Source organism: Chryseobacterium barbadense (assembly GCF_042849955.1).
Taxonomy (GTDB): domain Bacteria; phylum Bacteroidota; class Bacteroidia; order Flavobacteriales; family Weeksellaceae; genus Chryseobacterium.
Genome location: NZ_BAAFHL010000012.1, coordinates 1 through 57,671 on the forward strand (window position 1 = coordinate 1; position 57,671 = coordinate 57,671).

The following is a 57,671-nucleotide window of genomic DNA, read 5'->3' on the forward strand; positions in this document are numbered from 1 at the left end:
TTCTACGACAATAGAATTGTCATTATGAGCAGGAACGGCCAATCTGTACTTGGTATTTCCAACGCCTTCCATTCTCACAATAATATTGCAATCGGATTTATTTTCGATAAGGACGATGCATTCTTTACTGGTGGGATCGTTATCAAATAGGGAATTCAGGATTTTCACAGTTTTATTTTTGTGTTCTATAGGAGAAACACTCATTAGCATATTGAATTCTTCGGCTTCGGCATCCGGGATAGCTGCAGCATTGGAAGTAGCTGAAGTATTGGCTACAAAAACATTCTGTGCATTACTCGGAGTGTATTGTACGGTGGATTGCTTAGCTGCCAGTTCGGCTTTATATTTAGCGATCTGCTTTTGTTTGATAATGGCATTCATTTCATCAAAAGAAATTTTTGTAGAAGGCCTTCTCTTTAGCAAAGCAAGCATTTCCTGCATCTGCTTTACTTTTTGATCTGCTGGATGGGCCGTTTTGATATATTCTTTCATCATTTCCATTACTTTTGGCTTAAGCACGGATCTGCGTGGATCATCAGGGTGGGCATCTCTCAGAAAAGCATTGATCTCGTAGATGTTTTTGCTTTTTAAAATATTACTGTAATCCTTATCCTTTTTCTGAGCAGAAAGATTAAAGAATAAGACGGTACTAAAAAGTAAAACTAGTTTTTTCATTCACTAATATCTAAGTTAAAAAAATAGAGTCTTTTTTTTCTCTAATTGTGTTTTGGTTATTAGTGTTTACCTCTAAACGAGATTATTTTGTTTTTATTTTAAACACTTATAAGTGAGATAAAAATAAAATATATTTTCCATTTTTTTCTAAAGAATATACTTTAAACACTCTTTATTCTTCTTCTTAAAGCACCTTATTTAAGTTATTGGTTTATAACTTCCTGAAGATGGGAGTTTCTAAGCCGCTTCTGGTAAATAGGCAAATACTTTTCGATCGGGATTTTTATAGCTTCAAAATTTCCTGCGAGAACATAAGGCTGTATATTCTCTGAGGTATAAACGAACTGAAGAAAATTGTCAATTAGATTTTCCGGGATCTTATACTTCAGGAAGTAATCTTTTCCGAGATAATTTTTGATCTGGCTGATAGAGCTGTTCATTCTTTCATAAGCCATATAACGCTGCTTTTTCTTGCGTTCACCGGATAAAATATCGTAAATACTTTCAATGCTTAAGGTTAATCCACCATCTCTTAAGCCTGCAACAGGCAGTTCAGGAGATGTGCCGTCGCCTTTAGGTTCCGGAAGGCCTATAACTTTTTTAATAGCTAATCCTTTATCTTCTTTCTTCAGAGAGTTTACATCATATCTTAAATTACCTGTGGGCTTAAATCTGCTGAGTACGACTTCCTGTATTTCCTGATAGGCAATTTTTAACTCTATTAAATTCCGGTTTCCCAACATTTGGGGAGAAAGCTTAATGTCTTTCCTTTCGGTAACGATGGAGGTGAAACGGATAATATCACCTGCATTGGCCTGAATGGTAAAACTCCCGTTATAATCCGTTAAAACAGTTTTCTGGGTATTAAGGTTAGTTACATATACCTGGTTAAGATACAGTATGGAGTTATCCCTTAGAAACACTTCGCCGGAGTATAATTGTGCATTGATCTTTGCCAGAAAAATCAATAGCAAAAGAGTAATAAGTTTCTTCATATAATGGGCAAAATTACACAGAATACCCCAATTTATGCATACTCAGATAACTTTTCAGTGGTTAAATTATATTAAAACTTTTTCCTTAATTGTTAATGAATGTTATAATCCTCCTGATTTCAATAGATAACCTAGTTATTTCTGTTTTTTACCAATAGCCAGCTTGTATATTTTACGGTAATATTAGTCCCGAATTCTGTCCAGCTTATGAAATACCAATAGGTTGCTGTGTTCACATGTCTTCCTCCAACTCTTCCGTTCCAGGTATATCTGTTGGATGGAGTTCCTCTGAAAATTTCTGCCCCGTATCTGTCGAATACTCTAAATTCCAGATTATTGTTGTCCATTAAAGATGAATAATCGATATCATCATTATGCCCATCATCATTAGGGGTAATGGTATTGATCAGATTAATAAGTACGAAAGATTTTTCAATGACAGCACAATTTTTAGAATCTCTTACATAAGCAATGTGCGGGCCTCTCGGTACATTATAAAATACGGCTGAATTCTGCCATGTAACTCCGTCCAGAGAATATTGGTAAGGCGGATTGCCTCCACTTACGCCAATGGTCACGGTAGAGCCGTTGATTTCAATAGAGATGATGGCCGGAAGGGGAGATTCTGTGACGCTTACATTCTGTCTGTACACACAACCATTGAACGTAAGATCTACCCAATAGTTTCCTATACCCACATTCGAGATGGAAGGCGTTGTGGCTCCCGTACTCCATAAATAGCTTTGGAATCCTGGCCCGGCATCTAAAGTCGTAGTTGTTTTGGCACAGATCTCCTGGTCTGTAAGAATATCTGATTTTTTAGGTGTTTTGATATTAATGCGAAGAGTACCTATTTCAGGACAAACACCGGGTTTTTCAAATCTGATATAAATATTTTGGGAAGTATTGATACTTACAGGGTTCACTAAAGGGTTGATGTCGTTCTGAGCATCAGCAAGACTGGCATGAAAGCTCGGAGTTACACCAGGATCTGCAGTGAATTGGTTGATGTATTGGAGCAAATCTACAGATAAAATCCCGTCCAGATCATTATCACAGATGCTTTGAACAACGGAGCTGGTAATTAAAGGGATTTTGGCTCCGATACTGAAATTTAAAGGTTTTATTACAGTGGCACATCCGTCAGGAGAATCTACTCTGATGAAGATTGTAGTTGGCGCAGTATAGCTCCAGTTATTAGGAAGAGTATTGGCATTTCCGGCATTAGCATCAGTAAGGTTGGCATAGTATCTTACATTGGTAAAATACCCGGGATTATTAAGAACAATAGGAGTAATATTGGATAGGATAATATTTATGACACCATCAAGATTATCATCACAAAAAACACCGGTGTAATTATCAACTACAATTGCCAGATTATACAGATTAAGTGTAATCTGGGCAATACTTTTGCATCCCAAATTATTTTTTACGACTGCATACACAATAGTTCCGTTGGGAGCTGTGTATGTTGTAGGAGTTGCTATGAGTGCAGCAGGGTTTTCAGTTTGTGCATCCGCTAAAGTAGGGTAATAAGTAATAGTTACAGGTGAGCTGCTGGTAACATTTGCTGTAGTCAGATTGAAAGTTCCCTGCCCATTAACATTACAGGCATTGATTGTAGTATTTTGCACAGGAATAGCCTGAATATTGATTGTCACGGTCACTGTTTCGCAATCTGGGAAATCCGGATTGTTACCACAGAATGAGTACACAAAAGTATCCGTTCCCGTAGTTCCCGGATTGGTAACCGTATAAGTAATCACTCCTGTCGCAGGGTTAACAACAGCTGTTCCTAAAGTAGGCTGCGTGGTTATGGCTACCGTTGAAGGAACAGGAGTCTGGGTAGAACTGCTAAAAGCAGGAGTAATGGTTTGTGAAGTACATACATTATAAGAAGCTGTACTCTGTTTTGTACAATTTAAAACCTTAAATTGCTCCGTCACTAAAGGTGCACAGCTTCCCATCGTTACTGAACAGGTATAATAACCGGATTGGGTAGGAGTGTAGGATGCTCCCGTAGCTCCAGGGATTAAGCTACCATTGACATACCATTGGTAGGTGTCATAAATTACAGGATCTACCGTAAGTATAATTCCCGGAACACAATCTCCTCCCGATTTCAGGATTACGGGTTGAGTCGGAAATCCGGCAAAGAATCCTCCGTATCCCACTGCATCACTTCCGGCGTTGATACCGGCAGTAATTGCTTTACTGGAAACTACGGTAATGTTTCCTGAAACATTCGGAATTCCGTAAGTTACCCAATTGTTGGTTCCTGTCATATTAAAAGGACCGGTTGAAGCCGGAGGAACACCACCGTTTACGGTAACAATAGCTCCTTTTTCAGTAATAAGATTGAGCTTTGTCGGAATATTCAGGATTCCCGAAGGATTATTATTGGAGTGAACGAAATTTTCATCAATAAAGCCAAGTTCGTTGATCTGTTTTGGCAAATAACAATTTAAAGCAGGGATAAAATTAAATCCACCGGTAGCTACTTCATTTCCGGTAGTTGCAGCTCCGGCAAGAACCTGGTATACATAAGCATTTTTGGAAGTTTTCATGTATAAATTATAATGCCCGGTAGTTCCCTGCAGGAGAAACTTGGAGTCAGGGACTACAAAATACTGCCCTGTATTTAAAGTCGCAACAGGAGGAATTTCATTGTTTACAAACACTTGGGTATTGTCTTCTGTGGCAATTACTAATGCTCCTTCCATATTGGAACCGATGTTTCCATTTCCTTTCACCAGGGCGAATTCAGTTCCCAGTCTTTCAACGGGTACTGCCTGATCCATCAGGATGTCTGAGCTTGTGGCAAAATTTCCGGCATATTGGCCATTAAAATTTCCATTTGTAATATTGACGGGTTTATTTGCTGTAATTTTTGCGCCGATAAAGCCATCAAAATTTCCTGTAATATTTCCAATGCCGTCGATAATGTAGGATTGCCCTTTATTTAAGGTGAACGTCATTGTTGGGTTGGTTGTTCCTGTTGTCCCGTTTGAGAATTGAACGGCGGGCTTATATCCGGAAACGGTAACGGTGGTGTTGTCTTCCGTTGCCAAAACACTTGTCATAAAATTGAGAATGCCGTTGCTGACTGTAATAGGAGCATGGGCGGCATAGAAATTTTTTCCCGTGGAAGGAATTCCTTTTGAAGTAATGATTTCTGCGTGATTAAATACGGAGAACCTCAAATTGGCATAGAATGGAAACTCTGCTTTCAGATAAAGTCCTTTGGAGGTTGGGGTGAATAAATCTGTTTGTTGTGTAGTGATAATATAATCTCTTAATACATCAAATTTTTGAGGGTTATTCTTACTAATGATTACAGTCCCAATCAGAACATTATTGTTATAGATACTTACCGGAAAAGGCGTTGTTCTGTTAGTAGATAAATAAAGTTTCTGATAAGGATTGGGGTTATTAGTTCTGTCTACCATCGGGGCAAACCAGTGTTCACGGTCCAATTGTGCAAAAGTGGAACTGAAAATATAAAGTATAAATAAAAAAGATAGAATTTTCTTCATTTAGGACTGGCTTTTATCACAAATTTAATAATAAAAAGTATTAATTGCTTGAAAAAACAATAAAAAAACCACGATTATATAATCGTGGTTTTTTGTAAGAGCTATACTGAGTATTATTCTCTGTTTTTCACTAAAATCCAGCCAGTGAATTTTATTGGCGTTTGTTTGCTGTTCGGTTCATTCCATCCGATTTCGAACCAATAATTTCCTGTTGGTACTCTTTTGGTTCCGTTAGATGTTCCGTTCCACTTATAGCCGTTTGATTTATCAGCCTGATAAATTTTGCTACCATATCTGTCGAAAATATTGAATACTAAATTATTCTTTGTCGCCAATGCAGAATAATCCACAAAATCATTAATACCATCTTCGTTCGGAGTAATTACATTGATCAGGTTTGGAATGGTAATCGCAACATCTATTGGCTCACAATCATAGGCATCTTTTACATATACTTTAACCTCTCCTCTTGCAACATCTGTAAATACATTAGAATCCTGCCAGTTAATATTATCAATTGAGTATTTGTAAGGAGCCGTTCCTCCAACCGCAGTTACCGTTATCGTAGTATTTGAAATATCAATGTTTGAAATAACAGGCTGATCTGCCGGATAAACTTTTACTGTCTGAGTAGTGAAACATTCCCCTGTCTTTAATTTTACCCAATAGGTTCCTACTCCTACATTGTTGATAGACTGCGTAGTCGCTCCCGTACTCCATAAGTAAGATACAAATCCTGGCCCTGCATCCAGGGTTGTAGTATCTTCCATACAGATAATTTTATCTTCTAATACGGTAGATTTTACAGGAGGTAAAACTGTAAGTGTAATTTCTGCTACTTTATAACATCCGTTCGCATTGATCACTTTTACGTAAGCAACACCGGTAGGTGCAATATAGTTGCTAGGGTTTGTAATCTGGTTCGTTCCATTAACTGCATCTGTAGGAGATGGATAATATTCTTTGGTTACTCCAGGTTCTGAAGTTACTGTAGCTACAGTAAGATTGAATAATGCTGTTGCAGGATTTGATTCAATATAACAAGATCTTATACTTGCATTATTAACAACAGGACTCTTAGAAACCGTCAGGTTTAACGTAATCTGCTCACAATCGATGAATTCCGGTGCATTACCACAGAATTTATATACCATGGAATCCGGTCCGAAATATCCGAAGTTCGGAGTATAGTTGATAGCACCGGTTACCGGGTCTAATGTTGCTGTACCATTAGTTGGAGGCGTTACAATAGTTACGGTTCCGGGAACATAAGTTTGGGTAGAGCTACTGAACTCAGGAACAATAGTCTGGTAACCTTCACAAACGGTAAGAGTTTTTGTGCTTTCAAACAAACAAGTGAACACTTTATATACAGGCGTTATTGCAGGAGGGCAGCTTCCTACTGTAATTCTTGCTGTATAATTACCTGCCTGTGTAGGAGTATAAGAATTGGTTGTTGCTCCCGGAATAGGGTTTCCGTTCAGGAACCACTGATAGGTATCATAACTGTCATCCACTTCTAATACAATACCGGGAATACATTCTCCTGTTTGCTTAGAAATTAACGGAATAGAAGAGAATCCGGCGAAGTAACCACCATAACCTGCTGTACTATATCCTCCGTTAATACCCGCAGTAACAGCTTTAGTGGATGTTACGGCAACGTTTCCGGTAATTCCCTGGATGGCATAAGTAACCCATTGGTTATTCCCGGTAAGAGGGAAAGGTCCTTGGGCAGCCGTAGGAGTTACTCCATTCACGGTTACAGCAGCACCGGCTTCCGTTAGAATATTAAGCTTTAATGTTATAGATGATCCAATGGTCGGCATTTCATTGATCTTACCAATCTCATCAATTTTTCTAGGCAGGAAACAGTTCAATGGTGGGATATAATTATAACCTCCCGTATTATTAGCAGAACCGGAACCAATTAATTGGTATAAATATACATTCTTAGTTGTACGTATATACATATTTGAATGTCCGCCTGCCTGCGTAGCATATGCATTGGCTAAGATTCTGTAATAATCCCCTTCATTGATGGTGGCAACAGGAGTAGTACCATTGTTGATATAAATTTCAGTATTATTATCTGTGGCTACAATAATTCCACCTTCCATATTCCCGGTACTCGTAGAAATACTCTTTACCATGGCAAACTCATTTCCGAGACGGTCAGTAGGTACAGATTGGTCCATGATAAGGTCGGAACCATCATTAGAACCGGTTGCATAGAATCCGTTGGCATTACCATTGGTAACGGAAACAGGCTTGTTCGATTCAATTTTAGCTCCTATGAACCCTGTCTGGTTGGCTACAATGTTTGATAAACCTGCTAAAATATAGGATTGCCCTTTATTCAGGGTTACCGTAAGAGTTAAAGGTGTTGGAGTAGGTACATTAATGAATTGTACATTCGGATCATAGCCGGAAACCGTAACGGTAGTATTATCTTCAGTGGCCATAATTCCGGTTGTGAAATTATTGGCAGTAGAGCTATACATCAAAGGTGTGGCAGCGGCATAGAACTTTGTTCCGATTCCGGCTTTTCCTTTACTGGTTACAATTTCTCCGTGCGCACTTTGAGCGATTCTTAAACTACAGAAGTAAGGCTTATCTCCTTTAGTGTAAACTCCTACATTGGCTGGAGTCGCTGCACTTGATGCGGAAGTAGTTTGGATAAAGGCACCCCCTAAAGTAAATGATTGCGGAGCTCCTTTGCTAATTGTTACAGCTCCAATTTGAGTGTTATTGCTGTAAATTTTCACCTCAAAAGGTGTGGTAGAATCTGTTGAAAAATACAACGCATGATTATAACCTGTGGTAGATGCATAATATGGCGCGAACCAATGATCTGTATCTCTTTGGGCAAATAATGTGTTGCATGCTAGTAAAATTAATACAAAAGATAGTAGAAATTTTTTCATATGCGTGGAATTTAGGATTTATGCAAAAATACTAGAATATTTCATATAATGTTAAAAATAATTTTCAAAAAAAAATTAAAAAGTATTAATAAAACAAAAAACCACGATTTTTATTATCGTGGTTTTTAATTTTTTTAGAAAAAATTTATTCTCTGTTCTTCACCAAGATCCAACCAGTGTACTTAATTGGTGTCTTTTCAGCGTTTGGCTCAGTCCAGTTAATATGATACCAATATGTTCCGGTAAGAATTTTCTTGTTTGAATGTCTTCCGTCCCACTTATAGTTGTTAAACCTGTCTCCAGTGAATACCTTATTGCCATATCTGTCATAGATCATGAAGCTAAGATCATTTTTATATGATAGTTCGCTGTAATCTATAAAGTCATTTACATTATCCCCGTTTGGAGTGATAGCATTAAGAAGGTTTGGCACCGTGATTTCAACTGAGATAGGAGTACAATCGTAAGCATCTTTTACATAGAATGTATGCTGACCTCTTGAAAGGTTATTGAATACGTTAGAATCCTGCCAGTTGGTTGTTCCGTCAACAGCAAATTTATAAGGAGCTTTACCTCCGGTTGCAATTACAGTTGCTGAATTATTTGTAATCTGGATTTCCGTAATCACAGGGTCCTGAGATTTTCTTACATGTACAAATTGCTTGATGGAACATCCGTTGTTTTCAAGAATAACCCAATATTCTCCAACTCCAACTCCCTGAATAGAAGGTGTCGTAGCTCCTGTATTCCACTCATACGAGTTATAGCCAGGCCCTGCATTCAGCGTTGTTCTGTCATCAATACAGATATATTGATCCACCAGAAGAGGAGACTTTTTGATAGGAATGGCAATCAGTTCAATTTTTGCAATAGCGGAACATCCTTCGTTTGTAGTTACTTTTACATATACAAAGCCACCTGCTGAAGCATAGTGCTCCGGATCCATGATCTGATTAGATCCCGCATTCAGATCAATCATACTAGGATAAAACTTCTTGATAACAGTTACACCAGGTACAGAGTCGATGATATTGGCTGTGGTAAGGTCAAATAAAGCCGCAGGATCATTATCATACTGGCAGGCTTTTATTATTGCGTCTTTTACTACAAAAGGTACTACTGTCAGATTTAAAGTGATCTGCTCACAGTCAATAAATTCAGCAGCATTGCCACAGAATTGATAAACAATCTGATCAGAACCTAAATAGTTTGTATTAGGAACATAAGTGATAGCACCGGTCACAGGATTTAAAGTAGCAGTACCATGTGCTGGAGGTGTAATTATTGTTACGGTACTTGGTACCGGAGTTTGTGTTGAAGATGAGAATGCCGGTGTGATAACTTTTGTAGCACAAATGTTTAATGCAGTTGTTGTCTTCTTTAAACAGGTATATACTTTATAGATTGGCGTAACTGCAGCCTGACATGTTCCCATTGTTACTTTCACCGTATAATTACCTGCCTGTGTAGGGGTATAGGTAGGTGTAGTGGCACCCGGGATCGCTGCTCCGTTTAATTGCCATTGATAAGTTTCATATCCGTCATCTACTTCCAGAGTAATTCCGGGAACACATTCTCCTGTTTTCTTAGCGATTACCGGGATTGAAGAGAAACCTGCAAAATAACCGCCATATCCTGCAGTACTATATCCTCCGTTGATACCTGCTGTTACAGCTTTGGTAGAGGTAATGGTAAGGTTTCCGGTTATGTTTTCTATAGCATACGTTTGCCATTGGGTATTACCTGTTAGTGGATAAGGTCCTTGTGCGGCAGTTGGAGCAACACCGTTTACTAAAACGACCGCTCCTGTCTCTGTAAGGATATTAAGTTTCAGAGAAATGCTACCGCTAGAGCCTGGCATTTCATTGATTTTACCGATCTCATCAATTTTTCTAGGTAAGAAACAGTTCAATGGTGGAATATAGTTGAAACCTCCTGTGTTATTTTCTGTTCCTACTCCTACTAATTGGTATAAGTATACATTCTTTGAAGTAGAAATAAACATGTTGAAATGGCCGCTTCCTGCTGTCTGTTCAACATAGTTAGTCTCATTGATTCTATACCATTGTCCGGCATTGATTGTTGCTAAAGGTGTAGTGGAACCATTAACAAAAATCTGAGTGTTGTCTTCTGTGGCTACAACAAGTCCACCTTCCATGTTTTCACTTGGATCTGTTGACTTGGTTTTTACCATGGCAAATGTATTCCCTAGTCTTTCAACAGGAACTGACTGGTCCAGAATGGCATCAGATCCTGAAGATCCTCCGGCCCCAAAGTTACCATTTACGCTTCCGTTAGTAAGCGTTACAGGTTTGTCAGATACTACTTTTGCTCCGATGAACCCCGAAGCATTTGCTGCTGTAGCCGTAGTTCCTGTAAAAAGGAAAGATTTACCCTTATTTAAAACAAAAGTATGAGTATTACCTGTAGGAGTCCCTCCAACGAATACTAATCCTGGAGTTGCCCACGATACAGTTACAGTTGTATTATCCTCCGTAGCAAGAACTCCTGCTGTAAAGTTATACCCTGATCCTGAAGAATTAGGACTTGCCGCAACATGGAATGTCTTACCAATACCAGCTTTCCCTTTACTCGTTACAATTTCACCATGAGAACCATTGGCCATTCTTAAGCTACAGTAAAAAGGCTTATCTGCTTTAAGATATAAACCTTTACCGATTACCTGGAATGCATCTGTAGTACTAGTCCCTGCTATATCCGTAGCAGTAACGGTATAGCTTTGAGGGCTCCCTTTGCTGATAATAATCGGTGCTGGGGTTGTAATCTGAGTATTATTGGTATAAATCTTTACTTCAAAAGGAACTGTAGAATCTGTGGACAGATAGATGGTGTTGGTATAACTACCTGCAGACGTATAGTACGGCGCAATCCAATGTTCTGTATCCCTCTGAGCAAAGAGCGTATTAATTGTTAAAAAAACTAATACTAAACTAAGTAGAAATCTTTTCATAAGTGTGGAATTAGGATTTCTACAAAATTAAAATAATATTTGAAATATTCTTAATAAATTCTAAAGAAAATTAAAAAATTACTCTCTATTCTTAATTAAAAGCCAGCCGGAGTATGAAACTGGTAATTTTGTGTCAGGCTCTGTCCATCTTAATAAATACCAGTAAGTTCCGGTAGGAAGGCTTCTTCCACCAGACATTCCATCCCAGGTATAATTTTTATCAGAAGATCTGTAAACGAGAGCGCCATATCGGTCAACAACCTCAATGTTCACATCCTGTTTAATTCTTAAATCAGAATAATTCAATACATCATTGATGCCATCGCCATTAGGTGTAATGGCATTGATAAGATTTAAAATCAAGAATTCTTTGGTAACAGGCATACAGCCATCGGCTCCTAGTACATATACTTTATGGATGCCTCTTGAAAGTCCTATAAATACATTGGAAGCCTGGTAATCAATCCCGTTTAAGGAGTATTGATAAGGAGGTGTTCCGCCGGAAACATGGATGGTTGCATTGGAACCCGATGTTTCAATGCGGGTAATGGTAGGAACTTGTGCTACAGTCACATTTACATATTGACGGTAAACACACCCGTTAAATCCTAAATCTACATGATAATTTCCTGCTCCCACCGCTATTGTTTGTGTTGTTGCTCCCGTACTCCATAGGTATGAAGTAAATCCTGCACCCGGATCAAGAGTCACTTTTTCACCCGGGCATATTACCTTATCATGCAGAGTATCTGATTTTTTAGGAGACTTTAGAGTTAAGGTTAAAACCCCTGTATTAGGACATTCTGTAGTACTCACAAACCTTACATAATAGGTATTGGTTGTTTGCAGGATTTGTGAAGGAGGAATTGCATTGGTTGCCGCTTGTGCATTGGCCAATGTTGTGTAAAAGGTTAACGTTACATTCGGATCTGCCGTGAAAAGACCTTTATAATCATTAAGATTGATATTTTCTGAACCGCTGATGTCATTATCACAGACGTTGGTACTTACATTATCGCTTAATAAAGTAATTTTATTTCCGATCTTGAAATTGATCTGTCCAAAAACAGTAGGACATTCATTAGGAACCGTTGGATCTACTCTTACATAAACCGTTGTATTGGCAGTATAAGTCCAGTTCACAGGTAATGTATTATTATTTCCCGCATTGGCATCCGCTTGCACAAGATAATATCTTACACTAAAGCTCGCGGAGTTATTTACGATTTGTGGGGTGATGCTTGCAAAATTGACGTTAATAATTCCATCAAAATTATCATCACAAAGATTGGCATTAAAGTTATTGACATTAATATTGGGTGCCGAATTGGTTGTTAATACTATTTGAGCAGTTTTAGAACATCCGAAAGATGAAGTTACATTCGCATAGACGGTTCCTGCCGGACCTGTATAAGTGGCCGGAGCAGCAATCTGTCCGGTTAAATTGGCATTGGTAAAATAAGTAACCGTAGTTCCGGTATCAGGAGTAACAATTGTACTGGTCAGATTAAATGTTCCATTACCGTTGGCATCGGTACAAGATGTTAAAGTAGCATTATTCACCTGTAAAACATCAATGTTAATATTAATTTTAAAATATTCGAAATCAGCAGGATTGCCATTTCCCTCCACATAATATACAAAAGAATCTGTAGTGTCAGTAGTGAGTCCTGTATTCGGAGTATAAATAATTTGTCCTGTTGTTGGATTTACAGTGGCGGTTCCTGAAGTCGGTGGTGCGATAATGCTTGTATGAGAAGGAACGATTGTTTGGTTGGACGCCGTGAAAACCGGCGAAATCACTTTCGTATTACAAGAACCGATGTCAAAAGTCGTTGTTGTAATAGGAGGACATAACGTATAATGATAAGGATTCGTAAGTTTGGATTCGCAGTTGTTTTTGGTAATTAAGCACGTATAGACTCCGGCTCCGTATAATTCCGGATTGATGAAATATGAAGTCGCTCCCGGAATCGGATTGCCATTTAAATACCATTGATAAGCATCATATGTGTTATCTACCTGAAGTATGACCCCGGTATAGCAGTCTCCCGTCTTGGAAATGGCCGGAACAGATGAGAAACCTGCAAAATAACCTCCGTAGCCCACAGCACCACTGCCTGCGGCAATTCCTGCAGTGACAGATTTTGTAGAATTTATGGTAATATCCCCTGTTACATCCGGAATGGAATAATTTACCCAGTTCGGATTTCCAGTTACGGGATATGGCCCGTTCCCGGCAGGAATCGGATTTCCGTTTAATGTAACTGCTGCTCCGGTTTGGGTGATGATATTCAGTTTTGTATTGAATGTCTGGGATCCGATGATATTAATATATCCTATCTCATCTATTTTATTAGGCAGGAAACAACTTAAAGGCGGAATGAAATTGAAACCACCGGTAGGATATTCATTACCTCCGGAAACACCGGCTAACAATTGATAAACATAAATATTTTTCGTGGAGGAAATGCTCATGTTGTAATTTCCTCCTCCCTGATTGATATAGCTTGAACTCGGCACCATATAGTATTCTCCGGCATTGAGACTGGTTCCTGTAGCTGCTCCATTGATGGTAATAGGAGTGTTATCTTCAGTGGCAATGATGAGCGCTCTTTCCATTTCCGAAGAAATGGATCCTTTTCCTTTTACTACTACGAAATCTTTTCCTAACCTTTCTATGGGAACGGCCTGATCCATCAGGATGTCATTGTTGGTAAGATTCAGATTGGTGTAAATTCCGTTGAAATTTCCGTTGGTTACCGAAATGGGTTTTGTTGCTACGATTTTAGCGCCTACTAATCCGTCCAGGTTATTGAAGCTATCTGTACTTACGGCATCGATAATATATGATTGTCCCTTGTTAAGGGTAAATGTTTTGGTAGGAGTGGAGGTTCCGTCAGAGAAAATAACATTCGGGTTGTAATCTGAAACCACAACGGTGGTGTTATCTTCGGTCGCTGTAATCCCGATCGTTGAATTCACGTAAAAAGCAGTCCCTGTAATAGGAGCCATGGCGGCATAAAAAGTGGTTCCAAGACCGGCTAAACCTTTTGAGGTAATGATCTCGGCATGATTGGTTACTGAAAACCTGTAATTGGCGAAAAACTTTTTTGGTCCTTTTACATATAATCCCATGGTGTTGGGAGTAAACAGATCAGACTGATTTGTTGCCAAGAGGAAATTACTTGGAATGTTGACCTGTGCAGGACTTCCTTTAGCGATCTGCACCGTAGAAAACAAAGTATTATTGTTATAAATCTGCACCGAAAACGGTGTGGTTTCATTAGTGGAGAGATACAGATAACTTTCAAGCCCGTTAATTCCCGATCTTGCAGACATGGGAGCAAACCAATGATCAGTATCTAATTGAGCATTTATGAATAAATAAAAAACTGTAAAAACAATCGATAGAATTTTTTTCATGTGTTCTTATAAGGGCAGCAAATGTAAGCATTAATAATCAAACTTTTATATAAAAATTTATAAGATAATTGTAGATTATTTGTATTGTGATATTCCTAAATTTTATTCACAAAAAATTAATATTCGGAAATCTTAATATGCTTCAGATTATGCATATGAAATTCCTGAGCATAAAAAATCCCGATGAAAATTCATCGGGACTATATATTGGATAAAATTATTTGATTAAGCTAAGCTTACTCTGATAAATCCTGTAACTTTAAGATCTCCGTTTACAGATTTTACATAATCAGCCACAGATTGGTTTCCGTCTTTAATGAAGGCTTGGTGTACCAAAGTGTTCTCTTTGTAGAATTTCTGCATTTTCCCTTTCAAGATGTTCTCGATAATGTTAGCAGGTTTTCCTTCTTTAGTTAACAGTTCTCTTTCGATTTCTAATTCTTTATCGATTGTTTCCTGAGAAACAGCAGTTTCATCAAGAGCGATCGGGTTCATCGCAGCAACCTGCATAGAAACAGCTTTAGCAGCTTCATCAGCACCGTCTACTTTAGCAGAAAGGGATGTGATGGCAGCAATTTTGTTTCCGGCGTGGATATACGCTCCTAAGAAAGGTCCTTCGATTCTTTCGAATGCACCGATCTCGATTTTCTCACCGATAACTCCAGTTTGCTCAACTAATTTTTCAGCAACAGTAATTCCGTGGAAATCAGTAGCTAAAAGCTCTTCTTTGTTAGCCGCTACGATAGCCATTTCAGCCAATTCATAAGCCAACTCGATGAACGCTTCATTTTTAGCAACGAAGTCAGTTTCACAATTTAAAGAGATAATTGCTCCTAACGTGTTGTCCTCATTTACTCTGGCGATAACTGCTCCTTCAGTAGATTCTCTGTCAGCTCTGTTCGCAGCAACTTTCTGTCCTTTTTTTCTAAGGATCTCGATTGCTTTCTCGAAATCTCCTTCAGCTTCAACTAAAGCTTTTTTGCAGTCCATCATACCTGCACCTGTTGTGTTTCTTAATTTTGCTACGTCTGCAGCAGCTGGTGTATAAGACATAATATTATTATTTTTTTATTTAAAACTTAGTATTAATTTTTAGTTTATTTTTGAGCAGTGCAAAGATAATGATTTTAATGATAAACTAAAAAATGACTTTTCACGTTATTTAGTTGTTTAATAAATTTTTTAATGTTTAGTTAATGAAAAAAATATTTCTTCTCATATTTTTATGCATATTTTGTCTCGGCTTTTCTCAAAAAAAGAAAAAGGCCAAGCCGAAAGCTGTAGTAGAAAAGGAAACGATGATCATCTACACGGAAAATGATGCAGAAATTAGTAAGGAAGCAAGAGTGATTGCCGGATTCCTGAAACAAAATCCTAATCACCCGAAAACCGACTATTTTAAGCGAAAGCTCATGGATATCATCATGGCGGATAATTCTCCCGAAGCAAAGCCGACGATTACTCCAATGAGTAAAAAGGAAGTGGAAAAAATGGTTAATAATAACGAATTGAATAATTCCAAAACGATAGCTTCCAATACTAAAAGTACCACCCCTGAAAGAACCGTGAATTATGCAAGCGTGGGAACGGCAAGCAAAAAGTCTGAGCCCAGCGAGAAAAACAAAAAGACCGCAGCGATGCTGACCCATATCTTTAATAATGATCCGATGGATAAAGAAGCTTATATTAATATCAAGAACAAATCAAAATGTAACCTGATCGTTAAAATAAGCGGTAAAAAATATTACAACCTGGATGTTCCTGCCCACGGCCAAAACTTCATTTTGATTGACAAAGGCGATTATATTCTGACTACCATGGTTTGTGATGCCAAATATTCTTCACTGAAGAAAATCAATAAGGATATCGAAATTGAATTGAACGTGAGAGAAGATTAAATAGAAGATAAGAGTTAAAAAAACCGGTTAAGAATTTTTCTTAACCGGTTTTATTTTTATCCTTTAAACTGCCCCATGGCAATAAATTTTTCTTGTCTTTGGGTTTCAAGTTCCTGTCCTGTGAACTTAGAGAAGGCCTTAATGTTTTGTAAGATTGAATTTTTAAGGTTCAAATAAGTTGTTTCCGGATCGTAATGAGCTCCACCAAGCGGTTCCTCAATAATTCCGTCAATGAATTTTTCTCTTAAAGCATCTTTTGGAGTCAGATTCAATGCATTGGCTGCATCCTCTTTATGATCCCAGTTTCTCCATAGGATAGATGAGCAGCTTTCCGGTGCAATTACAGTATACCATGTGTTCTCCAGCATATATACTTTATTTCCTACACCAATTCCTAGTGCTCCTCCACTTGCCCCTTCTCCAATAATATAAGTGAAGATCGGGGTTTTAAGCTGAACCATTTCGAAAATGTTTCTTGCAATAGCTTCTCCCTGTCCTCTTTCTTCCGCTTCCAATCCAGGATATGCTCCCGGTGTATCTACTAAAGTGACTACCGGAATATTGAATTTTTCAGCAAGCTTCATTAATCTTAAAGCTTTTCTGTATCCTTCAGGATTTGGCATCCCGAATCTTCTGTGCTGTCTTTCTTTGGTTGTTCTCCCTTTTTGAGTTCCTATGATCATTACTTTCTGACCGTCAAGAGTAGCCAAACCACCAATCATTGCCGGGTCATCAGCAAAATTTCTGTCTCCGTGAAGTTCTAAGAAGCTGCCTTTGTCTACCATTCCGTTGATGTAATCCAAAGTATATGGACGGTCCGGGTGACGAGATAATTGTACTCTTTGCCAAGGAGTAAGATTCTCATAGATCTCTTTTTTCTTTTCTACAATCTTATCCTCTATCTGGCTGCATGCTAATTTTACATCAACACCACTTTCTTCTCCTACTAAAGAACATGTCTGGTATTGATCCATTAATTCTTTGATAGGAAGTTCGAAACTTAAATATTCCATTTCTTGAAGTAAATTAAATCTTTCAAATTTATGAAAAATTAATGAAACCTTATTTAAAATTATTTATAGCATTGTGTATTCTGGCGATACTGTCTTCTTTTCCAACGATTTCTAAAATATCCGGTACGTCCGGTCCTTTAAGCTCGCCTACTAAAGATAAACGTAAAGGCATCATTACTTTCCCCATTCCCAATCCTTTGTTTTCAGCAAAATCATGAACAGCCTGTTTCAATGTATCTGCTTTGAAATCTGTACTTTCTAATGTGAAAGCCAGTTCGCCTAAAACAGCAGACGTTTCTTCATTCCATGCTTTTTTAGCCGCTTTCTCGTCATAAGAAGCTGGTGCTTCAAAGAAAAACTTGCCGTTTTCATAAATGTCTTTCGGGAAAGTAGCTCTTTCCTTCATCAAATGAATTACTTTTAAAAGCTTTTCATCTTCAACGGCTGATAAATTAAGATCCGAGTTTTTCAAAATTTGAAGCAATTCTTCATCAGACTTCATCTGGATGTACTGGTGATTGAACCATTCTGCTTTTTCCTTACTGAATCTTGCCCCTGCTTTATGAACTTTATGAAGATCAAATTCTTTGGCCATTTCTTCAATGGAGAGAATTTCCTTGTCATCTGCAGGAGACCATCCTAATAAAGCCACCATATTGATGAAAGCTTCCGGAAGGTAACCGTTTTCTCTGTATCCTTTGGAAATAATTCCTGTTGCAGGATCTTTAAAATCCAATGGAAATACCGGGAATCCGAATTTATCGCCGTCCCTTTTGCTTAGTTTTCCTTTTCCTTCAGGCTTCAGGATCAGAGAAAGGTGTGCAAATTGAGGGGCTTCCCAACCCATCGCTTCATATAATAAGGTATGTAATCCTAAAGACGGCAGCCATTCTTCGCCACGAATGACATGGGAGATTTCCATTTCATGATCATCAATGATGTTGGCAAAATGGTAAGTCGGCATTCCATCATTTTTTACCAAAACTTTGTCATCTAAGGTATTGGTGTTTACAGAGAACTTTCCTCGGATGATATCTTCAAGGTTTAAGGTTCTGTCCACCGGCATTTTAAATCTTACCACATACGGAGTTTTTTCATCCAGAAGCTTTTGAACTTCTTCTTCAGAAAGAGCAAGGCTGTTTCTCAAACGGTTTCTTGTCTTATTATCATAAGAGAAAACATCTCCTTTTGCTTCATATTCTGCACGGATGGCATCCAGTTCTTCAGGAGTATCGAAAGCGAGATAAGCATAATCCGTTTTTAAGATTTGCTCTGTGTACCGGTCATAGATATCTCTTCTTTCGGATTGTCTGTAAGGAGCAAATTTTCCTCCCTTTGTCGGGCTTTCATCCGGAATAATACCGCACCATTCCAATGCTTCTTCAATATATTCTTCTGCACCTTCCACATATCTTGCGGTATCCGTATCTTCAATTCTCAATACAAATTCACCACCCTGGTTTTTAGCAAAAAGATAATCATATAACGCGGTTCTTACGCCTCCCAAATGCAAAGGTCCTGTAGGACTTGGAGCAAAACGTACTCTCACTTTCTCCATTTTAATAAAAATTTTGGTGCAAATTTACTTAAAATAATCAGGTTTTTCATGATGTTTGGCAACTGTATTATTGGGTTTTTTGATCTTAATCTTTACTTTTGCAGCTATTAAGACTACTTCAATTATGTGGACAACAGGAAACACGGCTTCATAAAGAAGATGAGTATGGCAGGTAATCATAAGGCTTTATTGATCAACTTGAAAAAAGATCTCAGAATATATTACATATTGGTATTATTCATATTCCTGCTGGTGTTTGATTATCATCAATATTGGTATATTTTCAAGTCATTCATCAAATTTGATTCCTGGTCGGTGTACGGCGATCTCCGCCTTCTTTTAAAAGGAACGGATTTATATGCAATCGGGAAAGATCCGTTTAAAGAACATTACGAACCGCCTTATAATTATCCTTCATTCTGGAGATTCTTTACTTATATCAAGGGTTTTGATGCTTCTCATTACAAAATCATAGGATTCCTGCTTGTTTTCTGTACGCAAAGCATGTTGTTGTGGGCTTCGGGAACCTGGAACCCGAAAAAAGCAATTTACTATATTCTGTTGCTGCTTTCACCGGTATCTCTTTTAATTTTTGAAAGGGGGAATAACGACTTAGTTATATTTCTGCTTCTGATATTTCCGGTTTTGGTTTTTCCTAAAAGTAAAGGAGCCTACATTCTGTTCTTCTTGCTTGCTTTTATGCTAAAGCTTTACCCGATAGGAGCGGGGTTGTTACTTCTTTACCTGTATAAAGAAATCAATTTCAAAAACGCTACAGTATTAGCCGGAGTCGGGGCTGTTATTCTAATCTATATCGGATTGAATTATGAAGAAATCATCATGATTCGTGAAAGAACTCCAATATCTGTTTCTGAATTCAGTTTTGGATTTCAGGTTCCGTTAGAAAATTTTATGTCTCACAATCGCAAGATGTATAAAATAGAAGAGGTGTATTGGGCAGGATATATTGTTGTATGGCTTTCTATTCTATTTCTGCTGTTTAAAATATTTAAAAATAAATGGCAACAGATTGATCTTGTTCATATTAAAAGTCAGGAAATCTATCTGTTTTTGATAGGGGCAGGAGTTTTCCTGTTCAGTTTTTTTCTGTCTATAAGCTGGGAATACAGGCTGTTTTTCCTTTTGTTATGTGTGCCTGCTTTCATAAGCTGGATGAAAAACAATCAATTTGGGGCAAAATATATGATCATCATTTTACCTATTATTTTATGGAATCAGACGTTGAGGAAAATAACAGAAATGGTTTTCGATAATTCCAATAGTATTTTTCTTATCAATCAGTTATTGATAACCTCTTTGGCTGTGATGCTGATTGTTTATATGATACTGATCCTCAAAAAATCATTGAAGCTGACAAAATAATTCAGCTTTTTTTTGATTTAAATTTCCTGAACAACCCCTTTAGTAATATATTTCCTGAAAGCCCATCTACTTTCCAGGTATTCTTGTTGAGGGTATAATTTTGAAAAAGCATTTCATTTTTATATAATAAGGCACTTCTTTTTTTCAGTTCCTTCTCATTAAGACTTACCGTGTTATTTAAAGATGATTTTCTACGGTAATGGTTTTGATGCAAAACAATTTCACTGTCAACAATTTCAATCTGCATCTTCTTTAGCTTTATTCTGTGCAGGAATTCATTATCATCATAAGCCACTCCTTCCGCATAAGCCGGATCAAATCCTCCCAGATCAAATAAATCTTCTCGGGTAATGGCACAGCAAAAATGATACGCAACCGGCCTTATAACAGAATGATTATACCAGCTATTGCTTCCGTCATTTGTATTTTCCACATTGTTTTCCTGAATAAGTTGTACCATTTTTTCAGGATTTTTGATGTATTCGTCGATGTTATCGGTGGGTTCTTCATCCAAAGAATAGCATCCGAAACTTAAGTATTTATTTTTAACTAAATGTTCGCTGGTATATTGTAAAATGTTGCCAAAATGCAGGCATTCCGGGTTTTGTAAGATGATGAAATCTCCTTTGGAAGCTTTAAAACCAACATTAAAAGGAATACATGAATTTTTGTACCACTTGTTCCATTTTTTCAGGCGGATTACTTTTAAAAACGGAAATCTGCCCACAAGGTCTTCCAGCCTTTCTTCTTCATTGCTTGCATCATCTACTGCAATGAACTCAAGATCAAAATCATAATCTTTCAATTGCCGTTGAATACTTTCAAGGGTTTTGATGAATAATGCTTTACGGTTGTAATAAGCGGTTACTATTGAAATTTTCATGAAAGACAGTTATATTAAAATTGGCTATAGATTTCGTTGAATTTTTTGGGTTTAAAAAGCTTATAGATCAGTTTTCTATACCAAACGTTGTAATACCTTTTTTTGTACTGGTTTCTGTTCAGGATGATGTAGCTTATGTTGCTGAAATCGAACCCGTGCTTCTCATAAAAAGAATAATGTTTTTGATAAATGAGAAGCCTATTTTGTGCCATTTTCTCTTCCTGTTGGGCACTTACATTGGTCAGAGAATTGTCATTGTGCCTGATTCTGTAAAAAAATAAATATTCAGGAATTCTATATACTTCGCCGCCATTTTCAACAATGGAGATCCAGAGGTCCCAGTCTTCAAAATACGTTAAGTTCTTATCAAAACCATTGGCCTTCGTAAAATCTTCTTTATATAATAATGCGGAAATAGGAATACAGTTGGCGAAAAGAAAATCTTTGATTTCAAAATCAGGTAAATACCATTCCGAATTTTCTTTTTCAAAGTATTGTCCTTTGGTATAGCAAACCCTGATTTTCGGATTGGAAGTTAATACCTTGTATGTTTTCTCTAAAAATTCAGGAGCAATTTTATCATCGCAATCTACAAACAGGATATATTTGCCCTGTGCGATTTCAACTCCCTTATTTCTGGCTACTGATTGACCTTGATTCTCCTGATGATGTACAATAAGATCAGGATATTTATCTGCTTTTAAATGGTCCAGGAGATCTTTTGGGGAACCGTCATTAATTACAATAACCTCAATATTTTTGAACGTTTGACCATAGATACTGTCCAGACATTCTTCAATATAGTCTTCTCCTTGGTAATAAGGTACAATTACAGAAACCAAATCGCTCATAATTTGTAGGTATGAATTGAGTTATTTTATAATCTCTTTAATCCAGCTGCTAAAGCTATATTGTTGTACAATTTCTTCCGGCAGCGGATGATAAGGAGTTTTTAAAAACTGCTCAATATTTTTATAATTATCGTTTTCTACGACAAATATATTGTCAGAATGGTAAAAGTCATAATTTTTTACCATAATATTATCCGTAATCACTTTTTTGCCGTAATACATGCCTTCAAAAAAACGGATGGAAAGCCCGTCATGCAACGGATCAACAAAATCCAGAAGAACATCCGAACTTTTTACCAGTTCCAGGTTTTCCTTAAAGGTAATTCTGTCTGAAATATACTTGATCTTAGGGTTTTTCCGCTCAGGTTCCTGGAAATACTGGATGAAAATGTTGAGGTCAACAGAAAGATGAGAAACCTCTTCAATGAAACGGTCTATTTTTTCTTCACGGCTCTTCCAATACAAGCCAACAAAATAAAGTATCGGTTTTTCCGTATTGTATTCTTTGTGGGACGGCGGAAGATGATCAAAATAAAAATTGGTGATAGAGTGGATGTTATGCTCGGATTCTACTCTTTCAAAGCAGAAGAAGGTATCGAAAAGCCCGAAATAATTTTTGATCTCAGGGAATTTTTCAATGCCGTCCCATTGGTAGGCAATGAGCTTTTGGGTTCTCTTTTTTAAATTTTGTATGAAAGGAATAGGGAAGTTATCCGGGCGGATCACCAAAATATAATCGAATTCGCCTTCCATTTCAGCAAGGCTTTTGTTAAGTTCATCAAGCTGATGCCTGTTGACAAGACTTTGCTTGTATTTCTTATTCCTGAGGATATTTTTAATGAAGAAATTTTGGATGTTTTCAGTGCCTTTATACCTGAATTGGCATACCTTATCCGTAATCAGAGAAGTTTCAAATCCCACTTTCTCCAGATTATCTAAAAATAGCCTGGGAAAATCCGAATAATCGGGCATAACCAAAAGGAACCTTTCTTTTTTCACTATTTTATTTGTTAAAGAGGTTGAACATTACAATTTTATAATGCTTTCTAAGGCTGTTCACCGGATTGTTAAAATACTCTTTTCTGATCGTGTCGGCATCTTTTAAGCTCACATGATTAAGAAATTTAAAATACTTTTTCTCAATACTTTTAAGCTCAATGTTGTCTTTAAACTCAGGATTTACCTCTCTGAATGTTTTTTCCATCTGTTTTAGTGCTTCAGGGGAGTAATTCCCATGGTGCTTGAAATTCCCGATGATGATTTTCTTCAGGTAGGCAAGATAGTAAGCCGTAATGCTTCGTTCAGGATATTTCAGGTAATACTTTTCGTAAATGGTTTTGATAACGCTCAGATAGCCCAACAGATTTTTATCACTGTTTTTTTTGGTGATGGATTGGGCATTGTCTACTGTATAATGATAGGTTACTTCAGGGATAAATGTCACATTCTTAGCGTTGAACAGGGTTTCGAAGAACCATAATTCATCTTCGTGATAGATTCCGCTCAGGAATTTCAAATTGTTTTTTCTTAAAAACTCTGTGCGGTATAATTTATTCTGGGCAATCGGGCTTAAACCTTCTGTGATGTTTTTCAGCAGCACATCTGAGTTGGTATTTTCAAAATGCTGTTTTTCTTTTGGGTGCGGAAGATAAGAAACAATCTTTTTTTCTTCCCAGGCAAAAGTGGCCGTTTTTCCAACAATGATGTCTTCTTTTCCCGTATAGGCCGAAAGTAAAGATTCTATGGAATGAGATGGAAGGAGATCATCACTGTCACAAAAATAGATAAAATCACCTGTTGCTTTTTCCAGTCCGAAATTCCTGGTATCGGAAAGCCCTTTGTTTTCCTGGCTGTAAATCTGGAATCTGGAATCCGCAAAACTATTGAGGATTTCTAAAGTATTATCCGTACTTCCGTCGTTGATGATGATACATTCAATGTTGGAGTGGGTCTGATTCTGAATGCTTTCAAGAACCTCTTTCACATAATAAGAGGCGTTGTAACAAGGAACGATAATACTTACTAAAAAATCAGAGGTGTTCATGGTTCAGATATTTTTAAGGGTGGAGCTTACCGCTTCCGGGGAAAAAGGTTGTAAACTTTCTGTTGAATGTTGGCTTAATGTATTCCAAAGAGCTTCATCATTGTTAAGACGTATGATAGCTTCGGCAAAAGTATCCTTATCATTGGCGATCAGGACGTTTTTGCCATTAGTTAACTGCATTCCTTCCGCACCGATATCAGTGGTAACAACAGGCAAAAAATATTCGAAAGCCTGTCCGATCTTTCCTTTCACTCCGGCCCCGAATCTCAGAGGAGCCACCATAATTTTTGAAGTCATGAAAAGGTCTTCAATGCTTTCTACAAACCCTAAGAATTTAAATTTAGGGAATAATTTAAGATCCAATTTATCTGCTACATTACCAATTATGCTTACTTCCAGTTCCGGATTGGTTTTCCACACAATAGGCATAACGTTTTCATACAAATATCTTACTGCATCAATATTGGGCTCATGAATGGAACCAATAAAAATGATTCCTTTGCTTTCACTGAAGGGTTTTCTTTCCGAAATATCAATTTTAGGATAATGGATATTAGAGATGGTAATGATTTTATTACGGTCTGCATAGTGGCTCATCACTTCTTTTTCCTTATCGGAAATAGCAATGATATAATCCAGTTTAGGTGCCACAACCGTTTCCAGATGGAAGAAATGTTTATAGTTTTTCTTTAATGAAATTCTTGTCGGTTCTATTTCTATAGCTCTTTTATATCGTAAAAAATGAATATCCACCATGTCATATATGAACTTGGCTGTAGGTAAAATACCCTTCAGCTTTTTATAGAATAAATTTAAAGCCAGCGGTCCGTTGAACCATACATAATCAATGGATTTCAATGTAGGAAGGAAATCATAAATGGTTTGGTATTTATTATTTTCTACAAATACAATAACGTTATGGTTCTGATAAAACTTCACATAAGAATCATCTTCAAAAACATGTGGCGCAAACAGAATACAGTTGTATCCCAATTGTTTGTAAATCAGAATGATTTCTTTCAGTCTGTTTGATCCGGAATCTTTATCATGAGTAGGAAAATCCCTTGAAACAAATACAATTGTTTTTTGGGAAGGGTCCCATAATTCTATATTTACAACGTCCTGCGTCTGAAGAACCTTGAGCTTTTCTTTCCTTTTAAAATGTTTCTTTATTTTTTTTACAATTCCCATCCTTTAGTTTTTATGTAATCCGAAAACCTTGTTTGTCCAGTGATCAAGCGTGTATTTATGATAAATATCTTCCGGAACCTTTTCATAAGGTTGTTGGAAAAATTCTTTACTGATATTGCTTAAATCTTTATTCAATACTAAAATATTATTCGGATTGTAAAAATCGTAATTTTTAATTTCCGGATTATCCGTAACGATCTTTTTTTCCATTGCCATGCCTTCAAAAACCCTGAAACTAAGCCCGGTTTGGCCGGATCTCATAAGATCCAATAGAGCTTTGGTATCCTTATACACATTGGCAATAGTTGTTGTGGGAATAGGTTTTCTTTTTAATACTGTGAAGTTTTTCAAAGTATCTTTTCCTGGTTTTACCTTTTCTTTCCACATCTTTTTTCCAACCACAACAAAATTGTAAACAATCCCTTTCTTCTGCAATATTTTGGCTAAAGGTAACAATATCCTGTTTCTTCCTTTATCAAATGAAGTGATATAATACAGATCCAGCGTAGGCTGCTGCTGTTCCTGCGGAATATATTCAAGATAATTATAATTGGTCAGTCTTTCGAAACCGTGCTTTTTAATATCCTTATCGTCGAATGAAAAAATCTTGTCAAAAAGATGAAGCTTATCTTCCACGGGAAATCTTTCAAGATTATCATAAAGATAAGTGATCATCCTGCCGGTATAAGTCTTAATTTTTTCCAGTGTGGAAAGATCAAAAGTGTCCGGATTTAATACCAGTATCTGATCCTGATGACCAAGTTTGGCTAAAGAATTTAAAACATACTGCTGACGTTTTTCTTTTTTAAGGTTTTTCTTCAAAAATACCTTGCTGAATGCATTCACCGCTTTTTCCGTGAAATTGGCATGCGTTACAGCCCCGATCTTAATATGGTTTGCTTCGATACCTTTACGGCGTAGAACCTCTACAATGTATTGATCATAACCCCAGAAATCAAAACTGATGACGCAAATTTTCATTCGAATTCTTTTTGTTCGTTCTTTAAAGATTCATACGTTTCAAAAGCACTCAAAGACTGCAGGTAAGAAAGCTGGAAGCCTTCTTTACCGTCTAAAATCCCAAACCGCATGATATAGGCTTTGAAAAATTTGTAAGCTGTTTTGAAATATTGAGTGGAAACACTGTATTTTTTTCCTTTCGAAGCAAGCTCTAGTCCTTTTAATTTTCCGTAATGAATCATTTTTTTCTTATAAGACTCATAATCCGTAACGGAAAAATGAAGAAGCTTATGTTTCAGTTCCCCGATGGTTCCATCTACCTGCAGTGTTTCATGAACCTTTCGCTCAGCAATATATCTGGCTTTAGATTTCCTGAAAAGCCTGAAATTCTTATCCGTCTGTGTTCCGGAAAAATGAATGGGTTTGCCGGCAAAAAAGAACTTGCGGTAAAAATAATAAGCGTCTTTTTTATCGGGTTTGTTTAATTCTTCAATGATTTCTTTTTTCAGTTGGGGCGTAATTCTTTCATCACCGTCTAAAAATAAAACCCAGTCATTGTGAGCATAATCCAGCGCCAGATTTCTTTGAGATGTAAAATCTTCAAAAGTATGCTGGACGATTCTTACATTGGGAAAAGTTCTGGCTATTTCTAAAGTTTTATCCGTACTGAATGAATCAATGATGATGATCTCATCACAAAAATCAAAACATTCGAGTACTTCCCGAATGTTTTTTTCTTCGTTATACGTTATGATTAAGCCGCTTACTTTCTCAGTGAGTTGAGGCATATTTATTTTTTGAAATCAGAAATGGTTTTCTCTATAATCCTCACACAATCCATCAGTTGCTCCTCTGTAATCACCAATGGCGGTGCAAGTCTTATGATATTCCCATGAGTAGGTTTAGCAAGTAATCCGTTTTCTTTTAATTGCAGACAAAGATTCCATGCAGTAGAACTGTCCGGAGTGTCATTAATTAAAATGGCATTCAGTAAACCTTTTCCTCTTACCTTGGTAATAAGGTCGGTTCTTTCAATTACTTTTTCAATTTCAGCTCTGAATAATTGGCCTAAATGTTCAGCTCTTTCAGATAAATTTTCTTCTGAAACCACATCTAAAGCAGCCATTGCCACTGCACAAGCTAATGGATTTCCACCAAATGTAGAACCATGCTGTCCCGGCTTGATCACGTTCATGATGTTATTGTTTGCCAAAACAGCTGAAACAGGATACATTCCCCCTGAAAGTGCTTTTCCTAAAATTAAAATATCCGGCTGTACGTCTTCGTGATGACAAGCAATCAGTTTTCCTGTTCTTGCAATTCCGGTCTGGACTTCATCGGCAATGAAAAGAACGTTGTGTTTTTTACACAGTTCAGAAGCATTTTTAAGGAAATTTTCATCCGGAACATATACTCCGGCTTCCCCTTGAATTGGCTCAACTAAAAATGCAGCAATATTCTGGGCGTCTTTCGTTAAAACGTCTTCTAAAGCAGCAATATCGTTATAAGGGATTTTGATAAAACCAGGAGTAAAAGGTCCATAATTATTGTTCGCATCAGGATCATTGGAGAAAGAAACAATAGTGGTTGTTCTTCCGTGGAAGTTATTTTCACAAACAATAATCTTGGCAGCGTTTTCTGAAATACCTTTTACCTCATAGCTCCATTTTCTGGCTAATTTTACTGCCGTTTCCACAGCTTCCGCTCCGGAATTCATCGGCAACACTTTATCAAAACCGAAAAGAGAAGTGATTTTCTGTTCGTATTCTCCCAATTTTGAGTTGTAAAAAGCTCTTGAAGTCAAAGCCAGTTTTTGAGCCTGATTGACTAACGCTTCTACAATTTTAGGGTGAGAATGCCCTTGATTAACAGCAGAGTAGGCAGAAAGGAAATCATAATATTTCTTGCCTTCCACATCCCATACAAAAACACCTTCTCCACGGTCAAGAACTACCGGAAGCGGGTGATAATTGTGCGCGCCATGCTGGTCTTCAAGGTCAATAAAATACTGTGAATTTTTTGCGGTTTCTACTGTTGACATATATTCTTAGGTTTTTCACAAAGTTAGTGATAATTTTAAATTTAGGAAAATAGCTTTGCTTTGCTAATCTGCCCAGTATTCTTTGATAAGAGGGTAGCCGGCTTTTTTGAAGGCATTCTGCAATTCCTCACCCAGCTTTTCATTATTTTGTTCACTGGACATAGACAAATAAAATAAATTGCTTTTAGAGATTCGTACTTTCTCATCTGCTTCGGAATTGGCGACAGTGGTAATAACGGAATCTTCTTCTGCTTCTAAAATAATCTGGATGTCTTTCCCTAATTTTTTAAGCTTTTGCAGAGGAACGTCCTGTTTGATGAATTGAGTGCCTGTAACATAAGGACTTTTCACCATAATTTCAAAAGACAGCTTTTTTTCTTGATCAATAGAGAATTCCTTAACGATACTGATTGTATCCCCATTGAAAAGGCGTGATTTGAATTGATTTTTTACTTCTTTTTTTAGCTCTCTGTTCAATATATTGAGTATTTTCTTTTCCTGTGCCGGATTGATGCTCCACATGCAAAAAATGAGAAGAAATAGAACAATAGGTTTCATAGCTGTACAGGTTAGTTTTTATCATAAGATATTCTTGAAACGTATTTATAAGCATTTTAGTTTGTAGTACTGAATGTTTATAAAATAAAAACGGCCTCTTATGAGGCCGTTTTATCAGTTATATCAATAATCTTAATGATCATATTTCTTATCCATTACGAAGCTCTCCATGAATTTCGTCGTATAGTTTCCTGCCAGATAATCTTCATTATCCATCAGTTGTCTGTGGAATGGGATGGTAGTTTTTACTCCTTCAATATAGAATTCTTCTAATGCACGTCTCATTTTGGCAATAGCTTCTTCACGCGTCTGAGCCGTAGTGATAAGCTTAGCAATCATAGAGTCATAGTTAGAAGGAATAGTGTATCCTGAATATACATGAGTATCCACTCGGATTCCGTGTCCGCCCGGAATATTCAATCCTGTGATCTTTCCCGGAGATGGCCTGAAATCGTTGTAAGGATCTTCTGCATTGATTCTACATTCAATAGAATGCAACTTCGGATAATAATTGATTCCTGAAATCGGAGTTCCGGCAGCAAGAAGGATCTGCTCTCTGATCAGGTCATAATCAATTACCTGTTCAGTGATCGGGTGCTCTACCTGGATTCTCGTATTCATTTCCATGAAATAGAAATTTCTGTGCTTGTCTACTAAGAATTCGATAGTTCCTACCCCTTCATAACCGATAAATTCAGCTGCTTTTACCGCTGCTTCACCCATTTTCTCACGAAGTTCATCCGTCATGAATGGGGAAGGAGTTTCCTCCGTTAATTTCTGGTTTCTCCTTTGTACGGAACAGTCTCTTTCAGAAAGGTGGCACGCTTTACCAAACTGATCACCAGCAACCTGGATTTCAATATGTCTAGGCTCTTCGATCAGCTTTTCCATATACATACCTCCGTTTCCGAATGCGGCAACGGCTTCCTGAATAGCAGATTCCCAGTGGTCTTTCAGGTCTTCAGCTTTCCAAACCGCTCTCATTCCTTTTCCACCACCACCAGCCGTAGCTTTGATCATTACCGGATAACCGATCTCTTCAGCTGTTTTAGCAGCCACTTCATAAGATTCGATCAGGCCGTCTGAACCGGGTACACATGGTACACCGGCAGCTTTCATGGTAGCTTTGGCATTGGCTTTGTCTCCCATTTTCTCAATTTGCTCAGGAGTAGCACCAATAAACTTGATGTTATTCTTCTGGCAGATTCTTGAGAAATTGGCATTTTCAGACAGAAATCCGTAACCCGGGTGGATGGCATCTGCATTGGTAATTTCAGCCGCTGCAATGATGTTAGGGATTTTAAGGTATGAGTCTTTACTCATAGCAGGACCAATACATACCGCTTCATCAGCAAATCTTACATGAAGACTGTCTTTATCGGCAGTAGAGTATACCGCTACGGTTTTGATTCCCATTTCTTTGCAAGTACGAAGAATACGCATTGCAATTTCGCCACGATTGGCAATTAATATTTTTTTGAACATCTCTCCGAAATTTTAAATTTTAAATTTTGAATTTTAAATTATTTTTAAACGAATGAATCATTTAAAATCTATAATCTATCATTTAAAATTCCTTAAGATGGATCTACTAAGAATAAAGGTTGATCATATTCTACAGGAGTAGCATCGTCTACCAAGATCTTCACGATTTTTCCGCTGATCTCAGATTCAATCTGGTTGAATAACTTCATCGCCTCGATTACACAAACTACTTTACCGGAAGAAACTTCATCACCTACATTTACAAATACATCCTTATCAGGAGACGGCTTTCTGTAGAAAGTACCGATCATTGGAGACTTGATCGCTACATATTTGCTGTCATCAGAAGCAGCTTCAGCCTTTTCTGCAGATGCAGAAGATGCCGCAGGAGCAGCAGCTTGTACCGGAGCAGCTACTTGCTGAGGAGCAGTGTGGTATACTGCAGGTTGAGCATATGCAACTTCGCTTCCGGCCAATGGAGTTTTAATAGTGATTTCGAAATCTTTTGTTTTGTACTTTACCTCTGATACTTCAGCCTTAGACACAAACTTGATAAGATTCTGTATGTCTTTAATGTCCATAAATTTGATATTTGATTTTGAGCCAAAGATACCAAAAAATAACAAAAAACCACTCAATTTTATCAAAATTGAGTGGTTTTTGTATCAAAATGAGGTTTTTTAAAGAAAAATGCCTCTTAGTTTTCTTCAGTAGTTTCAACTGTTTTTTCCAATACTACTTTACCTCTGTAGTATAGTTTTCCTTCATGCCAGTGAGCTCTGTGATAAAGGTGTAATTCACCAGTTGTTGCATCTTTAGCTAATTGAGGAACTACAGCTTTGTAGTGAGTTCTTCTCTTATCTCTTCTTGTAGACGACTGTCTTCTCTTTGGATGTGCCATTTTGTAATAACTTTTTTAATTTGATGAGCGATGAGATTCATCATCTCATCATATTAATTATTTTAATTTTTATCTTTTAACTTTTTTAGGGCGTCCCATCTCGGATCGCTTTCATGCTCTTCCTCTTCAGTTTCCGCCATATCTTTCGGACTGAATTGATCAAGGACTTTTAAATCTTCTTCCGTTACATTGGGTGATAGCTTTTTCATGGGAATGGAAAGCACCACATTTTCGTAAATCAGATGCGCTACATTGAACGCGTGGTCTGTAGTTGGAATAGTAATTACATCTTCTTCGCTGTCGTCATACTCTTCTCCAAACTTCACTAAAACCTTGATTTCGTTTTCAATAGGATGATCGAATGCTTCATTAGTGATGTCACAAATAAGTTCTACCGTCCCATGTGTTTTAATTTCAAATTCTAAAAAAGTAGTGTGTTTATCCAGTAAAACATCTACCGCAATTTTAGGATTTGTAAATTCCTGATCAGTGTCAAATAATTGAAAGAACGTTTTATCTATCTCAAATTTGAACTCGTGCTTTCCGGTTTTTAATCCGGAAAAGCTTATGTCATAGTTTCTTAACTTGTCCATAAAATGAGTGTGCAAAAATATGCATTTTTTTTATAATTACAAATAAAATATCTAACAAATTATATAAAAATTATATAAGAGCATTTCAGAAGTTTTATCCTTCCATATCTTCAGGAAGATCTTCATCGATTCCATTATCTGCTGCCATTTTCCTCGGCTGAAGGCGATTGCTCATCAGATCATTATATTCGCTTCTGTTTTTGAAAATTTTAATGGCAGTGAAAATAGCTTCCGTAAAACTCTGTTCATCAGCCACATTTTTTCCGGCAATATCATAAGCAACTCCATGATCAGGAGATGTTCTGATGAATGGCAGTCCTGCCGTATAATTTACGCCTTCTTCATAAGCAAGGGTTTTGAACGGAGCCAATCCCTGATCATGATACATCGCTAAAACGGCATCAAAATTTTTGTACTTGTTCGGCTGGAAAAAACTATCAGCAGGGAAAGGTCCGAAAGCCAGGATTCCATTGTCCGAAAGTTCCTGGATAGCCGGTCCGATGATCTCAATTTCCTCATTTCCGATAACGCCTCCGTCTCCCGAATGCGGATTCAATCCTAAAACGGCAATTTTAGGCTTTTGAATGCAGAAGTCTTCTACCAGGGTTTGATTTAAAATCCTGATCTGCTTCTTTATTTTTTCCTTAGAAATATTTTCTGCGACTTGGGAAATAGGAATATGATGGGTGGAAACCGCTACTTTTAATCCTTCAGTAACCAGAAACATCAGTCCTTTTTTACTGAATTTCTCCTCGAAATACCCTGTGTGGCCTGCGTGTTTGAACCCCATTTTCATCATTTCATCTTTATTGATCGGTGCAGTTACCAAAACATCAATGTCTCCTTTCATTAAAGCTTCGGTGGCTGCTTCCAGGGAATCAATTGCCATTTTGGTGGATTCTTCTGTAGGAGTCCCAAGTTCTACATTCACATTATCTTTCACAAGGTTTACCATATTCATTTTTCCTCCCTGAGCTTGTGAAGCTTCATTAATATAATTGAAGTTCAGATTCAGCTTGAAAATGTTTTTCTGAAAGGTAAATAGTTTACCTGAGCCAAAAATTACCGGCGTGAAAAAATCTGTAATGGTTTTGTCTTTCAGAGATTTCATGATGATTTCCGGACCGATTCCGTTAAAATCACCGATTGAAATTCCTACTCGTACTTTATGGTGTTTTGGGCTCATTTTGATTATCTTTGAGGATTAGAATTTTACAAATTTAGCAAAAATAATATGTTCACAGGAATTATTGAAGCAGTTGGTGTTATTGAAAAGATAGAAGAAAAAGGAAGTAATATCGATTTTACGCTCACTTGCCCTTTTACCAATGAGTTAAAAATTGATCAAAGTCTGGCGCATAACGGATGCTGCTTAACGGTTGTTGAAATTAAAGGAGACCAGTATGTAGTGACCGCTATCAATGAAACCTTGGAAAAAACCAATCTTGGAAAATGGGAAGTGGGAACTGTGGTGAATCTTGAACGTTGTATGAAAATGGATGGAAGACTGGATGGTCACATCGTTCAGGGGCATGTAGATCAAACAGGGCAGGTAGTCGGAATTGAAAATAAAGACGGAAGCTATTATATTACCATTCAATATGAGACTGACGGAAATTTCGTCACCGTTCCACAAGGCTCAATCACAGTGAATGGAATCAGCCTGACGGTAGCGCATAGTGAGGAATCACGATTTTCTGTTGCTATTATCCCGTATACCTGGGAATTTACAAATATGCAGCATTTGAAAACAAGAGATAAGGTAAATCTGGAATTTGACATTATTGGTAAGTATATTGCTAGGTTAATTAAAAAACAGAATGTCATTTAACAAGTATAAAGGGTATAGTCTTCGAAACCGGGTGTTTTTCGGTTTCTTACTTGTATGTCTCTTAAGCGTGGCTGCTTCTTCGCTGGTTCCTTACTATGTTTTAAGAAATAATTCTTTAGAGCAGAGTGAGATAGATATGCAGGTCAAAACTAACGCGGTGATAAGATATCTGGATTATGCAGTAAGCCGTTCACTTCTTGAAACAAAGGACCTTCCAGAGGTATTAGGGAATAAGATTTACGAAATTGCGGATATCAATCAGCATGATATTATCATCTATGACCTTAAAGGAGATTACCTGCTCTCTAATAAAGAGGAAAATTTAATAGATCAGAAAAAGATACCCATCAATATTGTTAATAAAATTCTGTCTACAGATGCAAGAGTAGATATAAAAGGATATGATAAATCTAAAGATGCTACCCTTACTTCATCATATATGATTTTGAAAAATAATGCTTTAGAGCCTATTGCTATTGTTTATATCCCGTTGTATCATGATGAGTCTGCCTATTTTGAAGTCCTTCATAAATATGTTAAATATATCCTTCTGGTAGATATCTTCCTTATCCTTTTCAGCATCTGGATAAGCTGGGTTACGTCAAACAATCTGGCAAAAACCATTACCAAATTTTCAGATATGATCACAAGGATCACCTTGTTTGAAAATGAACTCCGTCCTATACGATATTATAAAAATGATGAATTGAATGCTTTGGCAAGAGCTTACAACAGGATGATCCTCCAGATTCAGGATCAGAAAGAAAGGCTGCGTTTCAAAGCTTCCGAAGAAGCATGGCGGGAAATGGCAAAACAGGTCGCTCATGAAGTAAAGAATCCGCTTACGCCCATGAAACTGACCATTCAGAATTTTGAAAGAAAATTTGATCCGGAAGATCCTAATATCAGAGAAAGAGTGAAACAGATGAGCAAAACAATGGTGGATCAGATCGACCTTATTGCTACGGTGGCCTCTGCTTTTTCAGAATTTGCCAAACTTCCTGAGAAAAATAATGAAGTAATTAATTTAAATGCCGAAGTGGAAGATATTCTGCGTGTTTTCAATGATGAAAGTATTTTCCTTCATACCAATAAAAATAATATCATGATCAATATGGACAGGATTTACCTTTCCAGGATCATTACCAATCTTGTGACCAATGCAAAGCAGGCGCAGAGTGATGAAAGAAAGCTCATCATCAACGTAGATGTAGAGCAGCATCAGAGACGGGTGATGATTTCCGTTCAGGATAATGGCATCGGTATCCCTGAAAATATGTACGAGAGAATTTTTGAGCCTAATTTCACTTCAAAAAACAGCGGAATGGGACTTGGTTTATCCATGGTTAGAAAAATGGTGGAAGATTATAAAGGCGAAATTTCCGTGAAGTCGGAAGTAGGAAAAGGGTCCACATTCACCATTACATTGCCTACTAATTTATAGTGAAGCCTTTTAAATTTAAACAATTCGAAATTCAGCAGTCTAAGGATGTTTTCCGTGTGGGAACAGACGGTGTTCTTCTCGGCTCTCTTGCCGGTGTGGAGTATGCTTCAAATGTATTGGAAATCGGAACCGGAACCGGTCTGATTTCACTAATGCTGGCTCAAAGAAATTTAAATGCTGAATTTCTGGGAATTGATATTAATGAAGACGCTGTACAGCTTACAAAAACTAACTTCGAGAATTCTGTTTTTAAATCGAGATTAAAAAATATCCTCCAGGATTTTAAAACTTTTGAAACAGAAGAAAAATTCGATCTGATCGTTTCTAACCCGCCTTATTTTGAAGAATCAGATTCGGGGAAAGATAAAATCGCCAGGCAAACCGTAGAGCTGAACTTTAAACAATTGATCTCCAAATCTTCAGCTCTGCTTTCCGAAAAAGGCATTTTGTCAGTCATTATTCCTGCTGAAACTGGAAATGAGTTTGTTGGAATTGCTAAAGAAAATCAATTGTTCCTGAATCGGAAAGTAGATATTAAAGGTATTGAGGGTTCGGCAACAAAAAGGTTCGTTCTTGAATTTTCGCTGCTTGTAAAAGAACTGCAGGAATCTGAACTGATTATAGAAAAAAGTCCGAGACAATACTCGGACCCATATCTTGAACTCACGAAGGAGTTTCATATTTTCGGTAAATAATTATTCAAACAATTCTGTAGTATCTAATACGGAAACTCTTCCGTCCTCACATCTGATTGCTTCTCCCGGGAAATTCTGAATCATATGATAGTCGTGAGTAGCCATTACTACCGCAGCACCATTTTCTTTGGCTACCTGCTTCAGTAATGTCATAATTTCATTGGATGTTTCTGGGTCAAGGTTTCCGGTAGGCTCATCCGCCAAAATAAGATCAGGATGATTTAATAAAGCCCTTGCAATAGCAACACGCTGCTGCTCTCCCCCTGAAAGCTCATGAGGCATTTTATGTTTCTTGCTTTTCATATTCACACTTTCAAGAACCTCATTGATACGCTCATCCATTTTTGCTTTGTCGCTCCACCCTGTGGCTTCAAGAACAAATCTTAAGTTTTTCTCTACCGTTCTGTCTGAAAGCAATTGAAAATCCTGGAAAACAATTCCTAACTTTCTTCTTAAATTAGGTACATCAGACATTTTAAGCTTGGCAAGATCAAATCCTACAACGCTTCCGTGCCCGGATGCTAAAGGAATATGCCCGTATAGTGTTTTTAAAAGTGAGCTTTTGCCGGAACCCGTTTTCCCGATAAGGTAGCAGAATCTGCCTTTTTTGATGTTAAGATTAACGTCAGAAAGAACCGTAAAGTTTTTTTGTGCGATTTTAGCGTGTTGTAAACTTATGATATTATCTCCGGAAATATGGGTGTGTGGCATAATTCAGTTTTAAAAGTACTATTTTTAATTCAAAATTTAAAAATAGAGAAAAGAAATGTAAGGAACCTAAATTTTAGTAAATTTTAACAACAAAAAATGCCTGAAAAACTTCTTTTCAAGCATGATTTGTATATGATAATTCAAGAAATTATCTCTTAGCGCGTGATGCACTTACAGTTAATCTCTTTCTGCCTTTAGCTCTTCTCGCAGCCAAAACTCTTCTTCCATTTGGCGTAGACATTCTTTCTCTGAAACCGTGTTTGTTTCTTCTCTTTCTTTCTGATGGCTGGAATGTTCTTTTACTCATTACTATTATATTTAAATCGTAATTATCTATTTATTTTTCAGGTTGCAAAGATATAGATTTTTTTAAAAGTTACAAACTTTAATTACTTTTTTTTGAAAATATTCGAAATGTTTTTTAAACTGATCGCTGATAAGAGCCGATGGTAAACAGTATTCTTTATATTCAAAAATAAATGGTAATGTTGGTTTAAAAACTTTATCTTTGGAGACTCAAATTTAAACAAAAAATAAACACAGATGATGTTTACACCTGCGGAACTTTTAGAAATTAATGCCCTTCTCTCTCCTGAAAGCAAAATCGTTATTCTGACCCATTATAATCCTGATGGAGATGCTATTGGTTCCAGCTTTGGATTGAAACATTATTTAAAAGCCAAAGGAGTTCATGCAGAGGTGATTGTTCCTAATGATTTTCCGAAGTTTCTGAAATGGATGCCTGAATCGAAAAGGGCTGTCATTGCTGAATATAAAAGGAAAATTGCCTATGATCTTATCAGTGAAGCAGACGTTATTTTTTGTTTGGATTTCAATGCTCCTTCCAGAATCGGAATTGTAGGGGACTGGCTGATTAAAGCGACAGGAAAGAAGATTCTTATCGACCATCATCAGCAGCCTGAGCCGTTCGACTATGTGTATTCAGATACTATTATTCCGGCGACTTCACAAATGATCTATCATTTTATTGAAGCGTTAGGCGATGAAGAGTTGGTCAACAAAGATATGGCTGAATGCCTTTATACAGGAATTATGACAGATACGGGAGGGTTCCGTTTCCGTTCCACCAGTGCCACTACCCACAGGATTATTGCCAATTTAATTGAAAAAGGGGCTGATCCTTCCATGATTACTTCTAATACATGGGATACGAATACGGTTTCCCGTCTTCACCTGCTTTCTTTGATTTTAGGACGAATTGAAGTGGTTCATGACGGAACTGTAGCCGTGTTGTCCTTAACGAGAAAAGAACTGCAGCAATATGGTTTCCAGAAAGGGGATACAGAAGGTTTTGTGAATTACGGGCTGAGTATTATGGGTGTGAAAATGTCTGCCTTCTTTATGGAGGACCTTTATGAAGATTTTATTAAAATTTCTTTCAGAAGTAAAGATGATGTGGATGTAAATCAGTTTTCCAGAAAATATTTTAACGGTGGAGGCCACATCAATGCAGCCGGAGGTAAATCTTATGAATCTTTAGCTGATACTATTGAAACATTTAAGAAGAGGGTGGAAGAGTTTCAGATTTAATCATTGGCGAAATCGCGAAACGGTAAAATTGTAAAATCACAAACAGATTGGTAGAGTTATAACTTTATTTTTTTTGCATTCCTTGAAATCCGGAACCCAAACCTCGTGTCAAACGATGGTCTTTGTATAACCTTTCCCTTCCAGTTCTTTGCAAGTGTATTCATAAACCTGGCTGAACATCTCATCAAGGTTCTTTTTGTTGAACAGACTGAATTTGGTCATTTTCGGAGGGTCGAGAAAAATATCACACAATTTGGCTTTGGAATATACCGATTTGGCAATAGCAAGGTGTAGAATCCTGTCAAATTCTTTCATTAAACTCATATTTGTAAGTCCGTCATAACTGATGGAATTGACATGTGATGCTATTAAAAGATCGCATTTATCAATAATGGGTTCAATAGGAAGATTGTCCAGAACACCGCCGTCAACATAGAGTTTTTCTCCGATTCTTACCGGCGGAAGAACGAATGGTACACTTGAAGAAGCCAAAAGAGGTCCGAAAAGCTCTCCTTCAGAGAAAAAATCAACAATTCCGTGCGTTAATTCTGTTGCCGCTACATATACGGGAATTTTTAAAACGCTGAAATTGTCTTCGGGAAAATGATCTTTGAATAATTTTAGAATAAAGTTAGAGCTGAATATCCCATTTTTTGAAAGCCTTAAATAAGAACGCGAAAAAAAAGTGGTTTGCTTCACGATCTCTATCATTTCATCCGGAGTTTTCCCTAAAGAATAAAAGGCCCCGATAATAGATCCCGCACTCGTTCCTGAGATGATTTGAGGTTTCAGGTTATATTCTTCCAAAGCTTTCAATACAGCGATATGGGCAATTCCACGCATGCCGCCACCGGAAAGTGTCAGTCCGATAACAGGTTTCTTTTTTTTGAAAGAAAATAGCCCCATATTAAAGAACTAATTTTTTCGGCAGGTTATGAAGGAGCTCGGTGTTAATGATCTCTGCGCAGATGCAGGGCTTTTCCCAGTGTCCGTTGTGCCCGCAGTCCAGAACATAGGACTTGATGTTGGTTCTGTCCGGAAGATTTTTTATGGTATTTTCGGTTTTAACTGCATTGTCATGCTTGCCTGCTAATACTAAGATCTTGGCTTCGAGGTTTTCCAGGACATGTTTTTTATCTGTCCTTTCCACCATTCCTTTCACGCAGGCCAAAGCGCCTAAATTGTTGGTAGAAAGTGCTATTTGTAAAGCGGTTTCTATTTTTCCTTCCAGAACATCCCTTTCATTGGGATTGAATAAATTCGGAATTCCTGCCCTCGCATAATTGGAGTAAGCTTCCCTGATGATCCTGTAGCTTTTTATCCGTTGTAGCTTTTTCTCCTCATCATCGGGGAAATAGGTGGAGAAAAATAAAGTGAGACTTTTAAGAGTTTGAGGATATTTCTCAGCAAAAGCCAAGGAGGTATAACCACCCATAGAATGTCCCAACAAATGTATTTTGGTGAGATTTTGATCATCTAAAACTTTTTTTACTTCCTCAGCCATAAGCTCCATGGTATGGACCTCTGCTAAAATATCGGATTGTCCGTGGCCGGGGAGATCAATTTTTAAAAGAGAGAAATTTTCGGAAAGACGGGGCTCCATATCATCCCAGATGGAAATATTTTCCATAAAACCGTGAAGCAGTACCAGTGTTTCTTTTCCGTTTCCTTTTCTTTCAAAGTGTAGCATGATCTCAAAATTAAAATAGGGATATGAATAATGATCTGCAAATCCTGAACCATTACGTTAGAATAAAACAGATCACTCAAATTTAAATAAAAAAGAGCATTTGTTAAAATGCTCCCTTCTTTTATTTTGTCAGTTCGTTATAAATCTTCTGTTCCCACGGCTTTATATCGGTGACTCCGTAGCGTTCTTTTTTAGCGATAGAGATATTATCCAGCATATCTACGAAGTTTTTATAACTGGATTCATCGGTAGGTTTAATGATCACTGTGAAAATTTCTTTTTTAGGAGCTTTATTATAAGCTTCTGCGATCAATTTGGGTACATTCATTCCGCTAAGGTCTGTTTCTTTTAAATTACTAGTGTTTAAATTCTCTGCAGAGTTTTGATGGTAAAATATGCGGTTGTCTTTTCCAAGAATGAAGGTGATTTGATTTCTTTCATCAATAGGCGGTGTATTGATTGGTTTTGGGTTTGGATCTTTTGCTGGCAGTCCCAAATCCATTACATTGGGTTTCGTAAAATTGGTAGTGAACATAAAAAAGGTAATTAATAAAAAACCTAGGTCCACCATTGGAGTCATGTCGATACGGATCAGTTTTTTTCTTTGTTTTCCGCCTTGTTTCTCTTGTGCAATAACTTCAGCCATAATTTATATTTTTAAATGTTAAACGGTACGTGATTATGGGAATCAATACAAAGTTGATGCCTAAAATTTAAAAATGACAACAAATAATTTGTTTTATTGGTTATTTAATACATAAAAACCTCATGAAAATAAAAATTCATAAGGTTTTATAATATTTTAAGAATGTGGAAATTTATTTTTTGATAATTAATTTTTCAGAAAGAATACTTTTTTCTTCACTGTTAATTTGAACGATATACACTCCGCTTGCAAATGTTGAGGTTTCAATGGAAATATTTGTCTGAGAATATTTTTTGCTGAAAACCTTTCTTCCTGCACCATCAAAAATAGTCACTATGCTTTCTTTCGGAAGATGATTGATATGGACAAAATCTTTTGTCGGGTTAGGATACAATATTGGTTTTTCAGGAGCATTATTCTCCATGGTTCCTAATTCTTTAGATCCGCTTAACTTTAGAATCCAAAAATCAAGTTGTCCATGGTTTCCGGTAACATCCCCGTTATTGGGATTTGTGTTTGAATATCCTGCTACAGCTAATCCACCATCTGTGGTAGAAATAATGCTATAAGCTGCCTCGTTTCCACTTCCACCATATGATTTATGCCATAATAAGTTTCCTAAAGTGTCTAATTTTACTATCCAATATTGTGTAGAAGCTAAAGGCTCAGATTCGGCAACTCCGGTATTTGAAGAGAGGTATCCTGTAGCGATATAGTTTCCGTCCGGGGTTTGTTTTACTGAATAAGCCTGATCATAAGTGACGCTTCCCAAGGCTTTTTCCCATTGTAGATTACCTAATGCATCCAGCTTAATAATCCAGAAATCTCCTTGTCCGTTATTAAAACTTATATTTCCATTGATAGAAGTAGTAGTACCCGATACAATGTAACCGCTGTCCGAAGTTTGATGTATGGAATAAGCATTATCCTCTCCTGAACCACCGAAACGTTTTTCCCATGTAATGTTACCCGTATTTCCGAGTTTTACAATCCAAAAATCTCGTCCTGATCCGAGAGCGGCACTAGATACGTCTCCGCTGTTTGAAGAATAGGTATCTCCCGATACAATATACCCTCCGTCACTAGTCTGCTGAATTTCAAAAGCCCTTTCATTACTGGTTCCACCAAGAGCTTTTTGCCATTGTAAATTTCCTGAAGAGTCTAATTTTACTACCCAGTAATCGGTTGTGTTTTGACTGTGATTTCCGGTAATGTCTCCATTGCTTGAACTCGAATATCCAGTTACGATATATCCTCCGTCGGTAGTTTGCTTCACAGAGGTTGCAATGTCTGGAGCTTGACCACCATATGTTTTTTGCCAGACTATATTTCCGAGTGCATCTAGTTTTACAATCCAGTAATCTGAAGATCCTTTGTTCAGGGTAATGTCTCCATTAGAGGAGTTGGTGAATCCTGCGATAACATATCCTCCGTCTGAGGTAGTACAGATGGAGTTTGCCTGATCGTCGCCAGATCCGCCAAGAGACTTTTGCCACTGAAAAGTTCCTAAAGCATCCATTTTCACTACCCAGAAATCATTATCTCCCTGATTTATGGTTGCATTTCCATCAGAAGATTTTGAAAATCCAGCAGTGATGTATCCTCCGTCCGGAGTTTGTATAATAGATTTTGCAGTTTCGTTATTTGATCCCCCAAAAGATTTTTGCCATTGGATGGTAGGAATCTGAGATTTTGCAACTGATGAAAGCAATAAAATTAAAAGAATAGATTTTAAATATTTCATAAGTATTTAAATTAATGTTGGTTAGCTAAATTTAAATAAATTTATTCATATCTTAATAAATAATTGAAAATTTGAACGGATTCTATTAAACAAAACAAAAAACTCACACTTTTCAGTATGAGTTTTTTAAATATATTTTGGTGAAATTATTTATTGTTTTTGAAATAATTAACTCCACATTCTAAGAATTTCTTAAAATCCTCTTTAGGCATATATCCTGAAACCGGAGTATTGATTACTTTACCATCAGGAGTTACGAGAACATAATGAGGCTGGGAGTTATTGTTGAAATTCACCTGTTGGAACAGGCTCCATCTGTCACCGATCGTTTTTACTTTCTTCACCTGTCCGTCTCCAAGATCAATTTTGGTTTGCTGATCTTCAGGAAGCTCTTCTTTATCATCAACGTAAAGAGAAGCCAAAACCACGTCATTTTGAAGAATAGGAAGGATATCCGGCTCACTCCATACAAATTCCTCCATTTTCCTACAGTTTTCACAGCCGTATCCTGTGAAATCTATTAGAATGGGTTTGTTCTCCTGTTTGGCAATTTGAATGGCTTTAAAGAAATCATGTTCAGGATGCATTCCTAAAATCCCATCTTTCTCATCATGGAAATAGCTCACATTCAAGGGAGGCAAGATTCCACTTAATAACTGAAGCTTTGGACGGTCTGAAGGAATTAAACCCTGGATCAGGTAGATCACAAAACCAATTCCCAAAGCGCCTAAGATTTTTCTGGTAATAGAAATTTTAGGTTTTTTATCATCATGTGGGAACCTGATCAATCCGAACAAATATAAAGCCAATCCAATTGCAATGATGATCCAGATGACAATGAACAATTCTCTTTTTAATAAGAATGTTTTAGAAACCAGATCTGCTTTGGACAAGAATTTCAATGCTAAAGCCAGTTCCACAAAACCAAGAACTACTTTTACGGTATTCATCCATCCTCCGGATTTAGGCAGACTTTGTAAAGCTTGCGGGAATAATGCTAATAGTCCGAAAACAATAGCCCAGGCCAATCCGAATCCGGCCAACGCAAAAGTAAGCAGCATCGGAACGTTTGCAGAACCCGTCACAGCACTTCCCAATAAGCTTCCCAAAATAGGACCTGTACAAGAGAAGGAAACAATTACCAGAGTCAATGCCATAAAGAAAATACCGATCAACCCGCCCGCTTCTTCTGCTTTAGAAGATTTATTGGCAATAGAGCTAGGCAGCGTAATATCATAATATCCGAAAAAACTTCCGGCAAAGAAAATAAATATGATAAAGAATACGATATTCAGCCATACGCTTGTAGAAATTTCATTGAAAATATTTCCTGCAATTCCGTCGATCAAATGGAAGGGTACACTTAGTAAAACAAAAATTAAAAGGATGAAAAAACCATAAATAAGGGCATCTCTTTTTCCTTTTGCCTTGTTTTTATTTCCTTTGGTAAAGAACGAAACTGTTAAAGGGATCATAGGGAAAACACAAGGCGTCAGTAAAGCGATCAAACCTCCGATAAATCCTAAGAACAAGTACGTCCAGTAGTTTTCATCCACCTTTTCAGAAGTTGTTCCACAGTTGGTTAAAGGCTTTTTGAAATCCAAGGTTTCAATCTTTAATTGCTTTGGATCAAGTTGCGAGTTTTCAGTAACGGTTACCGTGGCATTCGCAGGAGCTACAACTGTTACTTCCGCAGATTTTACAGAATCTTTTGTGGTCTCTGTTTGAGTCTCTTCTGTTTCTTCCGGAGCTCCTTTTGGAGTTACTTTTTGATTGAATTCTAAGGTGTTTGGAGCTAAACAAACCCTGTCATCACAAGTCTGATAGGTGATCTCTGAAGTTATATCCGCCGGTTTTGCAGGATCTTTTAGTTTAAATTTTTGTTTGAAACCGGCCGTATTAGAGTAATACACAATTGTACCTCCAAAAGCTTCGGAAAATTCTTCATGCTTTTTCCCTACTTCGGTAAACTTTCCGACCAGCTCTATATTTTGTCCTGAAACTTTATATTCAGTCGGGATTCCGGTATCCGGCGGAAGATCTTTGGAATAAATATGCCATCCGCTTTCCATGGTAGCATTCAAAACAGCTTCATACTGATTGTTACCTAAATCGTTGATTGTGAATTTAAATTTTACAGGATTTTTTATTTGTGCATTGATTCCTGAGAATAAGAATAACAGGATTAATAAAAACCAGTTTCTGAATTTCATTTTACTTTTCATTAAAAATTTTGAGAATATATTTCGTTTTCTCATCCTTCGCGTATCTTCTGTCCTGTCGGAAAGGAATAACACCAAGAACCGCATTATTACTGTCCGTCAGCAACCAGATTTTTTGCTTTGCTAAAATAGATAATTTTTCGTCCCTAAAAAATTTAGAGACCTTCTTTTTGCCGGAAAACCCGGACGGATAAAAAACATCCCCTTCCTGTTGTTTTCTTAATTGCAATGGGAAATGCAGTTTCTCAGCATCAAAATCCCATTCAAAATCCTTATTGATTTCTTCAATATCTTCCATAAGATCCTTAAGATTGATATTGATCTGATTTTCCGAAAAATCAAAATTTCCAATAAGGACTATTTCCTCCTTGGGAGTATTTTTTACATTTCTGTCGAATAAAATCAGTTCATCTCTTCCGGTTTTCAATTCGAAATCTCTGGAAAAAAAAGAGCTTCCGTTTTCAGCCCTGAAGATTTTAAGAATTTCTTCTTCCTGATCAAAACCGTATTTTTTTAAGATCTCGAATTGTACAAAACTGTTTTCCCGAGAAAGTTTTTCTTTGGATAAGATAATATGGTCATGGTTAAATGTCGAAATTTTTTTTTCCGTCTTTCTGACCTGCTGTTGAACGAAATCTTTCGTTTGATTCAGATAAGACATGCTTTTTTTGAAATTTTCCAGAAAATGATCATTAGTTTCTAAAAGCTTCGGGACAATTTCATTCCGGATTTTATTTCTTAAATAGTCATTTTTTTTATTGGAAACATCCTCACGGTATTCAATAGCATTTGTTTGAGCAAACTCATAAATTTCCTGCTTTGAAAACGCTAAAAGTGGACGCAGAATCTTATTGTCATTGGCAGGTATTCCGGATAGCCCTTTAATTCCCGATGCTTTTGAGAGATTGATGATGAATGTTTCAAGCTGGTCGTTCAGATGATGGGCGGTAACCAGAAACTCAAGCTTTTCATTGTGCTGGATTTGTTTAAAAAAAGCATATCGGATTTCTCTCGCCCAAAGTTGAATGGAATTTTCAGGCTTTTGATCTATCTCTGAGACTTCGTATAGATGGAATCGGATATGATGCTTTTCACAGAAATCCTGAACGGTTTTTTGATCCAGGTCAGCATCTTCTCCACGAAGCTTATAGTTAACATGAGCCACCTGAAACTCGCCCCCCGAATCCCGAATTTCCAAAAACAATGAAGCTAAAACCATAGAATCGGCACCCCCGCTCACCGCCAAAAGATAGGCGTGATTTTCAGGAGAACTAATAAGTCCCTTTAGCTCATTTTTGAAACTTTTCCTTTCCAGCATGGAGATGTAGAATTTCTTTTATGCAAAGATAATCCATATAATTCAATTGAATTTCCCTAACTTTGATTCGTCTAAAACAGATTACTTATGAAGATATTTAAAATTTTAGCAGTTTCTGCAATGGTGTTGGGAATGACATCTTGTATCAGTAAAAAGCAATATGATGCTTTAAATACCAATTATAAGCAGTGTATTGAAAATATTGGTGAAAGACAACGGGAAATTCAGGATTTAAAAGCTCAGAACTCTGCATTGTCGGGTGAAAACAATCTATTGAAAAGTCAGCATGATGCATTAAAATCGTCTTTGGATGCATGTCTGGCCAACAGTGGCAAGAGTTCAGCGAATATTGATAAGCTGGTAGGTGAAATCAATGCTTCTAATTCTTATATTAAACAATTGATTTCAAGCAATGCTAAAAATGATAGCTTAAATCTGGCTTTATCCAACAAACTGAAAAGATCTTTGGATAATGTAGCCGATGATGATGTTCAGGTAAAAGTTCTTAAAGGTGTTGTGATGATCTCTCTTTCAGATAAAATGCTATATAAAACAGGAGATTACAATGTATTGCCTGCTGCACAGGAAGTTCTGGGCAAAGTGGCTAAGGTGATCAATGATTATGATAAATATTCGGTATTAATTGAAGGAAATACGGATAATGCACCGTTAAATTCTGCGAATCTGCCAAGAGATAACTGGGATCTTTCAGCTTTAAGAGGTACAGCAATTGCTAAGATCTTACAGACACAGTTTGGAGTAGACCCTTCAAGAATTACAGCTGGAGGGCGTTCTGAGTACAATCCCAAAGCAACCAATATGAGTGTTTCCGGAAGAGCTGAAAACAGAAGAACAGAAATTATCATTATGCCTAAGCTTGATGAATTCATGAAACTTATGGACATTGCTCCGAAGAAATAAATGATCTGTTCACAATAAAAAATAATCCCGGAATTTTCCGGGATTATTTTTTCAATTAAATTAATTCTTCTTTTTTGAGTAAAGAAATAATTCTGTGAAAAAATGAATTGGATATTTCTGTTGTGTTTTCAGGCGAAGTAAGATTCGAAGGATAATTTTTTCTGATTATTTGATTTTTAGTTTTCTTTTTAACAGTTTTTTGAGCATCCATAATTATTTTCTGTTCTTAGTTTGTTTGCAGCAAAGATATTTAAGAAATCCTTATAAAACTATCCGTGTTTTTACGGTAGTTTTTTTGAATAGTTTTTAAAGGATAATGTTAGTGTGGTAAATAAGTTATTTGAGTAATTGTTTGATTAGTAAAATAATATGTATATTTAATTCCCATTAAAAGGAAATAATATAGAGGTGTCCGAAAATCTAAAGAGTAGGAATTAAAACTAAATCAAAATGATATGAAAAATTTAAAAAAACTTTCAAGAAAAGAAATGAAAACCGTAAAGGGAGCATCTGATGATTGCAATCCAATAATTATTTGCTATACTGACAGCGATTGCTGCCCTGGCTGGATGTGTGGTGGACCAAGACAATATTGCATAGCAATATAATGTATAATTTTTCTACATGTAAAAAGTGTAGAGCTGTCTAACAAAGGGGAGATTAATTTCTCCCTTTGTTGTTGATAAAATGTTTATATGACTAAGTAATGTTAGGGTAACAAAAGCTAAAATAAATTTTAAAAATTCTTAAGTTTGTTTAAATAAAAATTTTATGAGCTTTTTCGAAGAAAAAAATCCGGAAATGGACAGATATCTGGAAACTCATGCTTCTTCTGAGCCGGAAATTCTTCGGAAACTGCGAAGGGAGACCTTTCAGAAGACTACACAGCCGCATATGATTTCAGGATATCAGCAGGGAAGACTTTTAACAATGATCTCTCAGATGGTAAAGCCTCAAAACGTATTAGAAATAGGCACTTTTACCGGATATGCAACTCTTTGTCTGACAGAAGGACTTGCTGAAGGAGGTAAAATAACTACCTTGGATGTGAATGAAGATCTGGCTTATCTGCCTGAAAAGTATTTTGGCGAGAGTAAATATTCTGCTCAGATTAATTTCAAATTGCAGGATGCTAAAGAATTTCTGCGGGAAACTGATGAGGTTTTTGATCTTGTTTTTATAGATGCAGATAAGGAAAATTATGTGGAATATTTTAAGCTGATCAAGCCCAGAACAAAATCCGGATCGGTGGTCATGTTTGATAACGTTCTCTGGTATGGAAAAGTGCTGGAAGAAAATCCTAAGCAGAAATCAACTCAAATCATCAAAGAACTGAATGATTTGATCGCAAAGGATGATGATTTTGAAAATCTTATTTTACCTTTGCGTGACGGAGTGAACTTCCTTAGGAGGAAGTAATTAATATTCAAAGATTAAAATAAAGATTCACCTGTCTCTAATTTTTTTAATCTTTAAATCATTCAATCTTTTAATAGATAATTAATGAATAAAGGAATTTGTATAGTTACGGTAGCACCGGTTCGTGCGGAAAATTCTGACAAGGCGGAAATCGTTACGGAAATATTGTTTGGAGAAAGTGCGGATATTTTGGAAGTAGATAAAAACTGGACTAAAATAAAGATGCACTATGATGGTTATGAAGGCTGGATGGACACCAAACAAATAAAGCCGGTAACCGATGAAGAGCTGTCTAAAAGAAAAGTGACGGTTGTTACCGAAGACTTTTCTTCTGTAATTATGAATGACGGGAAAATCCTGCTTTCCATGGGCTCTGAAGTAGAGTTTCCTGTAGTAGCGTCAAGGCGAAGTCATGATGTTCGGGAAAGTATTGCACTAACAGCGAAAGAATTCATCAACGTTCCGTATTTGTGGGGTGGAAAAAGTTTTTTTGCGGTAGACTGCTCCGGATTTACACAATTGGTATATAAGATCCACAATATTAAACTTCCCAGAGATACCTATCAGCAGGCTGAGGTGGGAGAAGCATTGAGCTTTGTGGAAGAAAGCCAACCGGGGGATTTGGCCTTTTTTGAAAATGCTGAAGGCAGGATTATTCATGTGGGAATTATGCTGGATAATCAGAAAATCATCCATGCATCAGGAAAAGTAAGGATAGATACATTGGACTCCACAGGGATCTTTAATAAAGAACTGAATAAGCACACTCATAAGCTAAGAGTGATTAAAAACGTTCTTTGATTATGAAAATTTCCAGTGTATTGTTAACCGTAAATATTCTTTTGCTTATTTCTATTTGGGTATTTATAGGAATAGAATATGCCGGTTTACCTGAAACAGTACCTTCTCATTTCGCTGTAAACGGAAGTGTAGACGGCGAAAGTGAAAAGAGAGCGATCTGGTTTTTACCCGCTGTGGCAACTTTTATATTTTTACTATTGGTGGGAATTCCAAAAGATCCGGGCTCCCCTTTGCTGAATGTTCCCGATAGCTATCGGAACAAAGAAAGTTTAAAGCGGCTTATGTACAGCATATTGCTTCCCGTTTTACTTTTATTTGCAGATGCGATTGTAGAAAGTGTTTGGGTTGCTCAGGGAAAACTGAAAGAAATGACGAATACTGTCTTTGTTTTATTAAGCCTTTTATTTATTGTGATTGGGGTGAATATATTTCTGATGATTAAAAAAGGGAAATCTGAGAAATCTTAAACCGGCAATGATACATTCAAAAAAAAATTCTGAGCATTATATTTGGGGGGACGGCTGTGATAGCTGGGTTCTTAGGGATGCTCAGAACTTATCCGTAAAGCAGGAGAAAATGCCATCCGGAACTTCGGAAAAACTTCATTTCCATGAGTATGCGGAACAATTCTTCTATATTTTGAAAGGGGATGCCGTTTTTTATCTGAATGATGAAAAAGTTTTCGTCAAAACTGGTGAAAGTATTTCCATCTTACCCGGATCCGGACACAAAATTTCCAATGAAACTTCAGAAGATCTGGAATTTCTGGTTATTTCCAGTCCTTCTACGAATAACGACAGAATTGAAACCCAATAATAGCTAAAATGTCCTTTCTTTATAACATATTCATCAATCTCCTGATCTTTGGAATGAAAGTTTTCTCATGGTTCAATGAAAAAACAAAAAAAGGAGTGGAAGGGAGGAAACAATCCTTACATTTAGTAAAATCGGCATTTTCAACATCCGACAGAGTTATCTGGATGCATGCGGCCAGCTTAGGAGAATACGAACAAGGGCTTCCTGTGTTGGAAAAGTTAAAGGAACGGTTCCCCCAACATAAGATTCTGATAACGTTTTTCTCGCCTTCCGGATACGAAAATGTGATTAAAAAGAAACACCTGGCAGATGTGATCTGTTATCTGCCATTTGATAAAAAGCGTAACATTCAGCACTTTGTTTCACAATTTCATACAGAGCTGTTTTTTACAGTGAAATATGACTACTGGTACAATCTTCTGGAGGCATTAAAGAAACAGAATGTAAAAACATATGTTATTTCCGCTTTGTTTTATGACAGGCAGGCTTTTTTTACTTCGTACGGAAAATGGTTGGTAAAGCAGCTACAGAACAATATAGACTGGTTTTTTCATCAGACGAAAGAATCTTTTTTATGGGCCAGAAGTATAGGCCTTACCCAATCTTCTGTTGCAGGTGATACAAGATTTGACCGTGTAAAGCAGTTGAAAGAAAGGGATAACCATGTAGATTTCATCAAAGAATTTATCGGAAATGAGAAAGCTGTGATTTTTGGAAGTTCATGGCATGCGGAAGAAAAAATTGCTGAAGATGTGGTGAAAGGCAATCCTTATGTAAGAATTATTGTTGCTCCTCACGATTTAAAAAGGGTTGAGAACCTGAAACAAATTCTTCCGGATGCATTATTATACAGTGAGGTGAGCCGAAATCATAGCCCAACCTTTAATTCAAGAGTTTTAATTATTGATAGCATAGGTTTATTGTCAAAGCTGTATTCTTATGCAGATATTGCTGTTGTAGGTGGTGGCTTTCATGAAGCTGGATTACATAACATCCTGGAAGCAGCAACATTTGGTGTGCCTGTGGTTTTTGGAAACCATTACCGGAAAAATCCTGAAGCAGATGAGCTGATTTCTGTAGACGGCGGAAAATCCTTTGAGAAAGAAGGAATGGCGGCGGAATTTATTTTTTTTCTGTTGAACGATAATGAAACGTTGAAATCCATGTCGGAAAATGCCAGAAAGTTTGTAGATGAAAAACCCAACTCCACCAAACTTATTTTAGAAAAAATACTATCTTAAATATCCCTGATTCTTGATTTCCTTCACAATCAGATCTATATTGTCCGGAATATTTTCGCATTTCAGCCAAGTAAGATCTAAGCTGTTATTCGTGCAAAGCTTCAGCAAATAATGATTGTTGTTTATTTTCTGATGCAGTTCGCCCAACAATTCATCAATTTCCATCCAATAATCTTCATCTAATTTTTTAATTAAAATCAAAGCTTTAAAAATCTTATTGATGATATAAATGTACAGCTTATAAACATTGTCAAACCTTTGGTGGCTAAGCTCTGTGTTGTATGCTAAAATATTGTTAATCAGTAAGATGTTGAGAGATGCATCACCGAACTTATCGGTGGTAATCTTTACATGTTCCGTAATTTCAGCGCTGATTTTTCGGATAATGCTCAGGAAATATTTTGAGTTTCCGATATACTTCGAAGACAACAGAACTTTTTCACGGATATTTTCTTCCATGGCATTCCGCTTGTCATCCGTAGTTTCCTGATCAATAAGTTCAAAATACAATTTTTTAGATAAAAGCTTATCCTTTTTCAGTAACCTGAAAATAAGGCGGTCTTTTTCTATGGAAGAAAAGTTACTTAAAGCCGCTTTAAACTCTTTTGAATATTCCATCAATTAAAAATCTTAGAATATTTCATAAACCCGTTCATTGCCCAATTGATTGTATAGTACAAGGATTTTAATGTAGAAAATCCCATAAAATCTTTATAGACCAGATATTGATCTATTATGATATTCTTTTTCTTTCGGGAAACACTGTTTTCACGCATCCTGTATTTGGCAAGGGTTTGCTTCACAGGATGACCTTCCGGAATTTCCTTAAGTAGGTTCAGCCACATTACATGATCCTCACGTTTGCTTTTTATCGGGAATAAAAATTTACCGGTTCTTTTGGTGTCATACATCGTAGAAACCGGAGCCAGTCTGCAGGTTTTCAAAAGATTGGAAAAAGTCACGATTTTATCTGCCTGAAAATCTTTTAGCACAGGTTGCAATTGTTCATTACATCTTGAATAATTACAATATACAAGTTCTACCTGGTGATCCTGCATATAATCAGTCATGGTTTTCAAATAATCCGGATACCAGTAATCATCAGAATCCAGGAAGGCAATATATCTTCCTTGTGCCCTTTCAAGGCTCTTATTTCTTGCATTGCCTGCGCCGCCATTTTTTTCCAGAACATGAAGCTTTATTCTCGGATCGTTATATTTTCTGATGATTTCTACCGTATTGTCTTTAGAAAGATCATCCGTGATCAGCCATTCCCAGTGTTCATAGGTCTGGTTCAGGACAGATTGAATGGTTTCTTCGATAAACTCGGCAGAATTATAGGAGGGAGTAATAATGGAAACAAGATCTTTCATTAGGTGTTTTCTACTTAGCAAAATTATAAAAATCTTTTTTCATATAAATGCCATGAAGCAACTCCTATTGCTATGACAAGCAATGCACAAAATATAGCCATAATATAAGGATTATACTGGGCAAAGAGTCCTAAAGCAGTAAAAGTCCGGATTATGGGGAAATGGAAAATATAAATACCATAGGTGAAATCACCATACTTCCCGAAGTTATTTAAAAATTTGAAGGAATAAGCAATATATAAGACAATGATGGCAAGCATAGCAGGAGAAACCAGCTTGATATCAAAAATCAAATCGATCCATACGGTAAGCATTGCAATGATAAAAAGTACATTCTTATGTTGAATAAACTTATCGAAATTGAAGTAGATCAGCATTCCCGGAATAAAATAGCACAGTACCCCCGGAATTTGTTTGGATATTGAAATTTTATCTAATGACTCAAAATAATTAAGATATACCAAAGATAAAAAATAGATGATAATCAGGCTCAGGTTTCTGTATTTGTTGTTTTTTCCAAAAAGCAAAAACAATAACGGAACACAAAAATAATAACACATTTCCACCTTAAGTGTCCATAAAGCGCCATTCACAGCCTGATTTCCGAAAACTCCGGGAAGCCAGGGTGCTTTAAAATTTAAGAATAAAGAATTCCAGAAAAGATATTTGTAAACCTGCGGGTTGCTGAAATATTCTGTAAAAGAGTAGGTGCTTATTAAGCTTAACAGGATTGCACATAAAAAAATAACCAGTAAATAAGCGGGAACAATCCTGTTGATTCTCTTTTTCAGGTAACTTTTTAAGCTGGATGATCTGTCGTAACTTCTGGCAATAAGAAATCCACTGACAATAAAGAAACCAAAAACGGCAATTTCTATAGGGCTGTTTTCAAGAATTTTAAGCTCTTTAGAGGCGCTTAAAGTACCCAAATGCCCGAGAAATACGATGAAAGCGAGGAGAACACGTAAAAAGTCAAAATTATTTTTCGTTATGTCTTGCATTTGTATTGTTTGTGCAAAAATAGCTTTTTAATTAAAATAGAGGGATAATATACACCCGGAATGTTTGATGAATAAGGAGAATTTTAAGTTTAATTCTTTGATTATATATAGAAATATTTGTTTTTGAAATAATTTTTCACAAAAAACTATCAACTAAATCAAAAAAATTATAATTTTAGCGATTGAAAAATTTGATATATGAAGAAATTAGCATTACTATTTGCGGGTTTATCATTATTTGTAGCTACTGGATGTAATGATGATGACGATAATACTACCATTGAATATCCATTAGTAGGAACTTGGCAGCCCATTAAAGAAGTGATTACAACGGTTCCTGTAGGAGGAGCAGGTGTTTCCGATGAAATTACCTACACAACCTGTCAGAAAGAAGGAAGATGGGTATTCGCAGAAGGAGGGACGGGAAAAAGAACGGACAAGGGAGACAGCGCAACTCCAGGTCAATGTGATACCACTTTTGAGCGTAACCTTACATATACTTATGATAAAAGTAGTAAAGCTGTACAGATAAAGTATCAGGGAATTGTAACCCCGGATAAAGGAAAAGTGATGACCCTCAATGAAACTACGTTGAATCTTACCATTGAAGATACTACAGATCCTAATGAATACCATTCAGTGACTTATACATTAAAGAGAATTCCTCAATAATAAGCAGAATGTAAATAATAATAAGGTCTCATCTTCGGGTGGGACTTTTTTATGAACTATATTAATTGAAAATTAAAGTTCCATTTCTTTTAAAATCTTTATTTTTGTGGAGTTTTCAATTATAAAGAAAATCTATACCTAAAGTCTAACATCTAACATCTAATTATAAAAAGTGTTTTACGATCATCAGCAGATAGAAAAAAAGTGGCAGAAATATTGGGAAGAAAATCAAACCTATAAAACTTCCAATAACACAGATAAACCTAAATTTTATGTTCTTGATATGTTTCCATATCCTTCAGGAGCTGGTCTTCACGTAGGGCATCCGCTGGGATATATTGCATCGGATATTTATGCAAGATATAAAAGACATCAGGGTTTCAATGTACTGCACCCGATAGGCTACGATAGCTTTGGGCTACCTGCTGAACAATATGCCATCCAGACAGGACAGCATCCCGCTATTACTACGGAACAGAATATTACCAGATATGAGGAACAGTTAAGAAAAATCGGATTCTCTTTCGATTGGAGCCGAGAAGTGAGAACTTCTGATGCTTCCTATTATAAATGGACACAATGGATTTTTATCCAGCTGTTTCACTCATGGTACAATAAAAGTACAGACAAGGCAGAATCTATAGAAACATTGATTCAGCATTTTAAAGAAAAAGGAACAGAAGGCTTAAATGCCAATCAAAATGATGAATTGAACTTCACTGCAGAAGAGTGGAACAATGCTTCTGATCTTGATAAAGAAGATATTTTATTAAATTACCGTTTAGCCTACAGAGCAGAGACAACTGTCAACTGGTGTCCTGCTTTAGGAACAGTATTGGCAAACGATGAGGTGAAAGACGGAAAGTCAGAGAGAGGAGGATTCCCTGTATATCAAAAGAAAATGATGCAATGGAGTATGAGAATCTCTGCATATTCTGAAAGATTATTACAAGGTCTTAAAACATTAGACTGGCCACAACCTCTAAAAGATTCCCAGGAATATTGGATTGGAAAATCCCAGGGAGCACAGGTGACATTTAAGGTGGAAAATCAAGATGAGGTAATCGAAGTGTTCACCACAAGACCGGATACTATTTTTGGAGCTACCTTTATGGTATTGGCTCCAGAAAATCCTTTAGTGGATACTATTACTACAGAAGCTCAAAAAGCAGAAGTAGATCATTATATTGAAGAAACTTCCAAGAAAACAGAAAGAGACCGTTTGGCAGATGTGAAAACCGTTTCAGGAGCTTTCACCGGAAGTTATGCAATCAATCCGTTCAGTAATGAAAAAATGCCGATCTATATTTCAGATTATGTTTTGATGGGATATGGAACAGGTGCCGTAATGGCCGTTCCTGCTCACGATGAACGCGATCACAGATTTGCGAAAAAATTCGGATTGGAAATTAAGAAAGTGGTTGAAACCGATGAAGATGTTCAGGAAAAATCATTTGATTCTAAAACCAGTGTTTGCATCAACTCAGATTTCTTGAACGGATTAGGCTATGAAGAGGCTAAAACAAAAATCATTGAAGAAATTGTAAACAGAAGAATAGGTTTCGGAACGGTAAATTATAAGCAAAGAGATGCTATTTTTTCAAGACAACGTTATTGGGGGGAACCGGTTCCTATATATTATAAGGATAGTATGCCTTATACATTACCCGTTTCAGCTCTGCCATTAGAACTTCCGGAAGTTGAAAAATACTTGCCGACTGAAGACGGAGATCCACCATTAGGAAATGCGAAAACTTTTGCGTGGGATGAAGCCAACCAAAAAGTAGTGTCTACAGATTTAATTGATGAGAAAACGGTTTTCCCGTTAGAGCTTTCCACCATGCCGGGTTGGGCAGGAAGCTCATGGTATTTCTTAAGATATATGGATCCTCAGAATGACGGAGAATTTTGTGCGAAGGATCTGTCAGATTATTGGGGACAGGTAGATTTATATATTGGAGGTAGTGAACACGCAACAGGACACTTATTATATTCCCGTTTCTGGAATATGTTCTTAAAGGACAGAGGATGGATCAATCATTATGAACCTTTCCAGAAATTGATCAACCAAGGGATGATTTTAGGGATGAGTGCATTTGTATACCGAATCGATGGCACGAATCAATATGTATCTAAAAACTTAGCAAAAGATTATCAGACACAGCAAATTCATGTGGATGTATCTTTATTAAAAGGAACATCAGACGAATTGGACACAGAAGCTTTCAAACAATGGAGACCGGATTATGCAGATGCAGAATTTATTTTAGAAGACGGCAAATACATTACAGATCGTGAAGTAGAAAAAATGTCCAAGTCAAAATACAACGTAGTGAATCCTGATGACATCTGTGAAGAATACGGAGCAGACGGATTAAGATTGTATGAAATGTTTTTAGGGCCGTTGGAGCAATCCAAGCCTTGGAACACTCAGGGATTAAGCGGAGTATATGGTTTCCTTAAAAAATTCTGGAACTTATATTTCAATGGAGATACTTTTGAAGTTTCAGACGAAGAGCCAACAAAAGAAGAGTATAAGGTTTTACATACCTTAATAAAGAAAGTAGTTTTTGATATCGAAAACTTCTCTTTTAATACTTCGGTATCCTCATTTATGATTGCCGTGAATGAGTTGCAAAAAATAAAATGCAACAAACGCAATATTTTGGAACCTTTATCCGTTATCATCTCTCCTTATGCACCACACATCTGTGAGGAGCTTTGGAATCTGTTAGGGCACCATACTTCTATTGAATTTGAAAAGTTCCCGGTATTGAATGAAGCTTACTTGGTAGAAGATGAAATCGAATATCCGGTAAGTGTAAACGGTAAAACGAAATTCAAACTGTCACTTTCCGCTCAATTATCTCCCAAAGAAGTTGAAGACTTGGTGCTTGGAGACGAGAAAATGCAGCAGATTTTAGAAGGTAAAACCCCTAAAAAAATCATTGTAGTTCCTAAAAGAATCGTGAATATAGTAATTTAAAAAAAAATTAACATTGGTAAATTAAAAAAAATGAGGGCTGAATATTTTTAAATTTTTAACGTATTTTTAAAAATTAGTAAATATTGCCAAAAAAAGAGAAAATAATTGAAATATCGGAATTGTATTAAAATTTCTTTGTCAAAAAAAACTAAAATGTTTATTTCAGTCTCTTGCATTTTAATTAATTTTGCCTTTAATTTACACCTTGTAAAAATTTAAAACAATATAATTTAGTTAAATATGGAAATGAATGTTTCAAAAAATGATGAGCAAGTAGTTGCTAGAAAGCAAGGAGGGTTAAACCCGGGATTAATTATTCCTATCTTATTATTAATAGGTATCGCTATTTATTTATTCGTTCTTGGTAATCCTGGGAATTTTAAAGCTGACCCAAGATTAAATGGTGCTGCTTCAGTAGCAATGGCAGATATACCTTCAAAAGAACTTCACCCTGAGTCTTTCATGGGAATTATTTACATGGGAGGACCAATCGTACCAATCTTGATTACGTTTATGATCACTGTAATCGTTTTCTCTTTCGAGCGTTTCTTCGTTCTTAGAAAAGCTTCAGGATCTGGAAATCTTGATAACTTCGTATTAAAAATCAGAAGCCTTCTAAACCAGAACAAAGTGGATGAAGCTTTAGAAGAGTGCGACAGACAGCAAGGTTCAGTAGGTAACGTAGTAAAAGAAGGTC

50 protein-coding genes (1 of these 50 running past the window's edge) are annotated in these 57,671 nt (G+C 36.7%); 16 read left to right on the plus strand and 34 right to left on the minus strand.

Annotation, left to right across the window (positions count from 1 at the left end):
- From ACGHIN_RS07100 to tsf, 7 genes are all read right to left on the minus strand, one after another.
- Positions 1 to 675 (minus strand): DUF6759 domain-containing protein (locus tag ACGHIN_RS07100; RefSeq protein ID WP_390452106.1); only part of this gene is annotated, 675 nt, incomplete at its 3' end.
- Between the two features lie 203 nt (positions 676 to 878).
- On the minus strand, positions 879 to 1,670 hold the full coding sequence (locus tag ACGHIN_RS07105) for a hypothetical protein (RefSeq protein WP_390452107.1): 792 nt from the start codon (positions 1,668 to 1,670) through the stop codon (positions 879 to 881).
- A 131-nt stretch (positions 1,671 to 1,801) separates the two neighbouring features.
- A complete protein-coding gene (locus ACGHIN_RS07110) occupies positions 1,802 to 5,209 on the minus strand; it encodes a T9SS type B sorting domain-containing protein (protein ID WP_390452109.1) in 3,408 nt (1,135 codons plus the stop codon).
- A 113-nt stretch (positions 5,210 to 5,322) separates the two neighbouring features.
- Complete coding sequence (locus ACGHIN_RS07115; RefSeq protein ID WP_390452111.1) at positions 5,323 to 8,136, minus strand: T9SS type B sorting domain-containing protein; 2,814 nt, start codon at positions 8,134 to 8,136, stop codon at positions 5,323 to 5,325.
- 145 nt (positions 8,137 to 8,281) lie between these two features.
- Positions 8,282 to 11,107, minus strand: a complete 2,826-nt coding sequence (locus ACGHIN_RS07120; RefSeq protein WP_390452112.1) for a T9SS type B sorting domain-containing protein — start codon at positions 11,105 to 11,107, stop codon at positions 8,282 to 8,284.
- 78 nt (positions 11,108 to 11,185) lie between these two features.
- Complete coding sequence (locus ACGHIN_RS07125) at positions 11,186 to 14,533, minus strand: T9SS type B sorting domain-containing protein (RefSeq protein ID WP_390452114.1); 3,348 nt, start codon at positions 14,531 to 14,533, stop codon at positions 11,186 to 11,188.
- Positions 14,534 to 14,758: 225 nt separating this feature from the next.
- A complete protein-coding gene (gene tsf, locus ACGHIN_RS07130; protein ID WP_390452116.1) occupies positions 14,759 to 15,586 on the minus strand; it encodes a translation elongation factor Ts in 828 nt (275 codons plus the stop codon).
- Positions 15,587 to 15,729: 143 nt separating this feature from the next.
- Here tsf and ACGHIN_RS07135 point away from each other — a divergent pair, with 143 nt between their 5' ends.
- A complete protein-coding gene (locus ACGHIN_RS07135) occupies positions 15,730 to 16,431 on the plus strand; it encodes a DUF6759 domain-containing protein (RefSeq protein WP_390452118.1) in 702 nt (233 codons plus the stop codon).
- Between the two features lie 56 nt (positions 16,432 to 16,487).
- Here ACGHIN_RS07135 and ACGHIN_RS07140 read toward each other — a convergent pair whose 3' ends face one another.
- Together ACGHIN_RS07140 and gltX are read right to left on the minus strand one after the other, a co-directional pair.
- Positions 16,488 to 17,444, minus strand: coding sequence for an acetyl-CoA carboxylase carboxyltransferase subunit alpha (locus ACGHIN_RS07140; protein ID WP_390452120.1), 957 nt, complete (start codon positions 17,442 to 17,444; stop codon positions 16,488 to 16,490).
- A gap of 49 nt (positions 17,445 to 17,493) precedes the next feature.
- Positions 17,494 to 19,002: a glutamate--tRNA ligase gene (gltX, locus tag ACGHIN_RS07145; RefSeq protein ID WP_390452122.1), complete on the minus strand. Its 1,509-nt coding sequence runs from the start codon at positions 19,000 to 19,002 to the stop codon at positions 17,494 to 17,496.
- A gap of 165 nt (positions 19,003 to 19,167) precedes the next feature.
- Between gltX and ACGHIN_RS07150 the strand changes: the two genes are divergently transcribed.
- Positions 19,168 to 20,385, plus strand: a complete 1,218-nt coding sequence (locus ACGHIN_RS07150; protein ID WP_390452123.1) for a hypothetical protein — start codon at positions 19,168 to 19,170, stop codon at positions 20,383 to 20,385.
- 1 nt (position 20,386) lies between these two features.
- Here ACGHIN_RS07150 and ACGHIN_RS07155 read toward each other — a convergent pair whose 3' ends face one another.
- The 14 genes from ACGHIN_RS07155 to pdxA all read right to left on the minus strand — a co-directional run bounded on the left by ACGHIN_RS07155 (position 20,387) and on the right by pdxA (position 33,078).
- On the minus strand, positions 20,387 to 21,268 hold the full coding sequence (locus tag ACGHIN_RS07155; protein WP_390452125.1) for a glycosyltransferase family 2 protein: 882 nt from the start codon (positions 21,266 to 21,268) through the stop codon (positions 20,387 to 20,389).
- A gap of 14 nt (positions 21,269 to 21,282) precedes the next feature.
- The gene (locus ACGHIN_RS07160) at positions 21,283 to 22,119 is read right to left on the minus strand and encodes a glycosyltransferase family 2 protein (RefSeq protein ID WP_390452127.1); all 837 of its coding nucleotides are present in this window, start codon (positions 22,117 to 22,119) and stop codon (positions 21,283 to 21,285) included.
- A 21-nt stretch (positions 22,120 to 22,140) separates the two neighbouring features.
- Positions 22,141 to 23,118 carry a WaaS/CpsH family glycosyltransferase gene (locus ACGHIN_RS07165; RefSeq protein WP_390452128.1) on the minus strand — a complete coding sequence of 326 codons (978 nt, stop codon included), beginning with the start codon at positions 23,116 to 23,118 and terminating at the stop codon, positions 22,141 to 22,143.
- Between the two features lie 4 nt (positions 23,119 to 23,122).
- Entirely contained in the window at positions 23,123 to 24,163 is a 1,041-nt protein-coding gene (locus tag ACGHIN_RS07170) for a glycosyltransferase family 2 protein (RefSeq protein WP_390452130.1), read from the minus strand.
- Positions 24,164 to 24,166: 3 nt separating this feature from the next.
- On the minus strand, positions 24,167 to 25,354 hold the full coding sequence (locus tag ACGHIN_RS07175; RefSeq protein ID WP_390452131.1) for a glycosyltransferase family 4 protein: 1,188 nt from the start codon (positions 25,352 to 25,354) through the stop codon (positions 24,167 to 24,169).
- A 3-nt stretch (positions 25,355 to 25,357) separates the two neighbouring features.
- Positions 25,358 to 26,335 carry a WaaS/CpsH family glycosyltransferase gene (locus ACGHIN_RS07180; RefSeq protein ID WP_390452133.1) on the minus strand — a complete coding sequence of 326 codons (978 nt, stop codon included), beginning with the start codon at positions 26,333 to 26,335 and terminating at the stop codon, positions 25,358 to 25,360.
- Complete coding sequence (locus ACGHIN_RS07185) at positions 26,332 to 27,102, minus strand: glycosyltransferase family 2 protein (protein ID WP_390452135.1); 771 nt, start codon at positions 27,100 to 27,102, stop codon at positions 26,332 to 26,334. Before ACGHIN_RS07185 ends, ACGHIN_RS07180 begins: the two co-directional genes overlap by 4 nt.
- A gap of 2 nt (positions 27,103 to 27,104) precedes the next feature.
- Positions 27,105 to 28,355, minus strand: a complete 1,251-nt coding sequence (gene rocD, locus ACGHIN_RS07190; RefSeq protein ID WP_390452136.1) for an ornithine--oxo-acid transaminase — start codon at positions 28,353 to 28,355, stop codon at positions 27,105 to 27,107.
- A 63-nt stretch (positions 28,356 to 28,418) separates the two neighbouring features.
- Positions 28,419 to 28,913, minus strand: a complete 495-nt coding sequence (locus tag ACGHIN_RS07195; RefSeq protein WP_390452138.1) for a hypothetical protein — start codon at positions 28,911 to 28,913, stop codon at positions 28,419 to 28,421.
- A gap of 132 nt (positions 28,914 to 29,045) precedes the next feature.
- Positions 29,046 to 30,398, minus strand: coding sequence for an acetyl-CoA carboxylase biotin carboxylase subunit (gene accC, locus ACGHIN_RS07200; protein ID WP_390452139.1), 1,353 nt, complete (start codon positions 30,396 to 30,398; stop codon positions 29,046 to 29,048).
- A gap of 92 nt (positions 30,399 to 30,490) precedes the next feature.
- The gene (gene accB / locus ACGHIN_RS07205) at positions 30,491 to 30,979 is read right to left on the minus strand and encodes an acetyl-CoA carboxylase biotin carboxyl carrier protein (protein WP_390452141.1); all 489 of its coding nucleotides are present in this window, start codon (positions 30,977 to 30,979) and stop codon (positions 30,491 to 30,493) included.
- A 116-nt stretch (positions 30,980 to 31,095) separates the two neighbouring features.
- Entirely contained in the window at positions 31,096 to 31,299 is a 204-nt protein-coding gene (gene rpmF, locus ACGHIN_RS07210; RefSeq protein ID WP_034681046.1) for a 50S ribosomal protein L32, read from the minus strand.
- A gap of 62 nt (positions 31,300 to 31,361) precedes the next feature.
- A complete protein-coding gene (locus tag ACGHIN_RS07215) occupies positions 31,362 to 31,892 on the minus strand; it encodes a YceD family protein (RefSeq protein WP_390452143.1) in 531 nt (176 codons plus the stop codon).
- Between the two features lie 94 nt (positions 31,893 to 31,986).
- A complete protein-coding gene (gene pdxA / locus ACGHIN_RS07220; RefSeq protein ID WP_390452145.1) occupies positions 31,987 to 33,078 on the minus strand; it encodes a 4-hydroxythreonine-4-phosphate dehydrogenase PdxA in 1,092 nt (363 codons plus the stop codon).
- Positions 33,079 to 33,126: 48 nt separating this feature from the next.
- On the opposite strand from pdxA, the gene ACGHIN_RS07225 reads away from it, so the two are divergent.
- The 3 genes from ACGHIN_RS07225 to ACGHIN_RS07235 are packed head-to-tail and all read left to right on the plus strand — an operon-like array spanning position 33,127 to position 35,862.
- Positions 33,127 to 33,723 (plus strand): riboflavin synthase, encoded by a 597-nt coding sequence (locus ACGHIN_RS07225; RefSeq protein WP_390452147.1) that lies wholly within the window; start codon positions 33,127 to 33,129, stop codon positions 33,721 to 33,723.
- Complete coding sequence (locus tag ACGHIN_RS07230; protein ID WP_390452148.1) at positions 33,713 to 35,167, plus strand: sensor histidine kinase; 1,455 nt, start codon at positions 33,713 to 33,715, stop codon at positions 35,165 to 35,167. The genes ACGHIN_RS07225 and ACGHIN_RS07230 overlap by 11 nt, the downstream gene beginning before the upstream one ends.
- Complete coding sequence (locus ACGHIN_RS07235; protein WP_390452150.1) at positions 35,167 to 35,862, plus strand: tRNA1(Val) (adenine(37)-N6)-methyltransferase; 696 nt, start codon at positions 35,167 to 35,169, stop codon at positions 35,860 to 35,862. Before ACGHIN_RS07230 ends, ACGHIN_RS07235 begins: the two co-directional genes overlap by 1 nt.
- Here the strand turns inward: ACGHIN_RS07235 and ACGHIN_RS07240 are convergent, their stop codons facing one another.
- The gene (locus ACGHIN_RS07240) at positions 35,863 to 36,573 is read right to left on the minus strand and encodes a cell division ATP-binding protein FtsE (protein ID WP_390452152.1); all 711 of its coding nucleotides are present in this window, start codon (positions 36,571 to 36,573) and stop codon (positions 35,863 to 35,865) included. It abuts the gene before it with no gap.
- A gap of 148 nt (positions 36,574 to 36,721) precedes the next feature.
- The gene (gene rpmH, locus ACGHIN_RS07245; RefSeq protein WP_076443849.1) at positions 36,722 to 36,880 is read right to left on the minus strand and encodes a 50S ribosomal protein L34; all 159 of its coding nucleotides are present in this window, start codon (positions 36,878 to 36,880) and stop codon (positions 36,722 to 36,724) included.
- Positions 36,881 to 37,119: 239 nt separating this feature from the next.
- On the opposite strand from rpmH, the gene ACGHIN_RS07250 reads away from it, so the two are divergent.
- Positions 37,120 to 38,124, plus strand: coding sequence for a DHH family phosphoesterase (locus tag ACGHIN_RS07250; RefSeq protein ID WP_390452212.1), 1,005 nt, complete (start codon positions 37,120 to 37,122; stop codon positions 38,122 to 38,124).
- A gap of 108 nt (positions 38,125 to 38,232) precedes the next feature.
- On the opposite strand, the gene ACGHIN_RS07255 is transcribed toward ACGHIN_RS07250, so the two are convergent.
- The 6 genes from ACGHIN_RS07255 to tilS form a co-directional block, all read right to left on the minus strand.
- Positions 38,233 to 39,030, minus strand: coding sequence for a patatin-like phospholipase family protein (locus ACGHIN_RS07255; protein ID WP_390452155.1), 798 nt, complete (start codon positions 39,028 to 39,030; stop codon positions 38,233 to 38,235).
- A 1-nt stretch (position 39,031) separates the two neighbouring features.
- On the minus strand, positions 39,032 to 39,814 hold the full coding sequence (locus ACGHIN_RS07260) for an alpha/beta fold hydrolase (RefSeq protein ID WP_390452157.1): 783 nt from the start codon (positions 39,812 to 39,814) through the stop codon (positions 39,032 to 39,034).
- A gap of 121 nt (positions 39,815 to 39,935) precedes the next feature.
- Entirely contained in the window at positions 39,936 to 40,460 is a 525-nt protein-coding gene (locus ACGHIN_RS07265) for an ExbD/TolR family protein (RefSeq protein WP_390452158.1), read from the minus strand.
- A 172-nt stretch (positions 40,461 to 40,632) separates the two neighbouring features.
- Positions 40,633 to 42,204: a T9SS type A sorting domain-containing protein gene (locus tag ACGHIN_RS07270; RefSeq protein ID WP_390452160.1), complete on the minus strand. Its 1,572-nt coding sequence runs from the start codon at positions 42,202 to 42,204 to the stop codon at positions 40,633 to 40,635.
- A 146-nt stretch (positions 42,205 to 42,350) separates the two neighbouring features.
- On the minus strand, positions 42,351 to 44,417 hold the full coding sequence (locus ACGHIN_RS07275; protein ID WP_390452213.1) for a protein-disulfide reductase DsbD family protein: 2,067 nt from the start codon (positions 44,415 to 44,417) through the stop codon (positions 42,351 to 42,353).
- A 1-nt stretch (position 44,418) separates the two neighbouring features.
- A complete protein-coding gene (gene tilS / locus ACGHIN_RS07280) occupies positions 44,419 to 45,744 on the minus strand; it encodes a tRNA lysidine(34) synthetase TilS (RefSeq protein WP_390452162.1) in 1,326 nt (441 codons plus the stop codon).
- Positions 45,745 to 45,831: 87 nt separating this feature from the next.
- Here tilS and ACGHIN_RS07285 point away from each other — a divergent pair, with 87 nt between their 5' ends.
- From ACGHIN_RS07285 to ACGHIN_RS07315, 7 genes are all read left to right on the plus strand, one after another.
- On the plus strand, positions 45,832 to 46,665 hold the full coding sequence (locus tag ACGHIN_RS07285; RefSeq protein ID WP_123263469.1) for an OmpA family protein: 834 nt from the start codon (positions 45,832 to 45,834) through the stop codon (positions 46,663 to 46,665).
- Between the two features lie 455 nt (positions 46,666 to 47,120).
- Complete coding sequence (locus tag ACGHIN_RS07290) at positions 47,121 to 47,273, plus strand: CCPGW family putative bacteriocin (protein ID WP_390452164.1); 153 nt, start codon at positions 47,121 to 47,123, stop codon at positions 47,271 to 47,273.
- A gap of 163 nt (positions 47,274 to 47,436) precedes the next feature.
- Positions 47,437 to 48,084: an O-methyltransferase gene (locus ACGHIN_RS07295; protein ID WP_390452166.1), complete on the plus strand. Its 648-nt coding sequence runs from the start codon at positions 47,437 to 47,439 to the stop codon at positions 48,082 to 48,084.
- An 84-nt stretch (positions 48,085 to 48,168) separates the two neighbouring features.
- Complete coding sequence (locus ACGHIN_RS07300) at positions 48,169 to 48,885, plus strand: C40 family peptidase (protein ID WP_390452168.1); 717 nt, start codon at positions 48,169 to 48,171, stop codon at positions 48,883 to 48,885.
- Positions 48,886 to 48,887: 2 nt separating this feature from the next.
- Positions 48,888 to 49,352 (plus strand): DUF1648 domain-containing protein, encoded by a 465-nt coding sequence (locus ACGHIN_RS07305; RefSeq protein WP_390452170.1) that lies wholly within the window; start codon positions 48,888 to 48,890, stop codon positions 49,350 to 49,352.
- A gap of 7 nt (positions 49,353 to 49,359) precedes the next feature.
- Positions 49,360 to 49,701, plus strand: a complete 342-nt coding sequence (locus tag ACGHIN_RS07310) for a cupin domain-containing protein (RefSeq protein WP_390452172.1) — start codon at positions 49,360 to 49,362, stop codon at positions 49,699 to 49,701.
- Between the two features lie 8 nt (positions 49,702 to 49,709).
- Positions 49,710 to 50,942 (plus strand): 3-deoxy-D-manno-octulosonic acid transferase, encoded by a 1,233-nt coding sequence (locus ACGHIN_RS07315; protein WP_390452174.1) that lies wholly within the window; start codon positions 49,710 to 49,712, stop codon positions 50,940 to 50,942.
- Here the strand turns inward: ACGHIN_RS07315 and ACGHIN_RS07320 are convergent.
- The 3 genes from ACGHIN_RS07320 to ACGHIN_RS07330 are packed head-to-tail and all read right to left on the minus strand — an operon-like array spanning position 50,934 to position 53,316.
- On the minus strand, positions 50,934 to 51,560 hold the full coding sequence (locus tag ACGHIN_RS07320) for a deoxyuridine 5'-triphosphate nucleotidohydrolase (RefSeq protein WP_390452176.1): 627 nt from the start codon (positions 51,558 to 51,560) through the stop codon (positions 50,934 to 50,936). The genes ACGHIN_RS07315 and ACGHIN_RS07320 overlap by 9 nt on opposite strands.
- Complete coding sequence (locus tag ACGHIN_RS07325) at positions 51,560 to 52,315, minus strand: glycosyltransferase family 2 protein (RefSeq protein ID WP_390452178.1); 756 nt, start codon at positions 52,313 to 52,315, stop codon at positions 51,560 to 51,562. Before ACGHIN_RS07325 ends, ACGHIN_RS07320 begins: the two co-directional genes overlap by 1 nt.
- A 23-nt stretch (positions 52,316 to 52,338) precedes the next feature.
- Positions 52,339 to 53,316 carry an acyltransferase family protein gene (locus ACGHIN_RS07330; RefSeq protein ID WP_390452179.1) on the minus strand — a complete coding sequence of 326 codons (978 nt, stop codon included), beginning with the start codon at positions 53,314 to 53,316 and terminating at the stop codon, positions 52,339 to 52,341.
- Positions 53,317 to 53,514: 198 nt separating this feature from the next.
- On the opposite strand from ACGHIN_RS07330, the gene ACGHIN_RS07335 reads away from it, so the two are divergent.
- The 3 genes from ACGHIN_RS07335 to ACGHIN_RS07345 form a co-directional block, all read left to right on the plus strand.
- Complete coding sequence (locus ACGHIN_RS07335; protein ID WP_390452181.1) at positions 53,515 to 53,988, plus strand: lipocalin-like domain-containing protein; 474 nt, start codon at positions 53,515 to 53,517, stop codon at positions 53,986 to 53,988.
- Between the two features lie 172 nt (positions 53,989 to 54,160).
- Positions 54,161 to 56,974 (plus strand): leucine--tRNA ligase, encoded by a 2,814-nt coding sequence (leuS, locus tag ACGHIN_RS07340; RefSeq protein WP_390452183.1) that lies wholly within the window; start codon positions 54,161 to 54,163, stop codon positions 56,972 to 56,974.
- 240 nt (positions 56,975 to 57,214) lie between these two features.
- Positions 57,215 to 57,671, plus strand: the 5' portion of a protein-coding gene (locus ACGHIN_RS07345) for a MotA/TolQ/ExbB proton channel family protein (RefSeq protein ID WP_390452185.1). The gene runs 410 nt beyond the window's last position; the window shows 457 of its 867 coding nt (coding positions 1-457); the start codon lies at positions 57,215 to 57,217; the stop codon falls past the right edge of the window.

Excerpts from the sequence above, each read along its gene's own strand:
- ACGHIN_RS07105 (WP_390452107.1), bottom strand. The coding sequence starts at position 1,670 with ATGAAGAAACTTATTACTCTTTTGCTATTGATTTTTCTGGCAAAGATC.
- ACGHIN_RS07110 (WP_390452109.1), bottom strand. The coding sequence starts at position 5,209 with ATGAAGAAAATTCTATCTTTTTTATTTATACTTTATATTTTCAGTTCC.
- ACGHIN_RS07115 (WP_390452111.1), bottom strand. The coding sequence starts at position 8,136 with ATGAAAAAATTTCTACTATCTTTTGTATTAATTTTACTAGCATGCAAC.
- ACGHIN_RS07120 (WP_390452112.1), bottom strand. The coding sequence starts at position 11,107 with ATGAAAAGATTTCTACTTAGTTTAGTATTAGTTTTTTTAACAATTAAT.
- ACGHIN_RS07125 (WP_390452114.1), bottom strand. The coding sequence starts at position 14,533 with ATGAAAAAAATTCTATCGATTGTTTTTACAGTTTTTTATTTATTCATA.
- tsf (WP_390452116.1), bottom strand. The coding sequence starts at position 15,586 with ATGTCTTATACACCAGCTGCTGCAGACGTAGCAAAATTAAGAAACACA.
- ACGHIN_RS07135 (WP_390452118.1), top strand. The coding sequence starts at position 15,730 with ATGAAAAAAATATTTCTTCTCATATTTTTATGCATATTTTGTCTCGGC.
- ACGHIN_RS07140 (WP_390452120.1), bottom strand. The coding sequence starts at position 17,444 with ATGGAATATTTAAGTTTCGAACTTCCTATCAAAGAATTAATGGATCAA.
- gltX (WP_390452122.1), bottom strand. The coding sequence starts at position 19,002 with ATGGAGAAAGTGAGAGTACGTTTTGCTCCAAGTCCTACAGGACCTTTG.
- ACGHIN_RS07150 (WP_390452123.1), top strand. The coding sequence starts at position 19,168 with ATGGCAGGTAATCATAAGGCTTTATTGATCAACTTGAAAAAAGATCTC.
- ACGHIN_RS07155 (WP_390452125.1), bottom strand. The coding sequence starts at position 21,268 with ATGAAAATTTCAATAGTAACCGCTTATTACAACCGTAAAGCATTATTC.
- ACGHIN_RS07160 (WP_390452127.1), bottom strand. The coding sequence starts at position 22,119 with ATGAGCGATTTGGTTTCTGTAATTGTACCTTATTACCAAGGAGAAGAC.
- ACGHIN_RS07170 (WP_390452130.1), bottom strand. The coding sequence starts at position 24,163 with ATGAACACCTCTGATTTTTTAGTAAGTATTATCGTTCCTTGTTACAAC.
- ACGHIN_RS07175 (WP_390452131.1), bottom strand. The coding sequence starts at position 25,354 with ATGGGAATTGTAAAAAAAATAAAGAAACATTTTAAAAGGAAAGAAAAG.
- ACGHIN_RS07180 (WP_390452133.1), bottom strand. The coding sequence starts at position 26,335 with ATGAAAATTTGCGTCATCAGTTTTGATTTCTGGGGTTATGATCAATAC.
- ACGHIN_RS07185 (WP_390452135.1), bottom strand. The coding sequence starts at position 27,102 with ATGCCTCAACTCACTGAGAAAGTAAGCGGCTTAATCATAACGTATAAC.
- rocD (WP_390452136.1), bottom strand. The coding sequence starts at position 28,355 with ATGTCAACAGTAGAAACCGCAAAAAATTCACAGTATTTTATTGACCTT.
- ACGHIN_RS07195 (WP_390452138.1), bottom strand. The coding sequence starts at position 28,913 with ATGAAACCTATTGTTCTATTTCTTCTCATTTTTTGCATGTGGAGCATC.
- accC (WP_390452139.1), bottom strand. The coding sequence starts at position 30,398 with ATGTTCAAAAAAATATTAATTGCCAATCGTGGCGAAATTGCAATGCGT.
- accB (WP_390452141.1), bottom strand. The coding sequence starts at position 30,979 with ATGGACATTAAAGACATACAGAATCTTATCAAGTTTGTGTCTAAGGCT.
- rpmF (WP_034681046.1), bottom strand. The coding sequence starts at position 31,299 with ATGGCACATCCAAAGAGAAGACAGTCGTCTACAAGAAGAGATAAGAGA.
- ACGHIN_RS07215 (WP_390452143.1), bottom strand. The coding sequence starts at position 31,892 with ATGGACAAGTTAAGAAACTATGACATAAGCTTTTCCGGATTAAAAACC.
- pdxA (WP_390452145.1), bottom strand. The coding sequence starts at position 33,078 with ATGAGCCCAAAACACCATAAAGTACGAGTAGGAATTTCAATCGGTGAT.
- ACGHIN_RS07225 (WP_390452147.1), top strand. The coding sequence starts at position 33,127 with ATGTTCACAGGAATTATTGAAGCAGTTGGTGTTATTGAAAAGATAGAA.
- ACGHIN_RS07230 (WP_390452148.1), top strand. The coding sequence starts at position 33,713 with ATGTCATTTAACAAGTATAAAGGGTATAGTCTTCGAAACCGGGTGTTT.
- ACGHIN_RS07240 (WP_390452152.1), bottom strand. The coding sequence starts at position 36,573 with ATGCCACACACCCATATTTCCGGAGATAATATCATAAGTTTACAACAC.
- rpmH (WP_076443849.1), bottom strand. The coding sequence starts at position 36,880 with ATGAGTAAAAGAACATTCCAGCCATCAGAAAGAAAGAGAAGAAACAAA.
- ACGHIN_RS07250 (WP_390452212.1), top strand. The coding sequence starts at position 37,120 with ATGTTTACACCTGCGGAACTTTTAGAAATTAATGCCCTTCTCTCTCCT.
- ACGHIN_RS07255 (WP_390452155.1), bottom strand. The coding sequence starts at position 39,030 with ATGGGGCTATTTTCTTTCAAAAAAAAGAAACCTGTTATCGGACTGACA.
- ACGHIN_RS07260 (WP_390452157.1), bottom strand. The coding sequence starts at position 39,814 with ATGCTACACTTTGAAAGAAAAGGAAACGGAAAAGAAACACTGGTACTG.
- ACGHIN_RS07265 (WP_390452158.1), bottom strand. The coding sequence starts at position 40,460 with ATGGCTGAAGTTATTGCACAAGAGAAACAAGGCGGAAAACAAAGAAAA.
- ACGHIN_RS07270 (WP_390452160.1), bottom strand. The coding sequence starts at position 42,204 with ATGAAATATTTAAAATCTATTCTTTTAATTTTATTGCTTTCATCAGTT.
- ACGHIN_RS07275 (WP_390452213.1), bottom strand. The coding sequence starts at position 44,417 with ATGAAATTCAGAAACTGGTTTTTATTAATCCTGTTATTCTTATTCTCA.
- tilS (WP_390452162.1), bottom strand. The coding sequence starts at position 45,744 with ATGCTGGAAAGGAAAAGTTTCAAAAATGAGCTAAAGGGACTTATTAGT.
- ACGHIN_RS07285 (WP_123263469.1), top strand. The coding sequence starts at position 45,832 with ATGAAGATATTTAAAATTTTAGCAGTTTCTGCAATGGTGTTGGGAATG.
- ACGHIN_RS07290 (WP_390452164.1), top strand. The coding sequence starts at position 47,121 with ATGAAAAATTTAAAAAAACTTTCAAGAAAAGAAATGAAAACCGTAAAG.
- ACGHIN_RS07295 (WP_390452166.1), top strand. The coding sequence starts at position 47,437 with ATGAGCTTTTTCGAAGAAAAAAATCCGGAAATGGACAGATATCTGGAA.
- ACGHIN_RS07300 (WP_390452168.1), top strand. The coding sequence starts at position 48,169 with ATGAATAAAGGAATTTGTATAGTTACGGTAGCACCGGTTCGTGCGGAA.
- ACGHIN_RS07305 (WP_390452170.1), top strand. The coding sequence starts at position 48,888 with ATGAAAATTTCCAGTGTATTGTTAACCGTAAATATTCTTTTGCTTATT.
- ACGHIN_RS07310 (WP_390452172.1), top strand. The coding sequence starts at position 49,360 with ATGATACATTCAAAAAAAAATTCTGAGCATTATATTTGGGGGGACGGC.
- ACGHIN_RS07315 (WP_390452174.1), top strand. The coding sequence starts at position 49,710 with ATGTCCTTTCTTTATAACATATTCATCAATCTCCTGATCTTTGGAATG.
- ACGHIN_RS07320 (WP_390452176.1), bottom strand. The coding sequence starts at position 51,560 with ATGGAATATTCAAAAGAGTTTAAAGCGGCTTTAAGTAACTTTTCTTCC.
- ACGHIN_RS07325 (WP_390452178.1), bottom strand. The coding sequence starts at position 52,315 with ATGAAAGATCTTGTTTCCATTATTACTCCCTCCTATAATTCTGCCGAG.
- ACGHIN_RS07330 (WP_390452179.1), bottom strand. The coding sequence starts at position 53,316 with ATGCAAGACATAACGAAAAATAATTTTGACTTTTTACGTGTTCTCCTC.
- ACGHIN_RS07335 (WP_390452181.1), top strand. The coding sequence starts at position 53,515 with ATGAAGAAATTAGCATTACTATTTGCGGGTTTATCATTATTTGTAGCT.